At 39.6% G+C, this 57671-nt stretch carries 49 protein-coding genes and 13 tRNA genes (1 of these 62 only partly in view); 50 read left to right on the forward strand and 12 right to left on the reverse strand.

The annotated features are described in order from the left end of the window. Positions 1 to 282: the 3' portion of a BLUF domain-containing protein gene (locus OA91_RS15425; protein ID WP_063339526.1), read on the forward strand. Its footprint begins 141 nt before the window's first position; only the last 282 of its 423 coding nucleotides appear in the window; the start codon falls outside the window, past its left edge; it ends in the stop codon at positions 280 to 282. A gap of 95 nt (positions 283 to 377) precedes the next feature. On the opposite strand, the gene nhaD is transcribed toward OA91_RS15425, so the two are convergent. The 6 genes from nhaD to glyA form a co-directional block, all read right to left on the reverse strand. Continuing rightward, a complete protein-coding gene (nhaD, locus tag OA91_RS15430) occupies positions 378 to 1616 on the reverse strand; it encodes a sodium:proton antiporter NhaD (protein WP_063339525.1) in 1239 nt (412 codons plus the stop codon). Between the two features lie 374 nt (positions 1617 to 1990). Next, positions 1991 to 2290, reverse strand: coding sequence for a transporter substrate-binding domain-containing protein (locus tag OA91_RS24730; protein ID WP_063339524.1), 300 nt, complete (start codon positions 2288 to 2290; stop codon positions 1991 to 1993). Continuing rightward, positions 2278 to 2760: a substrate-binding periplasmic protein gene (locus OA91_RS24735; RefSeq protein ID WP_063339523.1), complete on the reverse strand. Its 483-nt coding sequence runs from the start codon at positions 2758 to 2760 to the stop codon at positions 2278 to 2280. The genes OA91_RS24730 and OA91_RS24735 overlap by 13 nt, the downstream gene beginning before the upstream one ends. 374 nt (positions 2761 to 3134) lie before the next feature. Further along, positions 3135 to 6011 carry an aminomethyl-transferring glycine dehydrogenase gene (gcvP, locus tag OA91_RS15445; RefSeq protein WP_063339522.1) on the reverse strand — a complete coding sequence of 959 codons (2877 nt, stop codon included), beginning with the start codon at positions 6009 to 6011 and terminating at the stop codon, positions 3135 to 3137. Positions 6012 to 6114: 103 nt separating this feature from the next. Next, entirely contained in the window at positions 6115 to 6498 is a 384-nt protein-coding gene (gcvH, locus tag OA91_RS15450) for a glycine cleavage system protein GcvH (protein WP_046018031.1), read from the reverse strand. Between the two features lie 67 nt (positions 6499 to 6565). Next, entirely contained in the window at positions 6566 to 7843 is a 1278-nt protein-coding gene (glyA, locus tag OA91_RS15455; RefSeq protein WP_046018030.1) for a serine hydroxymethyltransferase, read from the reverse strand. Between the two features lie 328 nt (positions 7844 to 8171). On the opposite strand from glyA, the gene gcvT reads away from it, so the two are divergent. From gcvT to OA91_RS15480, 5 genes are all read left to right on the forward strand, one after another. Further along, positions 8172 to 9308, forward strand: coding sequence for a glycine cleavage system aminomethyltransferase GcvT (gcvT, locus tag OA91_RS15460; RefSeq protein WP_269447911.1), 1137 nt, complete (start codon positions 8172 to 8174; stop codon positions 9306 to 9308). A 271-nt stretch (positions 9309 to 9579) separates the two neighbouring features. Further along, positions 9580 to 10158 carry an elongation factor P hydroxylase gene (locus tag OA91_RS15465; protein ID WP_231870386.1) on the forward strand — a complete coding sequence of 193 codons (579 nt, stop codon included), beginning with the start codon at positions 9580 to 9582 and terminating at the stop codon, positions 10156 to 10158. A gap of 52 nt (positions 10159 to 10210) precedes the next feature. Next, entirely contained in the window at positions 10211 to 11347 is a 1137-nt protein-coding gene (locus OA91_RS15470; protein WP_063339575.1) for a 4-phosphoerythronate dehydrogenase, read from the forward strand. A 39-nt stretch (positions 11348 to 11386) separates the two neighbouring features. Next, complete coding sequence (locus OA91_RS15475; RefSeq protein WP_046018028.1) at positions 11387 to 12109, forward strand: flagellar brake protein; 723 nt, start codon at positions 11387 to 11389, stop codon at positions 12107 to 12109. 86 nt (positions 12110 to 12195) lie between these two features. Then, positions 12196 to 12906, forward strand: a complete 711-nt coding sequence (locus tag OA91_RS15480) for a flagellar brake protein (RefSeq protein ID WP_046018027.1) — start codon at positions 12196 to 12198, stop codon at positions 12904 to 12906. A gap of 52 nt (positions 12907 to 12958) precedes the next feature. On the opposite strand, the gene OA91_RS15485 is transcribed toward OA91_RS15480, so the two are convergent. After that, on the reverse strand, positions 12959 to 14173 hold the full coding sequence (locus tag OA91_RS15485) for a pyridoxal phosphate-dependent aminotransferase (RefSeq protein WP_063339520.1): 1215 nt from the start codon (positions 14171 to 14173) through the stop codon (positions 12959 to 12961). A 91-nt stretch (positions 14174 to 14264) separates the two neighbouring features. Then, positions 14265 to 14834 (reverse strand): YajG family lipoprotein, encoded by a 570-nt coding sequence (locus OA91_RS15490; RefSeq protein WP_063339519.1) that lies wholly within the window; start codon positions 14832 to 14834, stop codon positions 14265 to 14267. Between the two features lie 141 nt (positions 14835 to 14975). Between OA91_RS15490 and OA91_RS15495 the strand changes: the two genes are divergently transcribed. From OA91_RS15495 to OA91_RS15585, 19 genes are all read left to right on the forward strand, one after another. Further along, positions 14976 to 15051: transfer RNA gene (locus tag OA91_RS15495), tRNA-Glu, on the forward strand. A gap of 41 nt (positions 15052 to 15092) precedes the next feature. Continuing rightward, positions 15093 to 15167 (forward strand) — tRNA-Gly (locus tag OA91_RS15500). A 38-nt stretch (positions 15168 to 15205) separates the two neighbouring features. After that, positions 15206 to 15281: transfer RNA gene (locus OA91_RS15505), tRNA-Glu, on the forward strand. Positions 15282 to 15367: 86 nt separating this feature from the next. Further along, positions 15368 to 15443, forward strand: a tRNA-Glu gene (locus OA91_RS15510). Positions 15444 to 15483: 40 nt separating this feature from the next. After that, positions 15484 to 15558: transfer RNA gene (locus OA91_RS15515), tRNA-Gly, on the forward strand. Between the two features lie 52 nt (positions 15559 to 15610). After that, positions 15611 to 15686 (forward strand) — tRNA-Glu (locus OA91_RS15520). Positions 15687 to 15718: 32 nt separating this feature from the next. Then, positions 15719 to 15793: transfer RNA gene (locus OA91_RS15525), tRNA-Gly, on the forward strand. Positions 15794 to 15818: 25 nt separating this feature from the next. Further along, a tRNA-Glu gene (locus OA91_RS15530) sits at positions 15819 to 15894 on the forward strand. Positions 15895 to 15928: 34 nt separating this feature from the next. Next, positions 15929 to 16003: transfer RNA gene (locus OA91_RS15535), tRNA-Gly, on the forward strand. 50 nt (positions 16004 to 16053) lie between these two features. Further along, positions 16054 to 16129 (forward strand) — tRNA-Glu (locus tag OA91_RS15540). A gap of 56 nt (positions 16130 to 16185) precedes the next feature. Next, positions 16186 to 16261, forward strand: a tRNA-Glu gene (locus tag OA91_RS15545). A 32-nt stretch (positions 16262 to 16293) separates the two neighbouring features. Next, positions 16294 to 16368 (forward strand) — tRNA-Gly (locus OA91_RS15550). 22 nt (positions 16369 to 16390) lie between these two features. Beyond that, a tRNA-Glu gene (locus OA91_RS15555) sits at positions 16391 to 16466 on the forward strand. A 100-nt stretch (positions 16467 to 16566) separates the two neighbouring features. Beyond that, on the forward strand, positions 16567 to 17397 hold the full coding sequence (gene pabC / locus OA91_RS15560; RefSeq protein WP_063339518.1) for an aminodeoxychorismate lyase: 831 nt from the start codon (positions 16567 to 16569) through the stop codon (positions 17395 to 17397). 23 nt (positions 17398 to 17420) lie between these two features. Then, positions 17421 to 18449: an endolytic transglycosylase MltG gene (gene mltG, locus OA91_RS15565; RefSeq protein ID WP_063339517.1), complete on the forward strand. Its 1029-nt coding sequence runs from the start codon at positions 17421 to 17423 to the stop codon at positions 18447 to 18449. A gap of 38 nt (positions 18450 to 18487) precedes the next feature. After that, positions 18488 to 19114, forward strand: coding sequence for a dTMP kinase (tmk, locus tag OA91_RS15570; RefSeq protein ID WP_063339516.1), 627 nt, complete (start codon positions 18488 to 18490; stop codon positions 19112 to 19114). After that, positions 19111 to 20079, forward strand: coding sequence for a hypothetical protein (locus tag OA91_RS15575; RefSeq protein WP_063339515.1), 969 nt, complete (start codon positions 19111 to 19113; stop codon positions 20077 to 20079). The genes tmk and OA91_RS15575 overlap by 4 nt, the downstream gene beginning before the upstream one ends. A 2-nt stretch (positions 20080 to 20081) precedes the next feature. Next, positions 20082 to 20891, forward strand: coding sequence for a TatD family hydrolase (locus OA91_RS15580; RefSeq protein ID WP_063339514.1), 810 nt, complete (start codon positions 20082 to 20084; stop codon positions 20889 to 20891). Between the two features lie 206 nt (positions 20892 to 21097). Then, entirely contained in the window at positions 21098 to 23548 is a 2451-nt protein-coding gene (locus OA91_RS15585) for a Lon protease family protein (RefSeq protein WP_063339513.1), read from the forward strand. A gap of 87 nt (positions 23549 to 23635) precedes the next feature. Here the strand turns inward: OA91_RS15585 and OA91_RS15590 are convergent, their stop codons facing one another. Further along, a complete protein-coding gene (locus tag OA91_RS15590) occupies positions 23636 to 23947 on the reverse strand; it encodes a hypothetical protein (RefSeq protein ID WP_063339512.1) in 312 nt (103 codons plus the stop codon). Positions 23948 to 24092: 145 nt separating this feature from the next. On the opposite strand from OA91_RS15590, the gene OA91_RS15595 reads away from it, so the two are divergent. The 6 genes from OA91_RS15595 to OA91_RS15620 all read left to right on the forward strand — a co-directional run bounded on the left by OA91_RS15595 (position 24093) and on the right by OA91_RS15620 (position 31141). Further along, entirely contained in the window at positions 24093 to 24521 is a 429-nt protein-coding gene (locus tag OA91_RS15595) for a cytochrome b562 (RefSeq protein WP_063339511.1), read from the forward strand. Positions 24522 to 24600: 79 nt separating this feature from the next. Next, on the forward strand, positions 24601 to 24939 hold the full coding sequence (locus OA91_RS15600) for a hypothetical protein (protein WP_046018017.1): 339 nt from the start codon (positions 24601 to 24603) through the stop codon (positions 24937 to 24939). Positions 24940 to 25038: 99 nt separating this feature from the next. Further along, a complete protein-coding gene (locus OA91_RS15605; protein ID WP_063339510.1) occupies positions 25039 to 26112 on the forward strand; it encodes an AraC family transcriptional regulator in 1074 nt (357 codons plus the stop codon). Between the two features lie 167 nt (positions 26113 to 26279). Then, positions 26280 to 28043, forward strand: a complete 1764-nt coding sequence (locus OA91_RS15610) for an acyl-CoA dehydrogenase family protein (RefSeq protein WP_082827969.1) — start codon at positions 26280 to 26282, stop codon at positions 28041 to 28043. A 102-nt stretch (positions 28044 to 28145) separates the two neighbouring features. Further along, positions 28146 to 29795, forward strand: a complete 1650-nt coding sequence (locus tag OA91_RS15615) for an electron transfer flavoprotein-ubiquinone oxidoreductase (protein ID WP_269447912.1) — start codon at positions 28146 to 28148, stop codon at positions 29793 to 29795. 170 nt (positions 29796 to 29965) lie between these two features. Beyond that, on the forward strand, positions 29966 to 31141 hold the full coding sequence (locus tag OA91_RS15620) for a hypothetical protein (protein ID WP_082827970.1): 1176 nt from the start codon (positions 29966 to 29968) through the stop codon (positions 31139 to 31141). An 86-nt stretch (positions 31142 to 31227) separates the two neighbouring features. Here OA91_RS15620 and OA91_RS15625 read toward each other — a convergent pair whose 3' ends face one another. Next, positions 31228 to 31695 (reverse strand): nuclear transport factor 2 family protein, encoded by a 468-nt coding sequence (locus OA91_RS15625; RefSeq protein ID WP_063339508.1) that lies wholly within the window; start codon positions 31693 to 31695, stop codon positions 31228 to 31230. 110 nt (positions 31696 to 31805) lie between these two features. Between OA91_RS15625 and OA91_RS15630 the strand changes: the two genes are divergently transcribed. From OA91_RS15630 to OA91_RS15690, 13 genes are all read left to right on the forward strand, one after another. Then, the gene (locus tag OA91_RS15630) at positions 31806 to 32753 is read left to right on the forward strand and encodes a GlxA family transcriptional regulator (protein ID WP_063339507.1); all 948 of its coding nucleotides are present in this window, start codon (positions 31806 to 31808) and stop codon (positions 32751 to 32753) included. A 318-nt stretch (positions 32754 to 33071) separates the two neighbouring features. Further along, the gene (gene dnaX / locus OA91_RS15635; protein WP_063339506.1) at positions 33072 to 35417 is read left to right on the forward strand and encodes a DNA polymerase III subunit gamma/tau; all 2346 of its coding nucleotides are present in this window, start codon (positions 33072 to 33074) and stop codon (positions 35415 to 35417) included. Positions 35418 to 35428: 11 nt separating this feature from the next. Next, the gene (locus OA91_RS15640) at positions 35429 to 35755 is read left to right on the forward strand and encodes a YbaB/EbfC family nucleoid-associated protein (protein WP_046018011.1); all 327 of its coding nucleotides are present in this window, start codon (positions 35429 to 35431) and stop codon (positions 35753 to 35755) included. A gap of 32 nt (positions 35756 to 35787) precedes the next feature. Beyond that, positions 35788 to 36384, forward strand: a complete 597-nt coding sequence (gene recR, locus OA91_RS15645) for a recombination mediator RecR (protein WP_063339505.1) — start codon at positions 35788 to 35790, stop codon at positions 36382 to 36384. Between the two features lies 1 nt (position 36385). Next, positions 36386 to 37528, forward strand: coding sequence for a ribonuclease D (rnd, locus tag OA91_RS15650; protein WP_063339504.1), 1143 nt, complete (start codon positions 36386 to 36388; stop codon positions 37526 to 37528). Between the two features lie 43 nt (positions 37529 to 37571). Further along, positions 37572 to 37868 (forward strand): YcgL domain-containing protein, encoded by a 297-nt coding sequence (locus OA91_RS15655; RefSeq protein WP_063339503.1) that lies wholly within the window; start codon positions 37572 to 37574, stop codon positions 37866 to 37868. Further along, a complete protein-coding gene (locus tag OA91_RS15660; protein ID WP_063339502.1) occupies positions 37868 to 38347 on the forward strand; it encodes a YcgN family cysteine cluster protein in 480 nt (159 codons plus the stop codon). Before OA91_RS15655 ends, OA91_RS15660 begins: the two co-directional genes overlap by 1 nt. An 84-nt stretch (positions 38348 to 38431) precedes the next feature. Next, the gene (locus tag OA91_RS15665) at positions 38432 to 40321 is read left to right on the forward strand and encodes a VWA domain-containing protein (RefSeq protein WP_063339501.1); all 1890 of its coding nucleotides are present in this window, start codon (positions 38432 to 38434) and stop codon (positions 40319 to 40321) included. Between the two features lie 6 nt (positions 40322 to 40327). Further along, positions 40328 to 41143, forward strand: a complete 816-nt coding sequence (locus OA91_RS15670) for a class II glutamine amidotransferase (RefSeq protein ID WP_046018006.1) — start codon at positions 40328 to 40330, stop codon at positions 41141 to 41143. A gap of 3 nt (positions 41144 to 41146) precedes the next feature. After that, positions 41147 to 41497 carry a 5-carboxymethyl-2-hydroxymuconate Delta-isomerase gene (locus OA91_RS15675; RefSeq protein ID WP_063339500.1) on the forward strand — a complete coding sequence of 117 codons (351 nt, stop codon included), beginning with the start codon at positions 41147 to 41149 and terminating at the stop codon, positions 41495 to 41497. Positions 41498 to 42445: 948 nt separating this feature from the next. Beyond that, positions 42446 to 44989 carry an ExeM/NucH family extracellular endonuclease gene (locus OA91_RS15680; RefSeq protein WP_063339499.1) on the forward strand — a complete coding sequence of 848 codons (2544 nt, stop codon included), beginning with the start codon at positions 42446 to 42448 and terminating at the stop codon, positions 44987 to 44989. A gap of 147 nt (positions 44990 to 45136) precedes the next feature. After that, positions 45137 to 45733: a hypothetical protein gene (locus OA91_RS15685; RefSeq protein WP_063339498.1), complete on the forward strand. Its 597-nt coding sequence runs from the start codon at positions 45137 to 45139 to the stop codon at positions 45731 to 45733. 113 nt (positions 45734 to 45846) lie between these two features. Next, positions 45847 to 47460, forward strand: a complete 1614-nt coding sequence (locus OA91_RS15690; RefSeq protein WP_063339497.1) for a sensor domain-containing diguanylate cyclase — start codon at positions 45847 to 45849, stop codon at positions 47458 to 47460. Here the strand turns inward: OA91_RS15690 and OA91_RS15695 are convergent, their stop codons facing one another. Both OA91_RS15695 and OA91_RS15700 read right to left on the reverse strand, forming a co-directional pair. Further along, positions 47461 to 48324, reverse strand: coding sequence for a MurR/RpiR family transcriptional regulator (locus tag OA91_RS15695; RefSeq protein ID WP_046018001.1), 864 nt, complete (start codon positions 48322 to 48324; stop codon positions 47461 to 47463). Between the two features lie 122 nt (positions 48325 to 48446). Continuing rightward, positions 48447 to 49406, reverse strand: a complete 960-nt coding sequence (locus OA91_RS15700) for a sugar ABC transporter substrate-binding protein (RefSeq protein ID WP_063339496.1) — start codon at positions 49404 to 49406, stop codon at positions 48447 to 48449. A 400-nt stretch (positions 49407 to 49806) separates the two neighbouring features. Here OA91_RS15700 and OA91_RS15705 point away from each other — a divergent pair, with 400 nt between their 5' ends. The 6 genes from OA91_RS15705 to iolE all read left to right on the forward strand — a co-directional run bounded on the left by OA91_RS15705 (position 49807) and on the right by iolE (position 57670). Further along, positions 49807 to 50934, forward strand: a complete 1128-nt coding sequence (locus tag OA91_RS15705; RefSeq protein ID WP_046017999.1) for an ABC transporter permease — start codon at positions 49807 to 49809, stop codon at positions 50932 to 50934. A 62-nt stretch (positions 50935 to 50996) separates the two neighbouring features. Continuing rightward, positions 50997 to 51794: an ATP-binding cassette domain-containing protein gene (locus OA91_RS15710; protein ID WP_063339495.1), complete on the forward strand. Its 798-nt coding sequence runs from the start codon at positions 50997 to 50999 to the stop codon at positions 51792 to 51794. 15 nt (positions 51795 to 51809) lie between these two features. Next, entirely contained in the window at positions 51810 to 52958 is a 1149-nt protein-coding gene (locus OA91_RS15715; protein ID WP_063339494.1) for a Gfo/Idh/MocA family protein, read from the forward strand. Beyond that, entirely contained in the window at positions 52955 to 54883 is a 1929-nt protein-coding gene (locus OA91_RS15720; RefSeq protein WP_063339493.1) for a bifunctional 5-dehydro-2-deoxygluconokinase/5-dehydro-2-deoxyphosphogluconate aldolase, read from the forward strand. The genes OA91_RS15715 and OA91_RS15720 overlap by 4 nt, the downstream gene beginning before the upstream one ends. Beyond that, positions 54883 to 56745: a 3D-(3,5/4)-trihydroxycyclohexane-1,2-dione acylhydrolase (decyclizing) gene (gene iolD / locus OA91_RS15725; RefSeq protein ID WP_063339492.1), complete on the forward strand. Its 1863-nt coding sequence runs from the start codon at positions 54883 to 54885 to the stop codon at positions 56743 to 56745. The genes OA91_RS15720 and iolD overlap by 1 nt, the downstream gene beginning before the upstream one ends. Before the next feature lie 13 nt (positions 56746 to 56758). Beyond that, a complete protein-coding gene (gene iolE / locus OA91_RS15730) occupies positions 56759 to 57670 on the forward strand; it encodes a myo-inosose-2 dehydratase (RefSeq protein ID WP_231870387.1) in 912 nt (303 codons plus the stop codon). Position 57671 lies beyond the last annotated feature (1 nt).

Consider the following 57671-nt stretch of genomic DNA (forward strand, 5'->3'; position numbering starts at 1 on the left):
CAATTAATAGAAGGTGAACAAGAAGCAATTGAAAGCCTCTATGAGAAAATTCGTAATGATCCTAGGCATATGCTGGTTGAAATATTCTACTCTGGCCAAATAAAAGAAAGAGCATTTAAGGATTGGTCAATGGAAGTTGTGATGCTTGATGAGCAACACCTTAAAGAATATCTCTATAATGGAAAAGCGTTAGTAAATGAACTACCTATACAAAAAGTTATTAAGAAAAATCCAAACCAAGGAAAAAAAATGTTTCTCTCATTAAGAGACTCTTTATATTAACTTTCAGTATTGCCTTTTTAGTATTTAATTCTAAAATTATTGACGCTTATTAAGGTGATAACATCTTTGGCATCACCTTAATAGCATACTTATGTTTATAACATCCTTACTGCTAATAAATAGCTTAACCAGTAACCTACAGAGTAAGCTACTAGCAAATAGCCAAACATAGATAAATAGCTTATAAAGTTAAGTTCTTTTACTTTGCTCATGGCTATTATGCCTGCTGCGGAGCCGATCACTAACATAGAGCCACCAACTCCCGTTGCATACGTCATGGATAACCAAGACGCCATGTTCATCTCAACATTTGCTTTTAAAACGGCTGCAGTTAAAGGCACATTGTCAATTAAGGCAGATGAGATCCCTAGTAGGAAGTTTGCGTACTCAACAGGCATAAAGTCGTACAGACTCGTTAAATAATCTAGTAGCTTAATCTCTTTTAAAATACCGACGATCAATAAAATGCCTACGAAGAAAAGTAAGGTATCAAATTCAATTTCTCGAATATAGTTAAGTATGCTTCTATCTGTTTTACGCAAAAGGTATTGAGCAACGAGAAACATGCAGCTTAAGCCAAACATGAAAGTAAGCACAGGCGGTACTTGGAAAAACGCATTTAGTAGCAAAGTGGAAAGAATAGTGGCTAAGAAAATAATTGAAATAATGATATCTGTTTTTTCAATAGGTTTAGTTTCTGCTGAAAAGCTCACACGACCTCTCATACGAACGGACATCATAGCGGCAAGCACTATGACACCACATAGAGATGGCCCAACTAATAGTAATAAGTTAGGAATACTGACTTTACCTGCTAAAAATATCATTAGGGTGGTTACATCACCTGTGATTAAGGATACACCACCACTATTTACAGCGAAAATAATTAAGGTTGCGTATTTAAGACGCTTTCGTGCTTCAATTTTTAAGCTGGTGATAACCGCTAGGGAAACCAGTGTTGCTGTAACATTGTCTGCAAATGATGAAAAGATAAAAGCGAAACAACCTAATAATACCATTAAGGTTCTTTCATGGAGTTCCCCTGGGAGCAACCTTTGCACCAGACTCGATATAAAGCCTTTACTATTTAGATAGGCTACAAATGTCATTGCTGACATCAAGAAAAGCCAAAGAGTCGCAATTTCTAATAAGTTTTCATTGAGCTGCTTGCTTATTTCGTGTGCAGGCACACCATGAATAGGGAATACATAGGCTAAAATCCAACATAAAGTACCGATAAATAAGGTCGATTTAGCCTTATTTATATGGATTACTTCCTCTAATACCACCATTAAAAACGCGATAATGGCTAATATACCTATCACTGCAACCATGAAGATTTAATTCCTTAAGAAATATGTGTGTAATTGGCGCGCAGTCTACGCCTATGAAAAGGATTGAACAAGATTCAGGCAAGAAAATTTAACTAAAATATCGTAATTAAATTTCATAAAATGAGAATGTCAGAGGTTATAGGCGGTATTAAAGGTAATTTAAAAACCATATTGGAATTTTATTTTTATTAGCTGGTCTTTAATGAACTTAATTTAAGTAAATTTAAAGAAAGATTTGTCAGATTTTAGTATTTTTTACTTTAAATTTTTGTCGGTTTTGTATTTTAGCTGGGAGAGGTTTTAAATATTAAATAGAAGGTCTAATGTTAATTATTTACTCGTAATTGAAAAATTAAACCTCTGCATATTGGAGGTTATTTTAAATATTTATCGACTATTTTCTTATGTGTTCCATCAGCCTTCATATCGACTAATGCTTGGTTAATCTGATTGATGAGTGACTGCTTGTCGCTAAATGTCTTAGATTCTCGAGAAATGACTAAAAATGCCTTCTTTTCACTGATAGGGAGGGGAAGCCTTGAGACTTGGTCTAATACGTCCTTATTTAGTAAGTTATACCCTGTTACCAACTCGTGTCCGATGAAAGCGTCGATACGGTCTGCGAGCAATAACTCAATATTATTAACATTGCTAAACGCGCTTAAAATGTCCATTTTATTCTCACTCGCTGCAGAACAAAGGCCTCTGAGACTGAGAAGGCTAGTTGTAACCCGATTCTTTTATCATATAGGTCTGTGACATCTTCAAACGTGAACTCAAAGCCTTTTTTAACATAAAGGTAAAATGCGCCATCATGAATGGGCTCTTTATCTGCGTATAGTGCAAATTGATTTCTTTCTTGAGTGAAGAATAAGGCGAATGCGGCATCAGTGCTGCCATATTTCAGGTTCGCTAAAAGCCTTTTCCAAGGTAGATAATCGATTTCAACCTCTATCCCAATTCGCTTTCCGATTTCATACATAACCTCGTTATCAATGCCTACCATTTTACCGTTTTTCTCAAAACTAAAAGGAGGGTAATTCTCCATGCCAAGAACCTTGAGCGTTCCAATTTCAGCGTTGGCTGAAATAGTAAAACTTGATAAAACGAATAAAAAAATGAGTTGTAGAACTTTCTGTAGCATTATTAAGCCTGGTTATTGTTTATATTCTCTGTGTTTATTTGAATGTTCTAAAATGTAATAAATTGGTTTTAATCAGATATAACAATAAATATTAGGACGAAATAACAATAATGTGAATAACGTTCATTTTAAAAAATGTAAACTGCTGAAAATTTCGATAAGTATAAAAATATTGTGTTAAAAGGTGAAGCTTGATTTTTAAACGATAAATTTGAGAAGGTGTTTTTTGAATTTTTGATGCTTATCAAATAATAGGGATAAATTGTGTGCTGTTAATGAATGAGAAAGTATTAAATAAAAAAAGCGAGCTTGTGGCTCGCTTTTTTGGTGCGAGCTTGCAAAGGGATAAGCAAGCTCGTCTAGCAAAAGACTTGTTAGTCTTCGTAGCTATCTATTGGCGGGCACTCGCAGATTAGATTACGATCGCCGTAAACATTATCTACTCGACCTACAGGAGGCCAGTATTTACGATCTTTAATCCAAGGTAGAGGATAAGCTGCTTCCTTACGAGAGTAAGCATGCTGCCATTCTTCACCTAGTAGTGCGTCCGCTGTATGAGGAGCGTTAACAAGAGGGTTGTCTTCAAGAGGCCATTCACCTGCTTGAACCTTCTTCATTTCATTGCGTATCTGAATCATAGAGTCACAGAAGCGGTCGATTTCTTCTTGGTTCTCAGACTCAGTCGGCTCTATCATCAAAGTACCTGCAACAGGGAAAGACATAGTCGGCGCGTGGAAACCAAAGTCCATTAAACGCTTAGCAATATCTTCTTCACTGATACCGGACTCTTCTTTAAGAGGACGAATGTCGATAATACATTCGTGAGCAACAGTGTCATTAACACCTGTAAACAAGATTGGGTAATGGTCTTCTAAACGCTTAGCAATATAGTTAGCGTTCAAAATCGCATTGAATGTCGCATCTTTAAGACCACGATCACCCATCATTTTGATGTACATCCAAGTGATAACCAAGATGCTTGCACTACCGTAAGGTGCTGCTGATACTGCGCCATTTTGCTGGTCAGTATTAGAGTTAGCGCCTGCAACAGGGCTAACCGAGTGACCTGGTAGGAAAGGTGCTAGGTGAGATTTAACACCAATAGGACCCATACCTGGACCACCACCACCGTGTGGGATACAGAATGTTTTATGCAGGTTCAAGTGAGATACATCACCACCAAATTGGCCTGGAGGTGCAATACCTAAGACAGCATTCAAGTTAGCGCCATCAATGTAAACTTGGCCACCAAATTTATGAACTGTGTCACATACTTCACGGATATGTTCTTCAAATACACCGTGAGTAGAAGGGTAAGTTGCCATGATGCAGCTTAGGTTATCTTTATGTAACTCGGCTTTAGCCGCTAGATCTTCTAAATCGATGTTACCTTCGTCATCACACTTTACGATGACTACTTTCATACCAGCAAGAGCGGCTGAAGCTGGGTTTGTACCGTGTGCAGAGCTAGGGATCAAACAGATATTTCTGTGACCTTCACCTAGTGACTTGTGGTACTTCTCAATAGCGATTAGACCAGCATATTCACCTTGCGCACCTGAGTTAGGTTGAAGTGATACTGTGTCATAACCAGTTGCTTTTGAAAGCATCGCAATCAATTCGTCAAGTAGTTGGTTATAACCAACTACTTGTGTTTGAGGTGCGAATGGGTGAATACGACCAAACTCAGCCCAAGTAACAGGTAGCATTTCAGATGTCGCATTCAACTTCATAGTACAAGAACCCAGAGGGATCATGCTTTGGTTAAGTGCAATATCTTTAACCTCAAGTTGGTGCATATAACGCATCAACTCAGTTTCACTGTGGTGGCTGTTAAATACAGGGTGAGACAGGATTGCATCAGTACGAAGCATGCCTTCATCGATACCCAAATCTGTACTTGAGTCAGCTAGAGAACCTTCAGTTAATTCAACACCGAAGCACTCTGCTAGATCAACTAGGTCTGTTAAAGACGTCGTTTCGTTAACAGATAGCGACAAGCTGCTATCAGAAGCACGCCATAAGTTGATAAGCTTGTTTTGAGCTGCAAGGAAAATAGCATCTGTTTTACTGCCAGTTTCAACAACTAAAGTATCAAAATGTGAGCTGTTTGTTGTAAAACCATTTTGGTTTAGTGTTTTTGCAAAAGAGTGTGTCAAACTAGCAACGCGTGTTGCAATTTGACGTAAACCAACAGGGCCGTGATAAACAGCGTAGAAGCTTGCCATCATAGCGAGTAATGCTTGAGCAGTACAAATGTTGGATGTCGCTTTCTCGCGGCGAATGTGTTGCTCGCGAGTTTGCATAGCCATACGCAAAGCTTTGTTACCATGGCTATCAATAGATACTCCGATAACACGGCCAGGCATTGAGCGTTTGAATTTATCTTTAGTTGCAAGGTATGCGGCGTGAGGACCACCAAAGCCCATAGGAACGCCGAAACGTTGTGCACAACCGATAACAATATCAGCACCTAGTTCACCAGGTGATTTAAGTAGTACTAGAGACAATAGGTCAACAGCAACACTTACAAGTGCTTTTTGTTCGTGACACGCTTTGATTAGAGTAGAGATGTCTGATACTTCGCCATCTTTACCTGGGTACTGGAAAATAGCACCAAAGATGTCGTGGTTTGATACGTTTTCAGGCGCATCAACAACGAAGTCGATTTCTAATAAGTCGGCACGTGTTTTAATTACATCAATGGTTTGTGGCAATAGGTTGTCAGCTACAAACAATAGGTTTGACTTTTTACGATTAGATCTAAGCATTAAGGTCATGGCTTCTGCAGCTGCAGTCGCTTCATCTAACAAAGACGCGTTAGAGATTTCCATGCCAGTTAGATCAATAATCATTTGTTGGAAGTTAAGTAGAGCTTCCAAACGACCTTGAGAAATCTCAGGCTGATAAGGTGTATATGCAGTGTACCAACCTGGGTTTTCTAGTAGATTTCTAAGAATTGGAGCAGGTACAAATGTATCGTGATATCCCATGCCAATAAAAGAACGTGCAATCTTATTTTTAGATGCGATAGCTTTTAGTTCATTGAGGGCATTGGCTTCAGAAACAGGCTGTTGGCTCATATCAAGATTCGATAAACGAATAGCTTGAGGGATGGTTTTTTCGATTAGGTGTTCCAAGCTGTCCACGCCGATGGTGTTCAGCATGTTCTCTTGTTCGACTTTGTCTGGGCCAATATGGCGCGCAATAAACTCGTCATTACCTAATAAATCGCGGATGCACGATGTCATGGCACTGATACCTTTGTAAATTAAAAGAGTGGGCGCCCTGCTCAATAGAGCAGGGAGTGTACAACTGAGAGATCTTACGAAATCAGTAGGACGTCAGTTTGGACTAAGCGATAGCTGCTTCGTATCCAGCTGCATCTAGCAAGTTAGCTAGTTCAGATGCATCAGATAGTTTGATTTTTGCAATCCAAGCGCCGCCAAAAGGCTCGTCATTGATTAGCTCTGGAGTGTCGTCAAGGTCTTCGTTTACTTCAACAACTTCACCAGATATTGGAGCATAGATGTCAGAGGCTGCTTTTACAGATTCAATCAAAGAGAATTGTTCTGTCGCAGTAACTTGTGCGCCAATTTCAGGTAGTTCTACATAAACTACATCACCTAAAAGGTCTTGAGCGTGTTCTGTGATACCTACAGTAACTGTGCCGTCACCATTATCAAGAACCCATTCATGTGATTCAGCGTATTTTAAATTAGCTGGAGTGTTACTCATAATATTGCCTCTTTATATTAGAGCTTGGGGTATTAGCTACCCCAAGCTGATGACCAAAAATTATTGGTTAACGATAAAGTGGGAAGCGCTGGCATAGATCCATTACTTCAGCACGTACGCGTGCTTCCACTTCAGGATTTCCTTCAGGTTTTTCAACTAAACCGTCAAATACATCACTGATTAGGTGACCAATCTTAGTGAATTCTTCAGTGCCAAAACCACGAGTGGTTGCAGCAGGTGTACCTAGACGAACACCAGAAGTCACCATTGGCTTCTCTGTGTCGAAAGGGATACCGTTTTTGTTACAAGTGATACCAGCACGTTCAAGCGCTTTATCTGCTACGTTACCTTTAAGGCCTTTAGGGCGAAGGTCAACAAGCATAAGGTGAGTATCAGTACCGCCAGTCACTACATCACAACCACGTTCGATCATAACAGCAGCAAGTGTTTTTGCGTTTGCAACAACTTGTTTAATATAGTCGGTAAATTCAGGTTGTAGTGCTTCACCAAATGCAACCGCTTTAGCAGCGATAACGTGCATTAGTGGACCACCTTGGTAACCTGGGAATACAGCAGAGTTGATTTTCTTACCGATATCAAGATCGTTAGTAAGAATCATGCCACCACGAGGACCACGAAGTGTTTTGTGTGTAGTCGTAGTAACAATATGTGCATGTGGTAGTGGTGATGGGTGAACACCTGTTGCAACAAGGCCCGCAATGTGAGCCATGTCTACCATTAGGTAAGCACCAACTTTGTCAGCGATTTCACGGAAACGTTTGAAGTCAATTTCACGTGGAATAGCAGAACCACCTGCAATGATAAGCTTAGGCTGGCTTTCTACAGCAATCGCTTCAACTTGATCATAATCAATGTCTAGCGTTTCTTCAGAAACACCATACTGTACTGCATTGAACCACTTTCCTGATTGCGCTGGCGGCGCACCGTGTGTCAAGTGACCACCGGCAGATAGAGACATGCCTAGGATAGTGTCGCCCGGTTGTAGTAGGGCTAACATTACAGCGCCGTTTGCTTGAGCGCCTGAGTGAGGCTGTACGTTTACAAATTCACAACCGAACAATTGTTTTGCACGGTCAATAGCTAGTTGCTCTGTTACATCAACGACTTCACAACCACCGTAGTAGCGACGGTTAGGGTAGCCTTCTGCATACTTATTAGTAAGAACAGAACCTTGTGCTTCCATTACCGCTTTAGAAACAATGTTCTCAGATGCGATAAGCTCGATACCGGTTTCCTGACGAACGAATTCTTCTTTCAATGTTGCCAGAAGTTCTGAATCGCGTTCAGCCAATGATTGGCTGAAAAAAGCTTCGGTGTTGGCCATGTTTAATTTCCTCTTAATTATCAACTGTGCTCAAAATTGCATGATTTGGCGGGCCACATCATACCATCTAGGCAGTCTAATTCGATGAAAAATCATCATGTTTCTATGAGCGTCAATGAATGTTTGCTTAACGTCCTATGCCAATCATCATACGAAAAAAGTTTCTAATAGGAAACATTTTTTTAAAAAAAGTTTATTTCAGCAAGAAATGCTTGTTTCAGGCTAAGATAACTACTGATATATAGAGGCTTTATTGTAAGAGGTACAAGTTTACGATTAGAAAGTTTTACTTGATAAAAGGGTATTTATCGGGTTACCTTGTTTCTTATTGGAAACAAACAACCCAGAGGTAGAGATGAATAAAACAGCATTGTATAACCTTCATTTAGCAGCAGACGCCCGTATGGTAGAGTTTGCAGGCTATGAAATGCCAGTTCAGTATCCATTAGGTGTAAAAAAAGAGCACTTATGGGTACGTGAGAATGCCGGTTTGTTTGATGTATCGCACATGGGGCAAGTTATTTTGTCCGGTGAAGGTATTAAAGCAGGTCTAGAGGCTTTAATGCCTGTTGATGTTGAAGGCTTGGCTGAAGGTACTCAAAGATATGGTCTATTCACAAACGCTGAAGGCGGTATTCAAGATGACTTAATGTTCGCTAACTGGGGTGAGCAAGTATTTGTTGTAGTCAATGCGGCTTGTAAAGAGCAAGACATAGCTCATATGCAAAATGCGTTAGGTGAAGATAAAGTTCAAATCATTGATGATCGCTCGTTATTGGCTATTCAAGGGCCAAAAGCACGTGCTGCAATGGCTCGTTTGGTGCCTGAAGTTGCAGAAATGATCTTCATGCAGAGCTTGAAGTTTGATTGGAATGGAAATGAGTTATGGGTAAGTTGTTCAGGCTACACTGGTGAAGATGGATATGAAGTATCTGTTTCTAATGATGTTGCTGAAGAGTTTGCAAATGCATTATTGGCTCAAGAAGAAGTTGAATGGATTGGTTTGGGCGCACGTGACTCTTTACGACTAGAAGCGGGTCTTTGCCTTTACGGACACGATATTGATACAACAACTACCCCTTCAGAAGCGGCTTTGACTTGGGCTGTACAAAAAGTTCGTCGTGAAGCTGGTGAGCGTGAAGGTGGTTTTGCCGGTGATAGTGTTATCTTGCCACAACTTCCACAGGCTACTAATAAAGTTGAAGTCAGCCGTAAGCGTCTTGGTTTTATTGCACAAGGTAAAGCGCCAGTGCGTGAAGGTGTCGAAGTCGTTGATGCTGATGATAAGGTCGTTGGTGTAGTAACAAGTGGTGGTTTTGCACCTAGCTTATCTGTGCCTATTCTGATGGCGTATGTTTCTACAGATGCTGACCTAGAAAATGTTTTTGCTCTTGTACGTGGTAAAAAGGTTGCTTTAGAAAAAGCAGCAATGCCATTTGTTACAGCGCGTTACTATCGTGGCTAATCAATAGGTTAGTCTTTCTTTAGTGCAAAAGTAGAGGTGGGTGAGCTAACCTGACTCATTCATTCTCTCTCTAAAACACCCGCCTTGTGCGGGTGTTTTAGTTTTGAGTTTGATAAATCTCTACTATTGAACCCTTATTCATTTGTTTCCTTTAACCTTGAGCTTGATTCAGGCTAAAATTCCGCACCCAGTATGAATGATGAATTCGTTTTTAATGCCTAGATACTTCTATGAGTTGCTGTCAGGCTTAGTAAGATAGAGGTTAAGTTTTTTGTTGCAGCCAAAATTTAAAGATATAAAACCTATATGTTCGGTTTCTGTACAGACTATCTTTAATGAAACCTTTCAAGAGGGGTTTAATACCGTGCTTGAAGGTGGTTTTGATGAGCCACTTTATTTGCCAGCTGTATTAAATTGTCCTGCAAAAGTGCTTTTTCGTGATGATTATGTGTCAAGTGCATTGCATGAAATTAGTCATTGGGTTGTGGCTGGTGAATCTCGACGACTACTTGAAGATTACGGCTATTGGTATGAAACGGATGGTCGAGACCTAGCGCAGCAGAAAAAATTTGAGCAGGTGGAAGTGAAGCCTCAATCGATTGAGTTGCTTTTGCATTTTGCAGCAGGGTTAAAGTTTCGTGTCAGTGTTGATAACCTTGCTTTGCCAGATTATGACTCGGCACCATTTGAAATTGCCGTGAAAAAGCAAGTAGAGCGCTTTTTGGATGAGGGCTCAAGAGATGCGCTACCTGTAAGAGCTGTAAGTTTTATTCGATCTCTGTTTAGGTTTAGAGGTGTGGACTTTAAGAATACCGCTGACTTGTATGAACACTTAGCAACAGCTGTGTAATTTTGTTTAGTAATAAAAATTTTATTTCTTTTTAAATATATTGAGAATGACATTGAAGATAGTTGTTGATGAAAATATGCCAAAAGTGGCAGATCTATTTGCTGATATTGCCGAGATCTCTTATGTCAACGGTCGTAACCTGACACAAGCTCAGTTACTTGATGCTGATGCATTATTGGTGAGATCTGTAACTAAGGTTAATGAGAGCCTACTTAAAGACACCCCCGTCAAGTTTGTTGGTACAGCAACCATTGGAGTGGATCATATTGATCAAACTTATCTGAAAGCATCAAATATAGGATTTGCGAGTGCGCCAGGCTGTAATGCTGATGCAGTCTCAGACTATGTGCTTAGTAGCTTAGGGTATTTGTATTTACAAAAAGATGTTGCTTGGTTGGATGCCAAAATTGGCGTAGTTGGTTTTGGAAATGTTGGGCAAAGAGTGCATAAACGCTTGGCAGGTTTAGGGTGTGATCTTTCAGTATATGATCCTTTTCAATGTCAATTAGCGTACTGGCAAGATAAAACTGTTAATTTTGTTGATATCGAGGATATTATGTCCTGCGATATCATATGTTTACATGCACCACTTACAAATGTTGGTGCATATCCAACGCAAAATATGATCTCTAAACCTCTGTTGGATCAGTTAAAACCAAATACGAGTATTATTTCCGCAGGTAGAGGAGGGGTGATAAACGAAGTCGCTTTGATGGAAAAGTATCATCAACTGTCTGGTAAACTAAATCTAATTTTAGATGTGTGGGCTGATGAACCCAATGTAAACCTTGATTTGTTGAGTCTGGCGGATGTTGGTACACCTCATATTGCTGGCTATAGTTTACAAGGGCGTGAAAAGGGGAGTTTGATGGTTTATCAGGCCTTTTGTAAACACTTCAACCTTGTTGCTAAGCATGATGAAACGACAGCGCTCACCCAAGGTGCAATTTCATTTATTGAACCAAATGTTACTTTTAATCGTCATAGTGTTCTAGCAAAGGCGTGTCATGCTATTTATAACCCAGCGGCGGATGATGCTAAAACACGACGTAAATTATCGAAAGGTGATCTTGCTAAAGAGTTTGATTTGTTAAGAAAGCACTATGTAGAAAGAGATGAATTTTCTACCTGTAAGGTAGGCGTTGATTATAATGATTTAATAGCCGCTGGCTTTGAAGCGCATAAGTAATAGGTGGATCTAAAATAATTATGATAATAAGAGGTAGAAATGGCAGACGTTGAACAGGTGAGTTTGGATGAGCTTGAGATCTCACTGGGTGCAAATTTGCAGCTTGAGTTCGTACCGTCTGCTGCAAGATATACTGTTAAAATTATTGGTTATATTCCGCGCCGCTCTTTAATCGTAAGTTGTCCTATGGTTAATGGTAAAAATATCTTGGTTCGTGATAATCAATTAGTAATGGCAAGACTTATGCTTGATACGGCTGTTTGTGCCTTTTCAGCGAAAATTGCAAAAAGCTATCTTGAGCCTGTACCGCATTTGCATTTGAGCTATCCTGAATTTGTAGAGACTTCAGTTGTTCGACAATCAGTTCGTGTTGAAACACGTTTGATATCGGCTGTTGAGCCCGTAAATGATCCAGAATCAATTGGCTTTATAGACTCAGGTTTCTTAGTTGATTTAAGTTTGGGTGGATGTAAGCTGATCTCAAAGAATGATTTTGGTCATGAGGGTAATGTGCTTAACCTAGCATTGAACTTAAATGTTGCTGGATTTAACCAGGTTCTTAAAATCAAATGCGAAATCCGTACGCAAGAAGTTCAAATGCGCGAACAGGTTGAATCTTCAATGCAGGATAATGCCTTTATTAGTAAGATGGGTGCAGACTTTTTATATGTATATGGCTTTAAGTTTATTGACTTAAGTAAGGAGAAAAAGATTCTGCTTACTGCCTTTATTCTGGAGCGCCGCTTGATGCAAAAAGTATAATCAGACAATTCAATGTTTGGTTGTTTTATGATGATTTCAATTCATTTGCAGACTTGTTTTGTGGGTGGTTTGTTTAAGAGGATTTCATGGCTGAAGTTTTAAAAGTAAGCATGGATGATATTGGTGTGCCATTTGGCTTAAATCTTCAGATTGAGCTGATAGCAACCAAAGAGCGATACAATGTAAAGGTTGTTGGCTGCTTGCCGAATAAAACTTTAATTGTAAGTGCTCCAAGGATTGATGGTAAAAGTATTTGGTTAAGGGAAACCTCAATTATCAAAGCTCGCTTTATGATGGGCACTAAGGTTTGTGCATTCGCTAGCAAGATAGAAAAGGCGTGTAGGGAGCCAGTAGCATATCTTCATCTAGTCTATCCGGATGTTGTAGAAGCTTCGACAGTTAGAAGTGCAGCAAGGCTTGATACCAACTTGATAACCTCTGTTGAGCCTATTGCTGAAGGGGGTGTGTTAGATAAGAAGGTCGCAGCTAAGCTTATTAATTTAAGTGTAGGTGGTGGGCGATTTACGTCGAAACATGACCTTGGGGTTATAGGGGATACTTGTCGTGTTGCCCTGCACCTTAATGTTGAGGGCTATGATGAGGTGTTTAAAGTGGATTGTGAGTTATGTTATCGGGAAGAGAGTGTCATGGAGACGCCAGAGCATGACGACGTTCCCGCTAAATCTGTGGTTATGTATACCTTTGGCGTAAAGTTTGTCGACTTAAGCAAAGAGCAAATACTATTAATAACCGCTTATATTTATCGTTCTCTTTATGAGCAAGGTAAAGTGATTTAAGCGTTTATCTTATAAAGAAAAAGACCGCACCCAGGGTTGGGTGCGGTCTTTTTTATTTGCGAATGCGGTCTAAAAAGTTAGCGAAACGCTCCATGGCGGGAAGAAGCTCTTCTATATGAGGGAGAAATACAATTCTCACATAATCGGGCGTTGGCCAATTAAAACCTGTTCCATGAACTAAAAGTACTTTCTCCTGCTGGAGGAAATCCATCACCAAGTCCACATCGTTTTTAATGTCATAATAGTTTGGGTCTAATTGAGGGAAAAGGTAGAGCGCGCCTTTTGGTTTAAAGCAATTTACTCCTTTAATACTATCAAGCACTTCCCACGCTATTTTTCGTTGTTCGTATAACCTACCACCTGGTTGGGTTAACTCATTAATGCTTTGATAACCGCCAAGTGCTGTTTGAACGGCGTGCTGGGCTGGTACGTTAGCGCAAAGTCGCATTGATGCCAGCATATCTAGACCTTCTATATAATCCTTGGCTAGATTCTTAGGGCCTGTTAGAACCATCCAGCCAGAGCGAAAACCTGCGGTTCGGTAAACTTTAGATAGTCCGCCAAATGTGATGCAGAGTACGTCATCTTTAGTTAGCGTTGCACTTGGTATGTGCTGGGCTTCGTCATAAAGAATGCCATCATAAATTTCATCAGAAAAGATGATGAGGTTATGTTCCTTGGCTATCTGTATAAGCGACTCAAGTGTGCTTTTGTCATATACAGCACCTGTTGGGTTATTAGGGTTGATAATAACCAACGCTTTAGTTTTATTAGATATTTTCGATTTGATGTCATTGATATCAGGCTGCCATTCATTATCAGGGTCACAACGATAATGCTTAACATAACCGCCAGAAAGAGTGGCTGCAGCTGTCCAAAGAGGGTAGTCGGGTGCTGGGATTAGTATTTCGTCACCATCGTTGAGTAGCGCTTGCATGCACATCACAATAAGTTCGCTGACGCCATTCCCCATCCAGATGTCATTGACATCAATAGAGCGTATGCCCATGGCTTGATACTTTTGCATAACTGCTTTACGGGCAGAGTAAAGGCCTTTAGATTCACAGTAGCCTTGTGCGGTTGGTAAGTTATGAATGACATCGACAAGTATCTCGTCTGGCGCTTCAAAACCAAAGGGTGCTGGGTTACCAATATTTAGTTTTAAAATTCTGTGACCTTCATCCTCCATTCTCATGGCTTCTTTTAGCACTGGCCCTCTGATTTCATAGCATATATTTGCAAGTTTGTTTGATTTTCTAATTTGCACATCTAATCCTTGTTATCTTGGTGTCTGCTTTTAAGCGCGCCTAAATTTTTTGTGTTCTAGTTTTTTAAGTTTAGTCAAAATGCTTTTAAGGCTAATCTTGTAACAATAAACGTATATTTGAATCATTAAGAAGTCGTGTCACAGTTTTGCCAGCAACGTCGTTTAACCTTTTTTCTATTTCTGCTTGGCTAGGTAAGGTAGCAAACTCATCAACGACTTCTGAACTATAGTTTGCCTTATAATTCTTTTTGGCTGTTTTTAGGTCGGCCTTTAGGGTGAAGTTAATAGTGGCGATGGTTTTTAGTCCTTTGGTCTCAGTGGTATAGGTTAACTGAGTAATAGTGGCAGCTAAATGAGATGCTGGCTCTTTTCCTTTAACTAAGTTGAATCCAAGTGACTCTAAACCTTGGATAACTTTAACTTTTACACCTTCTTCTAATTTATTACTTACGTAAATGTCTGCATGTTCATTAATAGCTGTGTCTATGCTGCCTATTTTTTCAGCAATCAAGCTGTTTGTGCTTACTTGAATTTGATGCGTGTTAGAAAGTAGGGCAGTTTGCAAAGTGAGGGTAGGTTCAATTGCAACTTTATGGGTTGTATTGGCGCAAGCTGTAAGAAATCCTGCGAACGCAATAAGCATAAGGGGTTTGAGTGACATCTAGGACTCCATTTTGATCGATCTATTTGATTAAATTAGCCTTTTCGGAAAATACTTTAACAGAAATTTTAAAAAACTGTTGATTTTCAGGCTGGTAACAGTAATATACGCCCCCGCTGACACGGCAACACAAACAAGCATGTCCCATTCGTCTAGAGGTCTAGGACACCGCCCTTTCACGGCGGTAACAGGGGTTCGAACCCCCTATGGGACGCCATTAAATGGCAGCTTGAATGTTTGTAGTGAAGCAAGTTGATTGCGGGAATAGCTCAGTGGTAGAGCACAACCTTGCCAAGGTTGGGGTCGCGAGTTCGAGCCTCGTTTCCCGCTCCATTAACTATCAAGGTTTGTTAGTTAAAATCAACAGTGTTGTCCCATTCGTCTAGAGGTCTAGGACACCGCCCTTTCACGGCGGTAACAGGGGTTCGAACCCCCTATGGGACGCCAAGTATTTATGAGTGTAAACCGAGCTTTGCATTCTACAAAGAGTTAGTTCGTTCTCTATTGGATGATAGAGAAGAGCAGAAAGAATTGTCCCATTCGTCTAGAGGTCTAGGACACCGCCCTTTCACGGCGGTAACAGGGGTTCGAACCCCCTATGGGACGCCAATTTACTTAACTTAAAAGTTAGTAAAATAGTTTATGAAGTGCGGGAATAGCTCAGTGGTAGAGCACAACCTTGCCAAGGTTGGGGTCGCGAGTTCGAGCCTCGTTTCCCGCTCCATGAACAGCTGAATGAAAGTTTCAGTAGGGCAGAGATGTCCAATGCACTATGTGTCCCATTCGTCTAGAGGTCTAGGACACCGCCCTTTCACGGCGGTAACAGGGGTTCGAACCCCCTATGGGACGCCATTTAATAAGCTTGCTTGTTGAATGTTTAAAATGCGGGAATAGCTCAGTGGTAGAGCACAACCTTGCCAAGGTTGGGGTCGCGAGTTCGAGCCTCGTTTCCCGCTCCATTTGAAGGTGTATAAAATTTGTTGTGTCCCATTCGTCTAGAGGTCTAGGACACCGCCCTTTCACGGCGGTAACAGGGGTTCGAACCCCCTATGGGACGCCATTTAATAGGCTCGCTTATTGAATGATTTAAAAATGCGGGAATAGCTCAGTGGTAGAGCACAACCTTGCCAAGGTTGGGGTCGCGAGTTCGAGCCTCGTTTCCCGCTCCATTTAAGTGACAAAGAGTTGAAATAGGGTATAATGCCCGAGAAAATTATGTGTCCCATTCGTCTAGAGGTCTAGGACACCGCCCTTTCACGGCGGTAACAGGGGTTCGAACCCCCTATGGGACGCCATTAACTTAAACGGTAATAAGTTAATGGTGTTACACATAATATTGATGCCGATTGCTGTCCCATTCGTCTAGAGGTCTAGGACACCGCCCTTTCACGGCGGTAACAGGGGTTCGAACCCCCTATGGGACGCCACTTAATAAGTGTGTAACTTATTACAATGTTTTGCGGGAATAGCTCAGTGGTAGAGCACAACCTTGCCAAGGTTGGGGTCGCGAGTTCGAGCCTCGTTTCCCGCTCCATTATTCGAAAGAATAAAAGTACGTCCCATTCGTCTAGAGGTCTAGGACACCGCCCTTTCACGGCGGTAACAGGGGTTCGAACCCCCTATGGGACGCCATTCTTTGTTTGCATATTCATGCACATTTCTATGTAATACCTAGCTCATTAAATTTATCTTCTAAGTAAGCAATAATTAAATTTGCTCTAAGTGGGAAGCTATGACTTGGTTTATCAATTTTGTCGAATCTGATTCTATTGCTGTAACAGATAGAGGCTTTTCCTATGGTGACGGCTTATTTGAAACGCTTTTGCTTAAAGATGGAAAAATCTTAACACCTCATTTTCATCAAGAACGTCTATTGAGAGGCTGTCAACGCCTTGCTATTCCGTATAGTTTACATCAGCTTCAATATGCTTTTGATTTTGCCGAACTGCGTGCGCCTTCGCAAAGTTTGGTCTGCGTTAAGCTAATTATAAGTCGTGGTTCTGGTGGGCGAGGTTATATGCCGCCAGTTGAGCCTAATTTAACGACGGTTATTGGTATATTGCCAGCCCCCGACTATAAGCCTTTAGCGCTAAAAGGTGTCAATATAGCGGTTTCTGATGTCAAATCTTCAATGAACTCTTCATTGTCTGGGCTTAAACATTTAAATCGGTTAGAAAATGTACTCGCGAAGCAGAATTTAGCGCAATTGAACCTAAATGCAGAGGATATTTTTGAAGCGGTTTTGTTAGATGATAACGGATACATTGTTGAGTGTATTCAAAGCAATATTTTTTGGTTTAAAAATGAGACGTTATTTACACCGATTTTAAATAAAAGTGGCGTGCAGGGTACTTTGCGAGCCAGTATTTTCTCGTTAGCAAGCTATCAAATAAATGTTGGTAGTTTTACCTTAGCCGAATTGTTGGATGCAGATGAAGTTTTTATTTGCAACAGTCTCATGTCAATTGTTCCTGTATGTTCAATCAAGACAAGTACTGAAACTGTTTTTTTTGAAAAGTGTAAAAATATAAAACGGCTTCAAGCGCTGTTGATACATAATTAAATTTTTGAAGGATTACTTGCTAGATGTTTACCTGGTTTTGGCGTACCGCTTTGTTGTTTGTGACTTTATCTGCAATTTTAGCCGCTGTGGTTTATACAAATCTCACTAAACCTATGCAATTACAAGAGCCGGAAAGTTTTGTTGTTGCAACTGGCGCAACAGGTCAAAAAATAGGTCAACAATTAGCGGATAGAGGATGGGTAGTTAACCCTCTGCTTGTTAGGGTTGCTTTTAAGCTTAATCCACAATGGGTGCCAAAGGTTGGTAAGTATCAAGTTGAGCCTGGTATGACACTTCTTACTGCCTTAGCATTATTTGATTCAGGCAAGGCGATTCAATATCAGGTTACCTTAGTTGAAGGAAAAACAACGCAAGATTACGTTCAAGCTATGTCTAAGAAAGGTAATATTAAGATGACACTGGAAGGCTTATCTAATCTTGAAATAGCGAATATGCTTTCTTTAAATGTTAAGCACGCTGAAGGTCAGTTTTTTGCTAATACTTACACTTATTCTGAGGGGGATACAGATGCCTCTATTTTGTTGCAGGCCAATAAGAAGCTGAAACAGGTTCTTGATAAATATTGGACAGAACATGATAAGAAATTGCCCTATAAAAATGCACAAGAATCTTTGATAATGGCTTCTATTGTTGAAAAGGAAACGGGTGCTAAAGAAGAGAGGGCGCGGATTGCTGGCGTTTTTGTAAATCGATTAAATCGTAAAATGAGATTACAAACTGACCCGACGGTTATTTATGGTATGGGCGATAGCTACGATGGAAATATTCGTCGCAAACATTTAAAGCAAAATACCCCTTATAATACTTACCGAATTTATGGGCTGCCTCCGACTCCTATTGCGAATGTAGGAGAGGAAGCGATTAAAGCGGCGCTTAATCCTGAAGTGACTAAGGCTTTATATTTTGTCGCTAAAGGTGATGGTACACATACCTTTTCAAATACGTTAAAGCAGCATAATGCCGCTGTTGCCAAATACCAGCGTTTTCAACGACGCAAAGATTATCAGTCAAAACCTAGCCAAGGTAATTAGTGGCAGGTTAATCGATATTAAGATTACAAGAAGGTGAGATGAGAAAAGGTAAGTTTATAACCCTCGAAGGCGGGGAAGGAAGTGGAAAATCAACGTGTATAGATTTTATTAAAACTTGGCTTGATGAAAATAATATTGAGTACATTGTTACTCGTGAGCCTGGTGGTACCCCTTTAGCAGAAGAGATTCGTAGTTTAATCCTTTCTCATCGAGAGGAAACTGTGCACGATGAGACAGAGCTACTATTAATGTTTGCGGCAAGAAGCCAGCATATTAATGAAAAGATCAAACCTGCTATTGAAGCAGGAAAGTGGGTTATTTCTGATCGTTTTGTTGATTCATCTTATGTCTATCAAGGTGCTGCGAGAGGTGGTGATCTTGCAAAAATCGATCAGTTAGCAGCATGGGTTTTACAAAACTGTAAGCCCGATAGGACCTTGTTATTTGATGTGCCTGTAGAAATAGGCCTAAGTCGTGTTGTTAAGCGAGCTCAGTCCGATCGTCTTGATGACGAACCTATTGCTTTTCACCAAATGGTGAGAGAAGCATTTCTACAAAGGCTAAAAACAAATGATCATTATTACTTGATTGACGCTGCACAATCTATTGAGCAAGTGAATCAAGATGTTAAAGCACAGCTTGAGCAGTTAAAGGCTTCATTTTGAATGATTTAGCTACTGCAAGTTTGCCTGCCTGGTTGCTATCGAGTAAGCAAGAAATTGGTGAGTTGAAGTCTAAACAAGCCTTATCGCATGCCTTGTTGTTGATGGGTAAAGATGGTGGTGGTCAGCATGTACTTGCTAGTCAACTTGCCTTTGATCTTTTATGCGATCAAAAACACTTAACCAAAGCTTGTGGTGAGTGTCATTCATGTCGATTGAATCAATCAGCTACTCATCCAGACTATCATTTCTTAGACGGATGCGATGGTGTGATTAAAGTGGATGATATTCGTAAAATTATTGCGAAAGTTGCGACCAGCCCTCAAGTGAGTCATGCTAAAGTTGTGATTTTAGCACAAGCATCAAGCATGAATATCAATGCAGCTAACGCTGTGCTTAAAGCCTTGGAAGAGCCGCCCGCTGGCACTTTCTTTATTTTGACTGCGGATGCTACAAGTCAATTAATTGCAACGGTTAGATCTAGATGTTTGCTTATTAATCTTCCTGAACCGAGTAATGAGCAAAGTGATAATTGGCTTGAAACACTTGAGTTAGAAGACGATGTAACTGCAATTCGCTGGGTAACTCAGCAGCCATTTACTTTGTTTCAATTAGCAAAATCTGGCAAGAGCTTACTCTATAAAGATATTCCAAATAACTTAGCGCAATACCTTAAAGGTGAGATGAGCGCTGATCTTGTGTTAAGTAAATTGGATGCTAAAAATAGTGCTGACTTTCTCACTGCATTTTCCGCTTTATTTCATCAATGCATTTGCTATTCAACAGGTGCTCAGGTACCAAATCAAGATCAAATACAAGCTTGTATGGATGCATTGCTTGGTCGTTTAGGTATTCATAAATTGATGGATTGCTTTGCGCGTTTGCAAAGCTTAAATGATAAAACGCATAAAACAAATTTAAACCTTCAGATACAACTTAAATCTGAGCTTATTTATTGGCTTTCTTAATTATGTTAATCGATACCCACTGTCACTTAGATAAACTTGATTTATCGCCTTACAATAATGATTTGAAACTTGCATTAGACTCTGCCTGTGAGACCGGTGTTAAGCAAATAATGAGTATATGTGTCGACTTAAGTGAAGTTGACCAAATATTGTCCTACACAGAATATGCTGGTGTTTATGCAAGTGTTGGTGTTCATCCTTTGCATGCAGGAGGTTTGATTACTCAAATTGACGAATTAATTAAGCTTTTATCTCATGAGAAAGTTGTTGCTGTTGGTGAGACGGGGTTAGATTTTTATTATGAAAAATCTAAAGCTTTACACGATAAGCAGGTAACTAGTTTTGCTTTACATTTAGAGGCTGCAAAAGAAACAAGCCTACCTGTTGTTATTCACACCCGTGATGCTAGAGAAGAAACAATGAGTTTAATTCGTCAGCATGGCAATATTGATGTTGGTGGTGTTCTACATTGTTTTACTGAGTCATATGAGATGGCTGCAGCAGCATTAGATGAGAACTATTTAATATCTATTTCTGGTATCGCGACCTTTAAAACGGCAAATGAACTTAGGGATGTGATTAAGAAGCTACCATTAAGTTCTTTATTGGTTGAGACTGATTCCCCTTATTTGGCGCCAGTACCTCATCGAGGTAAGAAAAATGAGCCTAAATATGTCGCTCAGGTGGCTCAGCTTGTTGCTGATGTAAAAGGTCTGCGTTATGAGGCTGTGCTTGAGCAGACTGCTGAAAACTTTCATCAAAAGTTTAATAAGGTTCAGCCCAGTAATCAGCTCATATTGAATCAGGATTAGTCATTCTTTTTCACTCAAATTCTAGCCTCATTCAATTCACTATTTTAAATTTTCTTTACCGAATTGATTGATTTAAAAACAAAAAATACAAATTTAAATGGACTTTTCGCTCGCTGTTTTAAAAAAGAATGATAGTCTTTAGGTATAACGCCAGCGTATGAACTCGTTGGTGAGCGATATGTTTGTTGTTATTAGGAAGGTGTTTCATGTCCAAAATAGTCAGTCCACTACCTCTTTCGTCTCTGAGCGCTAAAGTGCCAGATGATCATTTATCTTTTTCTAGTTTAAAGGAGTTGGATGCGTTAAGTGGTATTTTGGGTCAAGAGCGAGCCATAGAAGCAATACAGTTTGGTGTGGCTATGCGTAGACCTGGTTACAACGTTTATGCAATGGGTGAGTCTGGTACAGGGCGCTCATCATATGTATCGAACTACCTCAAGAGCGAAGCTAAAAGACAAGCTGCGCCAAATGAATGGACTTATGTAAATAATTTCTCAGATAACAGATCTGCTAAAGCGCTGAGCTTTGACCCTGGTCAGGCTAAAGTTTTTGAGCAAGAGTTGCGTGGCTTTATTGATGGTCTCATGGCAACCTTTCCTGCTGCCTTTGAACATCCTAACTATCAGCAGCAAAAAAGTGCCATTGATAGAGAGTTCAACGAGCTTTACGAAGCTGCATTAACCAAAGTTGAAAGGGCTTCAATGCGCATGGGTGTTGCCATGTTTAGAGATGCAAGCTCCGTTAGTTTTGCGCCTATGCGTGATGGTAAGGCGATGGAGGATACAGAATTTGCATCATTAAGTGATGATGAGCGTGACGCCTTCCAAGAGGGTGTTTCTGAACTTGAGAAGCTGTTAAATGACGAATTGCTTAGTTTGCCTCAATGGAAAAGAACAACTTACGAAAGTATTAGGCTGTTAAATCTTGCGACAGTAGAAGAATCAGTTGAGACACTAATTCAGCCATTATTTGAAATGTACGCTGATAATGATGCTGTAACGGCTTACCTTAAAGCAATGCGTGAAGATTTAGATAAGACCCTTATTGATCAAATGGTAGATGATAAGGCATCCGAGAATCGTGATGAAGTCAGTCGTCGTCAGGTTTATGAAGAGTTATACCTGCCAAATATTGTGGTAACTCATACTCTGGATGGCGGTACGCCGGTTGTCTATGAGGCTCATCCGACTTACCGCAATTTATTTGGACAAGTTGAATATAGTAGTGAACAAGGTCTGCTAATTACCAGTTATAGACTTATTCGATCTGGTAGTTTGCATGCAGCGAATGGCGGGTATTTGATTCTTGATGCCGATAAGCTTATGGCTGATCATTATTTGTGGGAGGCATTAAAGCGTGCGTTAAAATCTAAGACCCTGAAAATTGAGCAGCCATATGCTGATATGGGGCTTATGAATACCACAACGCTTGTTCCTGAAGAAATACCGCTTCAAGTTAAAGTGGTATTGATAGGTTCACGTGAAATCTACTATTTACTGCAGGATTTAGACCCTGATTTTCAGGATATGTTTAGGGTCTTGGTGGATTTTGATGACAGCCTTAAACGTAATGCAGATACTGAATATGCGTTCGCTCGACTATTGAAAGACCGAATTGCAAAAGAAGGTTATGCAGACGTGAGTCGAGATGGTGTAGCAAGCCTGATTGAGTATTCAAGTCGTCTTGCCGAGCATCAAAAGGAGATGGTTGCAAAAATCGGTGATGTATTTGAATTACTTGGTGAGGCAGATTTTGTCCGTGAAATGGCAAGAGATGAAGTTACTGCCTCAGATCACATTAAACGCGCGCTTAAAGCTAAAATGCATAGAACTGGGCGTGTCAGTGAGAAAATCATTGAGGAAATTCTAGAGGGTACTGTTTTATTGGATAGTGAAGGTACGGCTATCGGTAAAATCAATGCGTTAACTGTTATGCAAATTGGCGATAGTAGTTTTGGGGCTCCAGCTAGAATATCAACCACTGTTTACCCTGGAGGTAAAGGGATTGTTGATATTGAAAGAGAATCAAACTTAGGCCAAAACATACACTCAAAAGGTGTTCTGATTTTATCAGGTTATCTTGGTAGTAAATATGCTCAAAAATACCCTCTAGATATTTCTGCTTCAATTGCAATGGAGCAGAGTTATGGTTATGTAGATGGTGATAGTGCTTCTACTGCTGAATTATGTTGTTTGTTATCGGCTATGGTGCAGTTACCATTGCGTCAAGATCTTGCTATCACAGGTTCTTTGAATCAGTACGGAGAAGTGCAAGCTATTGGTGGCGTAAATGAAAAAATTGAAGGCTTCTTTAATGTTTGTAATGCCCGAGGTTTAACTGGTACGCAAGGTGTATTAATACCAAAATCAAATGTTAATAATTTGATGTTAAATGACGATGTTCGTGATGCGGTAGAACAAGGTAAATTCTCGGTATACGCCATAGAAACAGCGGATGAAGCGTTACATATACTTACAGGCATTGAACCAGGCTTGCCAGATGAGGAAGGGATTTATCCTGAAGGGACAATTAATGCCATGGTGATTGATAAGCTAGAGGCCTTGTCAAAACTTGGTGATGATGAGGATGAAGACGAGGAAGATGGCGATAGCAAACAAGACAAAAATAAAGCTAATGAAAAGTTAGATAAAAAATAAAAATCAGGTTAGATTTCAGATTTTTAGTTAAGACTCTAATGAGTTTGATTGAATTAAAGGCAATAAGTTGTTGGGCTTATTGCCTTTTTAGTTTCTTGCATGAGTACGTTTCATTATTCTAACTGTGCAATCTAATTCGACTAAGCCAAAGAAGGTGTAATACTTTTCTTGGTCTTTTATGTAACTGGCAGTTTCTTTTCGATTGCTTGGCAAGTGGCGTTTTAGTACTTTTCCTCTTTGGAAGGTTTCAGCTTGTCTAAAATAGGCTAATGCGGCTTTGTCAGTTTCGGTTATTGCGTCAATATCAGCACAAATGGCAAAGCTAGGTGTTGAATAACCAAAACTGAACATAACGATACCAACAAAGGGTATGAGTTTTAGTCTTCTTGCTTGTATCATAAGGGATCCATTTGTGGGCTTAGAGCTCAATTTTATGTAATTACTTAATATCAATCTAGATTTATATCGTGCTTGACCTCATTTTCTTTGTCTAAGCTTGTATACTTCTAGCAAAATAATCTTTAAATCTACAGGAATTTGTAACGTGAGAATTAAGCAGTTTGCCGTCACCTGCCTTTGTCTGATTTCTACTTCTGCTTTTGCTCAAGGTAGCTGTGAAGAAACAGATTTATATCGATATATGGATGATTTAAAGACAGAGCTTAAGTCTTTCTCATTTGAAGTAAAGACTGGTAATTTATCTGCCGCCTCATCTAGACTCGATGTAATGCTAGACTTATTAGGAAAATCTCGTGCTGAAGAGCCCTTTCTATTTAGAGAAAAGGGTTTAGAAGGAGATGAGCTTGAATTACGTCAATCTCAATATGAAAAGGGGATTGATAGATTGATTGGTCAAATGAAGAGAATTGAAACAGCAATTGCACAAAATGATACTGCTGCAGTTAAAGGGTTATTATCTGATGTGGGTAAAAGCCGTAAAAAAGGGCATAGGGCATTTAATGGTGACTGTTAATAATCGAGCTTTCTAAGTTCGATTGGTGACCTAATCTGTTAAGGCTGTTACAATCCCGCTGGTAATAAGTGAGGACATCATGGCTCGTACAAAAAAATCGCGTACTATGCGCGGAAAATTGGGAAAAACTGGCTCCAAAGAACAGATGAAAGAGCAGAAAAAAGCGCTTAAATCTAAAGGTGTTAGTAAATTTCATAGCAAAAAGAACAAATTACGTAAAGAGCAGGCTCAAAAGAAGCTTGTTCGTTTAGGATTGGCACCTGAGGTGGAAGAGGCTGTACAAGCTCCTCGCCCTCGTAGGTTCACTTATGTTCCTAAAAAAACTGAGCAAGAAACGCCTGTTCAGGAAAAATCAAACGAAGAAAGTAATGAGCTTTCAGTTAATGATTTGATGGATGCGTTTACTGAGCTGGAATAATTGCTCAATACTTTTTGAAAGGGCTGCCACGGTAGCCCTTTTTTTATGTAAAATAGCACCCCATAAATGGAAGATAGAAATAATAAAGAGTGTGTTTTTATGAATGAAAAGGCGAGTGTTCCAATAGCCAGCGTGCGTTATCTTTTACAAGCAGCCCAAGACCAAGGTGTTGAAACAGATAACTTATTGGAATCCTTAGGTGTGAGTGTGAATGACATTGCACAAATGGAAACCTTTCCTGCTTATAAATACGGTATGTTATATCAGAGTATGATGTGGCTAATGCAAGATGAGTCTTTTGGTATGCTTGCTGGTGGTAAGATTCCAAACGGTACTTTTAGGATGATGTGCTACTGTATTATTCATGCTAGAAGTCTAGCTCACGCTTTATATCGTATAGGTGATTTCTACGAAATATGTCGTGGCGCCACAGTAAAACCTACCTTAGTAAAAAAAGGGCGTTATGCCAAAGTGACTTTAGGTCAGGTCGCTTCATCAGAAACTGAAATTGATAGTTTAGTCCAAACTCAATCTAGCGAAACTATTCGTACTACTTTGTCTATGTGGCACCACTTTATAAGTTGGTTAATTGGTAGAAGGCTGTCATTAAAGGCTGCTTATTTCACAACACCTAGACCACAGGATGTTGAATACTATAAAACGCTTTTTCAGTCTGAAGTTAAATTCGATCAGCATGCCAATGCTATTATTTTTCCTGCAAGCTATCTCGAAATGCCGATTGTGCAAACAGATGATAGTCTGAGAAGCTTTTTGAAAACCGCGCCATATCAACTTCTGGTAATGGTTGATAATGACAACAGCCTCAAGTCTCAAGTTATGGCTATGTTAGGTAAAGATTTCTCACGTGAAATGCCAAGCGCTGAAGAAGTCGCAAGTGTCTTAAATATGAGTGTGTCGACCATGCGTAGACGCCTGACAGAAGAAAATACTTCTTATCAGAAAATAAAAGATGAATGCCGTAAAGAGGCTGCAATCACTTATATGAATGCACCGCAATTAAGCATTAATGACATTGCCAGTCTTATGGGGTTTGATGAGCCTTCAGCATTTTTTAGATCGTTTAAAAAATGGACAGGAATGACGCCTGGTGAATATAGAAAAAGCGAAGAGTATATGAAGCTAGATAAAGCTGATTCGTCAAAAAATAACTAACAAAATCATATTCTTAAACGTGTTTTCAGCCTCTTTTTTATCTTTGTGTGAGCTGTTTTGTCATTAATATAGGGAAATAATGTTATTGAGAGCTTGAGCTTTTTTGACCATTCTATAAAACATCGATAATAGTTAATAAACGGTTAATAGACTCGGAGACAATAATAATGAGCGAGTACCGCTATCCTTTAAATGACATTTTATTTAGCTTAAATGAAATTGCTGGTTTGGCTCGACTTAACGCCCACAGGGATGAAGAGGTTGATGCCGATTTAGTTGAGGCGATTCTAACTGAAGCAGGAAAACTTGCTGAGCAATGTATTGCCCCTTTAAATCATGCTGGCGATCAAGAAGGGTCAAAAGTAGTAAATGGTGATGTTCAAGAAGCTGCTGGTTTTAAAGAGGCTTTTCGAGAGTATGTGGAAGGAGGTTGGTCATCTTTAGCTGGTTCTGAAGAGTTTGGTGGTCAAGGCCTACCATTCTCATTAGCAGCGGCAGTCAATGAAGGTGTTATGTCTGCAAACCTTGCCTTTTCCCTGTGCCCACTATTAAGTCAAGGTTCAATTGAAGCGATTGAAACACACGGTTCTCAATCCCTTAAAGATAAATATCTTCCCAATATGATCAGTGGTGAATGGACTGGTACCATGAACCTAACTGAACCCAATGCAGGCTCAGACTTAGCTGCAATTGCTGCACGAGCCGTCCCTAAAGATGATCATTTCCTTATCAGTGGACAGAAAATCTTTATTACTTGGGGTGACCATCAAATGACAGATAATGTCATTCATTTGGTATTGGCTCGCTTACCTGACGCTCCAGCTGGTGTAAAGGGTATCTCTTTATTTTTAGTTCCTAAGTTTTTAGTGAATGATGATGGATCATTAGCCGATCGTAATGATGTAACTGTGGTTTCTGTTGAGAAAAAGCTTGGTATACATGCTTCTCCAACATGTGTCATGAGCTTTGGTGAAAATGAAGGCGCAATTGGTTACCTTGTTGGTCAAGAGCATCAAGGCATTATGGCTATGTTTACCATGATGAATAATGCTAGACAGGGGGTTGGGCTTCAAGGTTTAGCTATTGCTGAGCGCGCGTATCAACAAGCACTTGATTATGCAAAAGAGCGCGTTCAAGGAATGAGTGCTGATCGAAGCAAAAGAGCACCTATCATTGAACACCCTGATGTATTGCGTATGTTGATGACAATGAAGTCGCAAATAGATGCGATGAGATCTCTTGTGCTAAGTGCGGCAGTAGAAATTGATTTGGCTAATTCTACAGAAGGGCCGGAGCAAAGAAGTCACAAGGAAAGAGTTAACATGTATACCCCAATTGTTAAGGGGTGGATTACAGAGCAAGCGCAAGAAATTACCTCTTTAGCTATTCAGGTTCATGGTGGTGTTGGCTTCATTGAAGAAACTGGCGTAGCTCAGCATGCCAGAGATGCGCGAATTTTGCCTATTTATGAAGGTACAAATGGTATCCAAGCTCTCGATTTAATCGGAAGAAAAATGTACTCTGACAAGGGCTTAGGTTTTAGTAACTGGATAGAAGACCTTACTGCAGAAGTGCAAGTGGCTAAAAGCTTAGGCATCAAGGGTACTGATAAAGTGTTAATTGCACTCGCTGAGTTAACACTTTCGAAACAGACTTGTTTGAATCAAATGAAAGAAGATGCTGTATTAGGTACTGGCTCGGCTTATGCCCTAATGATGCAAACTGGCTATGTTGTTGGTGCATGTTTACAGATTAAAGCCTTGGCTAAATTGCCTGATTCAAACTTATCTGATGAACAAAAAGCATCTTGGCATCAATCTGTAGGGTTTTATATTCAGCAAATTTTGCCTAGAGCGAATGCTCAACACCAAACTATTCTTTCTGGTTTGGAAAGTGTTTCTGCTTTATCAGCGCAAAGCTTCGAACGATAAAGTATCCCCCTAGTTGGGCAGCAGCTAGGGGTGTTTTTTGATTATGAGTCGTATTAATACAATAAAATAATAAAAAGGTTTTCACCTGTTGTTGGAGGGAAAATGATAGAACGTGATGAGATGGAGTTTGATGTCGTTATTGTTGGTGGTGGTCCTGCAGGATTATCAACTGCGTGCCGCATCATGCAATTGGCTAAACAAGCTGACAAAGAAGTAAGTGTTTGTTTGGTTGAAAAGGGTTCTGAAATAGGTGCTCATATCTTTTCTGGTGCTGTAATTGATCCAAAAGCGTTAAATGAATTATTTCCTGATTGGAAAGACAAGGGTGCTCCTTTACATGCAGAAGTTAATGTAGACGAATTACATTGGCTGAAAGATGAATCCAAAGGAATTAAATTTGCCAACTGGATGATACCTAAGACATTACATAATGATGGTAACTATGCCATAAGTTTAGGTAATTTATGTCGCTGGTTGGCTGAGCAAGCTGAAGAGATGGGAGTGGAGATTTTCCCTGGTTTCAGTGCTGCTGAATTAGTTTTAGATGATAACGGCCAAGTTGAAGGCATTATCACTGGCGACATGGGTGTTGCCGAAGATGGAAGTGAAAAAGACGGTTTCATGCCTGGCATGATTTTGAAAGCTAAATACACTGTCTTTTCTGAAGGGTGTCGTGGTCATCTAGGTAAAGAGCTTGTTGCTCACTTTAACTTAGATAAAGATGTCTCTCCGCAGCATTATGGGTTAGGTATCAAAGAATTGTGGGATGTCCCAGCAGAAGAAAGTAAGCCAGGTACTGTAATTCATACCGCAGGTTGGCCTTTAGATGGTGATGCTGGCGGAGGCGGTTTCCTTTATCACTTAGAAAATAATCAAATTGCTGTCGGTTTAATTGTAGATCTTAACTATAGCAACCCGTATATCAGCCCTTATGATGAATTCCAGCGTTACAAACATCACCCTGTCATTGCTAAGCATTTAGAGAATGGTAAACGTGTTTCTTATGGTGCGAGGGCAATTGCTAAAGGTGGTTTACAGTCCTTGCCTGAAATGGTGTTTCCAGGTGGTATGTTAATCGGTTGTGATGCTGGTACTTTGAATCCTGGTAAAATTAAGGGTACGCATACGGCAATGAAGTCCGGCATGTTAGCAGCTGAAGCAATATTTGATGCTTTGGGAATGGAAGATGCACCTCGCAAACTAGATACCTATGTTGAGAAGTTTAATGCGTCTTGGGTATATGAAGAGCTCAATCAAACTAAGAACTTTGTGCCTGTATTACATACGTTAGGTACTTTCTTGGGTGGTACCTATAACTGGTTTGATCAAAATATTTTTGCCGGAAAGCTACCATTTACCTTTAAAGATGAAGTGCCTGATTTTGCGACCTTGGAAGATGCTAGCAAACATTCAGAGATTGATTATCCTAAACCTGATGGCAAGCTTAGCTTTGATAAATTGTCTTCTGTGTTTTTATCTAGTACTAACCATGAGGAAGATCAGCCATGCCATTTGAAGTTAAAAGATGAAAGTGTTCCTTTATCACAAAACTTACCTAGGTTTGCTGAACCTGCGCAGCGCTATTGTCCTGCTGGCGTCTATGAGATTCTAGAGCAAGATGGTGAGAAGAACTTTCAAATTAACTCTCAGAACTGTTTACACTGTAAAACCTGCGATATTAAGGATCCAGCCCAAAATATAACTTGGGTTACGCCTGAAGGTGCAGGTGGACCAAATTATCCAAACATGTAAAGGTTAATTTGTTATTAAAAAGGCGACCGAGAGGTCGCCTTTTTTGTTTTAGATAGAGTTAATGTGTTTTTCCTGTGGAGTTTAATTGGTTTTTTGCCCATTTAAGTGATTTTGCTTAATTATGATGTTAAAAATTACCTATCGCTAATTAAGAAATTAGGACATGAATGATGCCAGATACTCAAATTAATGCCGGTATGGATGATGAAATGCTTGCGATCTTGAACGAATTTGTTGTTCAGTTAGATCAAAAAAATGCTATTGAAGAAGAAAAAGCCTTAGTGAAAAAAAGAAAGGCTGCGGTAATGGCAAAAATTAACCAACAAGGAAAATTAACCCAAGGTTTTCGGTTGGTGAAGAATGACAGCTTAAAGCCAAAACTTGCTGCTCTAAGACAAAAGGTCGAAACTTTTGATTATAAAAATGACGCTAACAAACAGCAAGATCAGGTCATTCTCGATATCATGACGAAGAAGGGTTCCCTATCAAATTACCTAGATGCGAGTACTCGAGCAAAAATGGAAAGTGGTAATATTGATAATGCAGCAAGGCATCAGATTGCTAATACGCAACTGAAGCGTAAGCAGTTGTTTTTAATGTTTGAAGAAATTGCAACAGCACAAATGGAGTTGATTGAGTACTCTAAAGAAATTCAAAGTGTTGTTGGGGTTGAGAATGCAACGCTTAAGCAGCCACCTGGTGCTTATGGCGGTTTGAAAGACTTCCACGGTGCGTTAGATAAGGTGACAAACCGTAAGCGTAAATACGATATGGGTGACCTTAAAGACGCTGCTCGTATGACGATTATCTTCAAAGATCTAGACGATATGGTTGAAGCTAAAAATCTGATTTTTAATACAAATGAGTTTCAAGTTATTAAGTCTAAGCAATCTGTTATGAAAGACAGATATGGAACAAGTAAAAACGAAGAATATAATTGTGGTGCTACGGCAGCGGGTTACAAAGATATCAAATTCTTTTTGCAGATGAGTAATGGTCATATCGCTGAGTTGCAGCTAAACACTGAAAATATGATGAAGGCAAAAAAGAAGGGGCATATTATTTACGATATTCTGCGTGATGGTGGCAATCTTGATAAGCCTTTTACTATTGTGAATCAGGAGGTGATAAAAAAAGTTTTAAAAAATATGAATGAGGCTTGGTTTACTTTTATCACGACACGAGTACCTAAGGCTAAGAATGATATAGCTTATATTAGAGGGATTGTTGGTCGTATATCTAATAGTGAAATGTCACTTAATATCACCATGGAAGACATTAAAGTTCTTTCTCGTGTCAGTCTGATGATTTATGAGCAAGGTGATAACGGTAGAGCGCTTATGTAATTTGTTTTGAAAGTGTAAAAGAGTGTTCTAATTTAGCCTGATAAATTATCGACTTATACTTTATCAGGCTTTTTTACTTTTAGAGCTTAGCCGTACCTGCTCTCAATAAATTTCATTAAGTTCATATTTGCCATATGACTAACTTTAGACCTTAGCATGGATGACCATCCCATAAGGTACCCGGGAACTCCAAGGGCTTGTCTGGACCAACGCCAGAAATCAAACTCATCCGTGTGTTTGATGATTTTACCATCTTTAAATTTAAAGCTTGCCGTGATCTTGTTTTCTACTGGCCGACCTGTTTGGCTAAATAGGTAGTTGGCTTGCCAGTTTACTTTGAGTTCACTGCTTGATTCCTCGATATCAAAGCTCAGTGAGAAGTCGGTCGCTTTATCACACAGCATGTGCCACATAGCATTAATCTCTTGTCCTTTAAGGTCAAATACCTCGTCTTTAAATTCTGCTTTTTCATGGTAGCAAGATGCCATGGTTTGATAGTCCAGTTTTTGGAAGGCTTGGTAAAATGCGATAAGTGTATGTTTATTCTGTGACATTTTTCTTTTCCTTAATCCATTTCATCCTATTTTAAGGGAGCTTTTAGTATTGAGTAAGTGGTATTAATGCTAACCTAGGTAGGTGATTGGGACAAATTTAGGGGTATCGGATGAAATGTAATATTTTGGTTAGTGAAGGTTCTCCTATTTCAAGTGTTCTTGGTCCATATGAAATGCTCATGCTGGCGAATAGCTTGGTAGATAATGAATATAAAATGGAGTTGGAAATCGTCGCGGCGGAGCATATTTTACAAGCTACGAGCGATTTTGAATTTAAGGTGACTAAAAGCTATAAAGAAATTGATAAAAGCGACTATGTTATTCTGGCACCACTTGGGCGAATAAATTCAGATACGTTAAAGTTTGAGCCATCATTGATTGCTTGGTTAAAAGAGCATTATGAACGAGGCAGCAGGTTAATTAGTTTGTGTACAGGGGCGTTTCTATTGGCTGAGACAGGCCTTTTGGACGGAAAGGCTGCAACAACTCATTGGCAATATGATGATGTATTTATCAAAAAATACCCTAATGTTTTGTTGCAAAGTAATAAGGTGATTTGTCAGCAAGGAAGACTGTTTAGTAGTGGTGGGGCTAATGCTTATCAAGATCTTATTTTAAATATGATAGGGGATCACTTTGGTAAGGAAATTAAAGTTAAGTGCGCTAAATTGCTAATGTTAGATTTTACTCGTAAAAGCCAGCAAATGTACCGAACGCCAGATAAGGTAAGAAGGCATTTGGATGAACAGGTGCATATGTTACAAGACTGGATTCAAGATCACCTAGCCGAGTCTTTCAAGTTGGATGTACTTGCTAAAAAAGTCTTTTTAAGTGAAAGACAAATAAAGCGAAAATTTGTAACTGCTGTCGGTATGGCGCCGCTTATTTATGTGCAATATATGAGAGTTGAATTAGCGAAGGATTATTTACTTGAAACTAGTTGGAGTGTGGAGAAAGTGAGTGATGCCGTTGGTTATCAAGATGTACGGTTTTTTAGAATGTTATTCAAACGGCATACGAGTATAAGCCCTAGTCAGTATCGTCAAACTTTTACTTAAAAATATATGGTATGGATTGAATTTTGATGTGATGGCGAACTGACGTTTGTTTTTAATAAATAGGGTAGTTGAAAATTAACTCAAGCCTTCTTTAAAGTTAGCTGTCTAATTTTCATTTTGAATGTGAAGTGAGCGAATTGCTAGATACACTGCCATAGCTTGGATTTAGTCGTGATTATTGATATTGTTAAGCTTGGTTGTTTATTGTTCAAATAGTTGAATATTATTAAGTTTCAACAATTTAGTTAGCTAAAGTGTTGGCCCATCAGTCTGACTACCGTACAATGAAGATCCGCGTAAAATTAGCTAGCATGGATCATGAGTTATCAAGTATTAGCACGTAAATGGCGTCCACAAAACTTTATTGAACTTGCAGGTCAAGATCATGTTCTTCAAGCTCTGGTTAATGCGCTTAAGCAACAGAGGCTTCATCACGCTTATTTGTTTACAGGCACACGAGGTGTCGGTAAAACCACAATAGCGCGTATTTTTGCAAAATGCTTAAACTGCGAAACGAATGGTATTTCTCCTGAGCCTTGTGGCGCATGTGGCAGTTGTGTCGAAATAGCTGAAGGAAGGTTTGTTGACTTAATTGAAGTCGATGCGGCCTCTCGAACAAAGGTTGAAGACACTCGGGAGTTATTAGAAAACGTACAATATACTCCGACTCGAGGGCGCTTTAAGGTTTATCTAATCGATGAAGTGCACATGTTGTCGACTCACTCCTTTAACGCTTTATTAAAAACGCTTGAAGAACCGCCTGCTCATGTGAAATTCCTGTTAGCAACGACTGATCCTCAAAAACTACCTGTTACTATTTTATCTCGATGTCTGCAGTTTAATTTGAAAAACATGTCCCCTGGGCGTGTTGTTAGCTACTTAGAGAAAATCCTAACGACCGAGCAACTTAGCTATGATGAGGCTGGGTTATGGCAAATTGGTCAAGCTGCTAATGGAAGTATGCGTGACGCCTTAAGTTTGACTGACCAAGCTATTGCCTTTGGTAATGGCCACATTAGTGAATCTGATGTGACTTCCATGCTTGGGTTAGTTAATCAAGCTCAAGTTGTAAAACTATTGGAAACGGTAGTGCAAAGCGATGCGGCAAAATTATTAACATTAATAAATGAATTGGCGGAATATCAACCTGATTTCATAGCCATTTGCGCTTCATTACTTGACCTTTTACATCGTATTGCCATCGAGCAACAAGTGCCAAACGCTTTAGAGGATCAGTTAGGTGACTTGGCAAGTGTTAAAATGATTGCTCAGCAGGTATCGAGTGAAACGATTCAACTTTTTTATCAAACCTTACTAATAGGCAAACGTGACTTACCTTTAGCACATTCACCTAAAGCTGGTTTTGAAATGCTGCTATTAAGGCTTATTGCCTTTCGTCCTGCTGCTAGTGTTGCTCTTTCCTCTGTGCCTGTTGCTGAACAAATTCAGGCAGAAACTGGAGTTGTGAGTAACCCTGTAGTTACGCAAGAGACAGCTGCACCATTAACGGCTAGTAACGCTAAACCCCAGATTCAAGAAACATCTAATGATTCTCAATCTAGTCAAGTAAGTCTGCCACAAAATATTTCTATTGAGGATACTCAGTCTCTAGATACGAGTTTACAGAGTGCGTCTTTAAACGAAGATATTAAGCATGAAGTGACTGATGCTGTCGAACTCGCCTCAAATATTGGTGAATCTCAATCCCTTAATAAGGATCAGGATGACCATGTGAATAAAGAGAGTTCAGAACAAGTAAATAGCAATATTTCAACAGAAGAAAAAGTTGAATTGAATGCGCAAAAAGTTACTGACTCAAGAACTAATGAGCAAACGCCTCCTTTTGAACCAGATGAAAAACCAAAGCCATTAAATGATGCTGAAGCAACAGCAAAAATGGCTGACATAAGTCGTTTGGTTAATGATGTTGACACTGAAAAAGACGCTATTGGTGAAGTTGAGCCAATACAAGAGGCGCAAAGTCAGTCAGCAGCGGAATCTTCTACAAAAGAAAGTGTCTTAGTAGAGGAAGATGAAAATGACGACGATGAAATTGAAGAGATAGGTGAGGCTGTTTTTGATCGTTCGGCTGAGTTAGTTGCCGTCATGCAATCTGAAGCTATTACAATACCGAACTCAGTTGAAGAGGACGCTGAATTAGATATTGAAGAAAAGCCAATCGCGACTAATCAGTTAGATGTGTCTTTCACTAAAGCAGAAGTGATTGTACAGCCAGCTTTAGGAATGGACATTGAGACATTAAATCATTTTTCTGAATTGACCATGCAAGTTTGGTGGTTGATAGCACCGCGTTTACCTTTAACTGGATTGGTGCAAAATATTTTAATGAACTCCTGTATGTTAGAAGCAGGAGAGCAAGGTGTTAAACTTGAAGTGCCATTAGAGTATGGCCACATGTTGAACCAAGTTAGATACGAACAAATTCAAGATGCCGTTAGTCATTACTTTAATGAAACCGTGCCGCTGATTATAGATACTGTGGCAGACGTTTCAGGTGTGACGGCGGAGGAATTTGCAGCAAGCAAACGCGCTCAAGCGATGCAAGAAGCAATTGACCATCTTAATGCTCATCCTATTGTTATGGCTCTTTCGAGTACTATGGGTGGGCAATTAATTTATGACAGTGTAAAAATCAAAGCTTAACGGAGAAGAAAATGTTTAAAGGTGGTATGGGCAATATCATGCGCCAAGCGCAAAAAATGCAAGAGAATGTACAAAAGGTACAAGACGAAATTGCAAATATGGAAGTTGAAGGTCAGTCTGGTGCTGGTCTTGTTAAAATTACTATGACAGGTCGTCACGATGTTAAGCGTGTGCAAATAGATGACAGTTTATTTGAAGACGATAAAGAAATTCTTGAAGACCTAATTGCTGCAGCTGTTAACGATGCTGTACGTAATATTGAATCAACTCAGAAATCTAAGATGGATGCAGCAACAGAAGGTATGCCTTTACCTCCTGGCTTTAAAATGCCTTTCTAATCCATTCATTATTATATAAAAGGTTTTAAAAATTGGTATTTAGCCCATTAATTGCTGAACTAATTGAATCGCTTCGATGTTTGCCTGGTGTTGGTCCTAAATCAGCACAAAAGATGGCATTGTATCTTCTAGAAAGAGATCATCAAGGTGCCGATCGTTTAGCAGAAACGTTAAGAACTGCTTTAGATAAAGTAGGAAGATGCACGAGCTGCCGTAATTTGACAGAAGATCTCGAGTGTCAAATTTGTAGTGCATCAGATAGGGATGCCCAGACACTTTGCATTGTCGAAACCCCTGCCGATGTTGCTGCGATGGAGGCATCGGGACGTTATGATGGGCGATACTTTGTTTTATTAGGGCATTTATCTCCAATTGATGGCATTGGCCCTGATGAGCTTGGGTTAGATAGGTTAGAAAACTTAGTGACCCAAAATGATGTTAAAGAAGTGATTATTGCAACTAATTCGACATTAGAAGGTGAAGCAACAAGTCATTATATTGCTGAGTTGCTAAAACCAAAAGAAATTGAGATTACACGTATTGCTCACGGTGTTCCCATGGGTGGTGAATTAGAATATGTCGATGGTAACACGCTTGCCTTGGCTCTAGATGGTCGGAAAAAGTTATAAAATGAGTACAAATGAAAAAGACGTACCTATCGTTTGGGTGGAAAGTGATGCTGATCTAGCACTTTGGTGTTCGCATTTCGCAAGTCTACCTGTGATTGCTGTGGATACTGAGTTCATTCGTCGTACAACTTTTTATCCGATTACAGGGTTAATTCAAATTAGTGATGGTGAAAATGCTGTTTTAATTGATCCATTAGCAATCTCTAACTGGGATGATCTCACCGCATTAATGACTAACCCTAATGTAGTGAAAGTATTCCATGCTTGTTCCGAAGACTTAGAAGTTTTTGATCGCTTGCTAGGGGTTGTTCCTACACCATTCTATGATACCCAGGTTGGTGAAGCCTATGTTAGTGGCCAATGGTCGTTAAGTTATGTGAAATTGATACTTGCCTATAAAAATATCGAAATTGCAAAAGACGAGACACGATCAGATTGGTTAAAGCGACCTTTAACAGAAGCGCAAAAACGTTATGCTGCTTTGGATGTAGTGTATTTGATAGATGTTTATGAAAATCAAATTACGACATTGAAAGAAAAAAATATGCTGGACTGGGTACTTGAAGATACACTCGCTATTACTCATCAGTACAGGCTTAATAGTGACCCTGAGCAAAACTGGTCAAATGTGAAGTCGGCTTGGCGTTTGAATCAAAAAAGCCTGACTCTGTTACGCATATTATTTATATGGCGCGATAAAACTGCCCGTGATGAAGATGTTCCCAAAGGTCAGGTCATTAAGGATCGTACTTTGTGGGCTATCGCGAATTTCTTCCCTGATACTCATAATGCGTTATCAAGAACGGAAGAAATGACAGGGCGGCAGCATAGGTTGTATGGCGAGCATATTTTAAAGTCGGTGGCGCTGGTAAACGAACTTAGTAAAGATGAATATCAAAATGCGTTAGACATGCCACTGCCTTCACAGGCTGGTGAATTATCTAAGTCAATAAAAGCGTTTGTGCTAGAAAAAGCGAAAGGCTTGGGGATAGCGCCAGAAGCCGCTTTGAAAAAGAAACAGCTAGATCCAATTGTTCGTCACCTGTTTTTAAATGAAGCGCTTATATTAACGCCTCCTACTATGACAGGCTGGCGCAAAGAAGAGATAATAGAACCCATTTTGCAGCGTTTTGCTAAAGCATAAACCTTTTGCAATTAATATAAATCAAATTGAAATGTAACTCCTTATGTCATTAGAAAGAAAAATTGTACAAGTTTATCGTTCCACTAAGCAGGATGAGATGTATATCTATGTTGCGAAAGAAGATGGGTTATCAGTTGTGCCTGAAGCTCTGATGGAGCACTTTGGTCGAGGAACACCTGCAATGGTGTTATTACTGGATGAAAACAAAAAACTGGCTAGAACGGATGCGGTAACTGTTTTGACATCAATTCGTGATCAGGGTTTTTATCTACAATTACCACCGGCTAAAGATGACTCATTGTTAGATTTGTATATGACACCAACTCAGGCTGCATATTAATGATTGCTAAGCGTTACCAGCCTTATTGGGAAAGTAAATCCTTAGAGCAAATGGACGAGCAAGAGTGGGAAAGTATCTGTGATGGTTGCGGCAAATGTTGTTTGCAGAAATTACAGGATGATGAAACGGATGACATTTTTTATACGGATTTAGCTTGCCATCAATTGAATATAAAAACATGTCAGTGCAAGGTCTACCCTCAAAGGTTTAAGCATGTCAAATCCTGTGTTGACTTAACTCCAAAGCAGTTAGAGGCGTTTTCTTGGTTGCCTGATACATGTAGTTATCGAGTGCATCATGAAACAGGCAAACTACCTGATTGGCACCCTTTATTGGTAGGTGATAACTCTCAGATGCTTCGTCAAGGGTTAAGTGTTCGCGATTATGCTGTAAGTGAAAATAAAGTTGCCGAAGAAGATTGGGAAACCCATGTAATACGTTGGGTACATGGCATGCCGGAGCATCTAGACTTAGGATAATGTGTCTTTTGCTTTGGTAATTTGTTCTCAATTTAGTAAAACAATTTAGTAAGCAAATACAGGTTATTATTTAAGGATAGATCTATGTTGTTACGCGCTATCATGGCTATATGCCTGCTAGGTACAAGCTTAAATATTTATGCGAGTACGCAGTTTCGTGTCATAGTTGATGCATCTGGCAGTATGGTAATAAGTGATCCAGATAGATTAACCTCCGAATCCCTAAGATTGATTGCAGACCTAGCACCAGAAGAAGAATCCAGTCTAGGGGTTTGGCTATTTGGTGAAGAGCCAAGAGTCTTACTTCCTGAAACTCCCATCACAGAAGAGCTTAAAGCTAGCCTGAAAAATAATCTAGGCGGCTATATCACCGAAGATCTGCAGACAGATCTTGAGTCAGTACTTAGGTTGATGTTGGATACCCCTGCTGCGAATGGGGTTGCAACTGATAGCGAGCAACATTGGATTCTCGTTACTGATGGGATGGTTGATATCAGTTTAGATCCTAGCGTTAATGAGTTATCTCGCCAAAAAATACTTACCCCGATACTAGATGAGTTGATTGAAAAGGGAATTCACCTCCACACAGTTTCTATGACGGGCTATACCGATTCTGAGCTACTAAAGACCTTATCTGTAAAAACAAATGCCAGTTATACAGAGGTTGCCGTTCCGGAAGATCTACTAAGTACCTTCAATCGTATTTTTACTAGTGCTAATAAAGCAGATGAATTGCCTTTTGAAGGTAATACCTTTTTTATCGACGATAGTATCGAAGAATTTACCTTGCTGGTTTTTCACAAGTTAGGGAAAAAACCTAAAGTAATTGCGCCAAAAGGTGACGTATTATCTTTAAAAGACGATCAGAAAGTAACGGTTGCAAATGGACTACGTTATACCTTAGTGACAGTAGAAGAGCCTATGCTAGGGACGTGGCAAGTTGAGGATGTGGATCTTGAAAAGTCGAGTATTCGTATTGTTACTAACTTGAAAGTTGAAGCTAGTAATATTGCGAGCGTGCTATTTGTTAATGAACCTCTTTTTTCTAGTATTGGTTTATATGAGAACGGTGAGTTAATTCAAGACCCTATTTTACTGGAGGTATTGAAAGCTGAGCAATCTCTTATTAGACACAGAGGTGAGATCTTAGAAGTACTTGATAATAAAGAGCTTTCTCAATCTAGTTATCAATTCAAGAATAAGTTTGAATCTTTAATTCTTGAAGGAGATTACGAGCTTAGAAGCTTTTTGGATGGTCAGTCATTTGCTAGGAAACTAAGCCAGTATTTTACGGTGACACCAGCAGTAAGCCTTTCAGTGAAAGAAGAAGATTATGGCTTAATGTCGTTTAGCGTTAAGCCTTCAAACTTGCGTTTAGATTTGTTTAGAAGTCAGGCTTTTTTAGAAGTGGATTATATTGATGCGACTAGGGTCGAAGAAGAATTGCAACTCATAGGTGCAGGTTTCTGGCAAAAGCTTGTACCAAGTAAAAAAGTTAATTTTACAGCGAAGGTGAGGTTGAAAGGGGTTACGCAAACGGGAGTAAGGTTTGATTATGCAACTAGCCCTCTAAAATTTAATTATAACAAGCCTGAATCCTCTAACTTGTTAACCGATGTAGCACCAGGAACAGCCGTTACTGATTTCTTGGCAGAAAGTCGCGAGGGCTTTTCAGGGCTTGAAGCACAAACAAATGAAAGCTTAGAAGAAAAGTTAAAAATAGAAATTGATGCGACTGAATTAATGAAGGATGTACAGGCTAGTATTGATGAAGCTGCTGAGTCGGCCGAAGCATTGATGTCAGGTGAACAGGATGAGGCACAAGATGATGAAAACGACATTAGCTTTTCTGGAAGTGAAATCCTTGTATACGCTTTTATAAACTTGGCTGTATTCTTCGCCATTGGGGGGGGAATATGGTGGATGCGAAAACGTAAAAAATCGAATCAAACAAACACAGAAGAGAGTGTGTAAAAGATTATGTGTGAACTGCTTGGCATGAGTGCCAATGTACCAACTGATATTTGTTTTAGTTTTGCTGGCTTAAGAGCAAGAGGTGGGAAAACAGGGCCTCATAAAGATGGTTGGGGTGTGGCTATGTATAGAGAAGGACAGGTCTGGTGTATTCATGATCCTAGACCTAGTGCTGACTCTGATATGGCTGAGGTGATTAGTAAAACATCATTAAAGTGTGATGTTGTAATTAGCCATATACGTCAAGCAAATGTTGGTGAAGTGTGTTTACCTAATACCCATCCGTTTTATCGTCAAATGTGGGGGAAAACATGGAGTTATGCTCATAATGGTCAATTAGAGAATTCAGAATCACTCTGTTCTGGCTTTCATCAAGTGTTAGGCAGTACTGATTCTGAAAAAGCCTTTTGTTGGATACTTGCACGATTACAAGAAGCTTTTCCTGATTCAGAGCCAAGTGTTGAAATTTTATCTAAAAAACTACATACGCTAGCAGACGAATTAAGGTCTATGGGTGTCTTTAACATGATGCTTTCAGATGGCGATAAGCTAATTTGCTATTGCACCACTAAATTGCACTGGATTACTCGTCGAGCACCTTTCAAACAGGCGAGTTTATCAGATGATGACGTTAGTATTGACTTCAAAGAAGTGACTACAGATAAAGATGTCGTGACTGTCATAGCGACTCAACCTTTAACAAATGATGAAGTTTGGCATGAAATGCAAACGGGTGAATTATGTGTTTTTTCACAAGGTGAGCTCATTTCACAAATTAAAAAAGAGCTTGATCAACCACTTAATACCGAGCAAAAGGAGTAGGGTATGCCTCATTGTATTGTTGAGTATGCAAGTGCGCTAAAAGGGCAAATAGAGATAGAAACTTTAATGGATAAGGTGACAGAAGGGTGTTTGAAATCTGCTTTGTTTGAGTTAAAAGATATTAAGACACGAGCAATTTCCTATGATTATTATCAGTCAGCTGGCCAGACTGATAATGCTGATTTTATACATATTGAGGTCAAGTTGCTCGCTGGGCGAAACATGTTACAAAGAAAACTGCTTTCTAAATCTATTTTAGATTCTGTGTTGGTATTGCCGTTAGCTAAGGTGTCTGTCACAGTTGAAATTAATGATCTAGACACTGAATGTTATGCAAAACAAATTCTTAATTAGATCGTTATGATTTAACAAGTAGACTGCGAATAAGTCATCCTTTCTCAGTCTGCTGCCTTTCAGTCGTGTCGAATAGGCACTATTCAAAGACCCAGACAGTATAGTCTAAGAGTCTTATATTTACGTTAAGTGTCTTATTCACAGAATGATTACTAAGTTGCGAATATTGCTATAAATCTAGGTGCTTTTATTCACATGATGAACAGGGATGACTTATTAGTAAGCTCTCTATTTTTCAGCCCGTTTGCATTCAGTAAACTGACTATATTATACGAACTAACCTTTCTCCGCTTAGCATGCTTCTGCCATTAGGTTTCTATATAGAATGCCTTCTAGTTATAGAATGAATAGATTTAAACTGGCTGCTATAGAAGTACAGTTAATACAAAAACTTCCTTATTTTAATTGATTTCATAGTGTGAAAATTAGAGAAAATAAAAAAATTCTATCATAGAAAAACAAGTTCAATGGCTATGTATTAATGCTGAATGTATTAGGTTTTCAACAAATTTGATCGCAGCTTAATTATACTGAAATATATTAAAATTATTTTTCATTGATAAAGCCTTATCAATGAAAAACTCATCATTAAAATAGCCGTTTTGCTTTTAAATTATTCTTCAATTGAATTTCTAGAAATTTTCAATATACATGATAATTTAGCTAATTGTGATAAGTATGCGTGTTTATATCTGATATTCGCTTTGGTTTTATGGATTGTTCTAAATAATGAATATTTTCTGCTTAAGGCTGTTCGAACGGTCAAGATTGTGTCATATTGCAGAAAGTGTATGAAAATGACAGTTTAATACTGTCATTTTTTATGCTCATTCTTTACGTATAAAAAAATAATAGCTTGAAGTTGGGATATAAAAGGAATTATTTAATCTCATTTGCTAAAAGAATTAGCATTCATTTCTGGCTCAAAAAAATGAATGGAGATCAAGAGTGAAAAGCATACCTGTTAAAACGATTCTAGCGACATCAATCGCCAGTGTCGTTGCCTCTACTGCATCAGCAGAGCTCATTATTAGTCAATATGTTGAAGGTAGTAGCTATAATAAAGCCGTTGAAATTTATAATACAAGTTCAGCAGAAGTTAGCTTATCAGATTATAAATTAGTTAAATATTCTAATGGTGATGCTAATTCACCAAACGATATTAACTTTGATAATGTAAGTTTAGCTGCTGGTGGTGTTTTTGTTATTGCGAGTTCATCAGCAAGTGATGCGCTATTAGCTATAGCGAACCAAACATCATCGTCTGTTAACTTTAATGGCGATGATCCTGTCGCAATTGTACGTATTAGTGATGGTCAAACCTTAGACTTTTTCGGTCAATACGGTGATACAGACTTTGCCAAAGACGCAAGTTATGACCGAGTTGATAATACAGCCATTGCCGATGGGGTATGGAATGCTGCTGCATGGAATGTATTAGCAAAAGATAACTATGATGGTATGGGTGTTGCTCCAAATGGTGACGTTGTTGAGCCTGAACCATTTTCTTGTTCTGGAGCGGTATTAACACCTACCTATGCAATTCAAGGAAGTGGTGATACTAGTCCATTAATCATTGAAGGTAGCTTTTCAGGTGGTACGCACTACACATCAGGGGTTGTTACTGACATAGTAACTAGTTTGTATTCAGGTTTCTTTATTCAAGATGCCACGGGTGATGGTGATGCCTCTACATCAGATGGTCTCTTCGTATACACCAATACTACGCCTACAGGGCTTCAAGTCGGTGATGAGATTTGTCTACAAGGTGAAGTCACTGAGTATTACTCTTCAACCCAAATTTCTATGGACTCAGGTGCCTATGAAATTTTGAGTTCAAATAACCAAGTCCAATCAACACAGCTTGATCTTAATTCTGATAGTTTACTTCACGATCAATTAGAGCCTTATGAAGGTATGTTTGTGACAACTACAAACTCTGATTTAATTGTGTCTCGTAATTTTAGTTTTGATTATGACTCTTATCGTAACAACATGGTTATGAGTTATGCAGAACCTATATATAAATCAACACACCTTCATGTAGCTGGTACTGAAGACGAAGTTAAGGTTGCAGAAGAAAACGCTAAACGTACCCTGTATATCGATACGGATACCAAGCCTGCAGATGGTGTTGTTCCTTACTTCCCAGACTTTAACCCTGAAGATGGTTATATTCGTGTTGGAGATAGCATTAGTAATCTAGAGGGTGTAATTGCTTATAGTTACAGTCAGTATCGCCTAATTGCAGGTGAGGATGTGGTATTAGCAAAGTCTGACTTCTCTCGTGATCTTGAATCTGATCGTACCTCATACGGTCCAATTCTAGCGGATGATGGTAATCTTCGTGTTGCTAGCTTTAACGTATTAAACCTTTTCAATTCACCATTTGGTGGTGCCGCTAATGCTTTTGGTGATAACCGCGGTGCAGAAGTTGACAGTGAATATCAAATCCAGATCGCTAAAATTGCAAATGCAATAAGCATGATAGATGCGGACATTGTTGGCTTAATGGAAATTGAGAATAACGGTTTTAGTGATACTAGTGCCATTGCTGCGTTAGTTGATCAAATAAATACAACTCAACCTGCTAGTGCTTTGCCTTATTCTTATGTATCGGCAGGCGATAATGTTGGTACCGATGCTATTGCTGTAGGCTTAATTTATCGTGCGGATGCCGTTTCTTTGGTTGGCGACGCTGTTAAGATTGATATGCCTGAACAACATGGTACCGACTCTGAAGGTGAGCAATTCGATAAATATATGCGTGTCTCTTTGCTACAAAAATTCAAGCATAAAGAAACTAATCGTAAGTTGAGCATAGTTGTTAATCACCTGAAATCTAAAGGTTCTGCTTGTATCGAAGATACAGCGAATGAAAATGACGCCCAAGGTAACTGTAACGCTTTTAGGGTTTCTGCCGCTGTAACACTGGGTGATTATTTAGCTGAAAACGTAAAAGGTGATATTTTGGTTATGGGTGATTTAAATGCCTATGGTCAAGAAGATCCAATCCGCGTTTTGACTGATTATGATGCGAGTGCTTCTGAACGTAAAATTATGACAGCTGAGCAAACTAGCTTGAACGGTGAAGCGATTAATGGTGGCGTAGCGGTTGAAGTCGCTAAATCATATGGCTTTACAAACCTAGTTGAACATTTCCAAGGACCAAAAGCTCACTCTTATACTTATAGCGGTGAACTGGGTAGTCTTGACCATGCTTTAGCTAATAAGTCACTTTTACGTAAAGTTGTTGCAACTGATGATTGGCATATCAATTCAGCTGAATCTAACTTGTTTGAGTACTCAAGCCAATATACTGGTGATCTGGCTAAATCGACTAATGCGTATTCATCTTCGGATCATGATCCTGTGATTATTGAAATTGAATATACAAAACGTGGTGATCATGGTGAAAAACCAAAGCATGAGTCACCGTTAGAAATATTATTTAATATTTTTAAACGTCTTTTCTCCTTTCTTTGGGGTTAGTGAGTAAATTTGCTAGCCATTAAAAAGCCGTCACTTTATTTAAAGTGACGGCTTTTTTGTGCTCTTGTTATTTATTACTCGGCTGTACAAAGTGCTTTTACTTGATAATATGCTGTTCTAAATAGAGTAAAAGGAATTTATAGGGAAATGAATAAACTAAGTTTGTGTGCAGCTAGTATTTGGATTGGTTTGATGGCATTACCAGTTTTTGCTGATGAATTAGATGAAACTAGCCAAGATGAGAGTAGCACTGAAGTGTCCCATGGTTTTTTTATTTCCTCAGGTTTTGTTTATTCAAATATTGATATTGCAAATAATTTTGCTAACGAAAACGTTGGTACCGATGCATTTGGGCTAGATGTTTCATTCGGATATGAATTTAAAAGCCACTTTATCCTTGAGTTAGATGCATTATTTGCAGAGAATTTTTCTCTAGGTGGTGCATCAGATAGATATTCATTAAGCCATCAGGCAATACTTATAGGTTATCGTTTTGCTTGGGAATCGGTTTCTTTAATTCCTTTCTATGGCAAAGCCTATTGGGATTTAACATCTAAAGAAGGGCAGCTTTTTAACCCAGGCGCAGAAGCTGTTGAAGAGCTTGATGGTTCTAATCGTGTATTTGGGTTAGGGCTTTTAGGTCATATTGGTGATACATCTGATCTTCAGATTAGTTATAAAGATATTGATGCAGATTTTGGTGGTTACTCAGTATTAAGTATGGGTGTGAGATTTAAATTCTGATTTAACTATTTTTTGTCTTTCTCAAATTCGCTAAATTTGTATACAGATCATTACACTTCCCTTTTAAATATACTAACTATACTAAAGCATTGTTTCACTAGAGGAGTGATGCTTTGGAAAGAGTTCAAGCTAAGTCTGTCAAATACAGGCTTAGGTTTATTTTTCTAATTATTCTATTACTGGTTGTTTGCGGCGAGGCAGCAATACGGTACTGGATTGAGCTTCCTCAAATTCAAGCTATACAAGTAGAGTCTGATAAAAAGGATTTTAAGCGAGTTGTTCAAGCGATTAAATCTAGCCTTAAAAGTGTTCAAGTATGGTCTTATGACTATGGTGTTTGGGAGGATACTTATAATTATATGGAAGACGTTGGAGAAGGTGTTCAATACATAAATAAAAACTATGTGTTTGGCACCTTTCACGCGGCAAGTTTATCCGGAGTAAAACTTATTACACAGAAAAGAAGAACAAAGTTCGAGTGTGAGATAATTTTTGAAGATGAACAATGTGATCAGCACAATGTCTCTAATATTGAGCCTATTCAACTAGATGCGATTATTAATCACCTAGATAGTGTTAACCAAGATGCAGTATCGAGTAGCGGTATTTATATTACAGATGAAGTGCCGCACTTATATGGCATTTCAAAGATTACCAATCCCACAAATAATCTGCAATCTGGGTATTTAATCTTTTTTCAAAAGATGGATAAAGTATTAATTGAGCAGTGGCGCTCAGAGACTCAGCTAGGCATTGACGTTAAGTGGGCCAAAAATGAACGCTACAGTGTGCTATCTAATAATATGTTTGATGATATTAATCAGAACTATTCTTATATTAATGATAACGGTTACCTCTCTTTTAGTTTGCCTGATATTAATGGCAATAATTTAATATCTATTTCTTTTAAAGCTGACTCAGAACAGACAAAACAAGCTTTCATTTCTTTAACTTTAATCTTGGGTGTTTCAGCAGGGTTAGCAATTCCTTTATTGTATTTTCGTTTGATTTCCAGAGAAGTCGTTAAACCAATGGAATACATCTCGTCTGAACTAAACCGAATTAATGAAACCAGTAACTACCAATATAAATTCCCTAGATTTAATACCTTGGAGGTGAACTTAATTGTCAGTGCTTTTAATCGGTTACTTGAAAGGGTTCAGTATCAACAAGAGCAGCTTAGGGAAAAGAATGAAAGTCTACAGCTTGTTGCTAGACAGGACTATTTAACAGGCCTTGCCAACAGGCGGCATATGGATAAGTTATCTGAAAGGCTTTGGTATAAAACGGTTAAAGCGAATGAAAGCTTTTGTGTATGCATGATTGATTGTGATTATTTCAAACAATATAACGATCATTACGGCCATAAAAAAGGGGACGAACTTCTAATAAAACTTGCTTCATTATTAATCGAAATAGAAGGTAAACACACTAATGTTATTGCTTGTCGATATGGTGGTGATGAGCTTGTGTTGCTAGCCTACAGTTTACCAGTAGAAATGCTTGAATCCATTTTGGCCGAACTCAAAGAGCAGTTATTAAGGTTAGATATAAAACATGAATCATCTTATCTAGGTAGGGTGAGTATTAGTGTGGGTTTTTATCATACTTTAGCTGTAAATGAGATAGAGGCTAATCCATTTTTTATCAAAGCAGATAAAGCCTTATATTTGGCAAAAAAACTGGGGCGTAACACCATAGTTAATTATCATAATATGGATAATTAACTACTTATTCCAAGGTGTTGTTTGAGTATCTGATAGCATGCCGTCACTGTTTAACCTGTATGCTAAACCTACTAAAAGTGTTTGGGCTAATGTCATTGATGAGGTTAGCGATCTAAACCCCATCACTTCACCTTCTTTAATATCAAAACATAAATCAGAAATGGCCGAAAGAGGGCTTAATTTACTATCGGTTAGTGCTATCACCTTTGCCCCTGACTTATAGGCAAAATCAGTAACGTTAACGGTTTCTTTAGCATAAGGGCTAAAAGTGGTTGCTATGATAACGTCTCCTTTACGTATGTTGCTGGCCTGTTCCATTAACATGCCACCTGTTCCATCAATCAAGTGGGTTGGCTTATTTAAGTGTCTTAAACTGTATGCAAAATAGGTTGAAATTGGAAAGGAACGACGTAAACCAATCAAATAAATATTGTTTGCAGATTCTAATAAAGTAATAGCATCGTTAAGCATTGTCTCAGGAAAGTGGTGGCTCATATGCTTCATTGAGAAAGCATTACTACTACTAAACTCACTTAAAATAATACTGGGGTTAACCATATTATTAGCAGTGGTGCTCTGACTTAATTGTACACGTTCACTGTAGCTCGACGTTTGTTCAACTAAAGACTGCCTAAACAAGTTTTGCATCTCAGTGAAACCATTGTAATTAAAAGCGGCAGCAAAACGGACTAGCGTAGAAGGTGGTACATCACATTGTTCAGCTAAACTTGCGACAGTTTCAAGTGCAACCGTGTTCGGATGTTCAAGTAGAAAACGAGCCACTTGCTGTAAGCGTTTGCTTAAAGATTCATATTCTTTACTAATGGCTTGTTGTAAATCTTCTAAAGAGGTTGGTGCTTGCAAAAAAAGCCTCCTGGACAAGGTGTTAACGCGTCATTATAAACAATTTTATGCCTGAATACCTGCGAAGATTGCTAACAAGATAAAGTGTGCCCTTGAGCGATAGCACAAGGGCACAAAAAATCTTATCTATATTCACCAGCAAGTTTTTCGACTAAATCAATATTGGCTTTAGTAATAAACCCAGGGCCAGAGTTGACGTCATTACTTGGCATTAATCCATAACGGGCATTAAGTGTTAAGAATGTAATGGGTAAATAACCTTGTAAGTAAGGTTGTTGGTCAATTGCAAAATCAATGCGTCCATCTTTAATCGCACTAGAAATTTCACCACTTAGATCAAAGGTCGCAAAATAGACCTGATCATGCATCTTGTTTTTTTCAAGTGCCCTCAAGGTCGGGTGAGCGGATGTTGGCCCTAATGTGAGAACCGCTTGTGTATTAGGGTTCTTACGAAGATAAGCAGATACCTTGGTTTCAACATTGGTCGGGTCAGTTTGTGAGTCGATCATTTGGCTACCTAACTCAACACCTAGACCTTTGGCAAATCCCATGCAACGTTCAACAGATGCTGGGTTCATAATGTAATGGTTTACGCATAAGAAGTTTTTGACACCGGCTTCTTTTGCTTTAAGACCTGCCCCTAAGCCTGCTGCAAACTCAGGTTGTCCAATATGAAGCTCAGCACCTAGTGCTGCAGATTGCTCTTGAGTACCTGAATTCATTGTAATAACTGGGATGCCACGCTTTTTGGCTTTTTCTAATGGGCCTTCTAAAGTGTCGAAGTCAGCAATTGAGACAATGAGACCGTCTGGATTTGTTGCGATAGCTTGTTCTATGATTCTTGCCATATCGGCCAAATCACCTGTTGGCGGATTTCGATAATCTACTTGTACATCATAGTCTTCGCTCGCTTGTTTGACGGCGTTTTTAATAACGTTCCACCAAGAATCTGAGTCAGGTGCATGGGATACAAATACAAATCTTTCGCCTTCTGCATGGGCTGTAGTAGAGAGGGACATTGCGCCAAATGTCGCAGCACTAGCCACTAATAGAGCGCTACTTTTCTTTAAAAAGGTTTTCATTACTAATCTCCGTTCACACAAAATTATTTTTATTTTGACTATTTTACCTGAGAGGTAAAACACGTTTTGTACGATTAATATACAAGAGCAGAATCATAATAGAATATAAATTTCATATTAGCAATAGAATTAATTATTTCATTTCATATTGCTTTTTTTAGTTTATCTTGTTGTTTTTGTTGTGTTTAATTTGTACGTGTTGAGTTTATATGACTTTTTAGCAACGATTTTCTGAAATGAAAATTAAAAAAACGTTTCAAAAATGAAATAAATATTCTAATATGGTTTCATTCTTGGAATTGATCTTGGGTTCTTCCTCAGTGTTTAAGGTTTTGCCTAGAATGCTGGATAAGAGTGATTTAGTAGCAAAAATAAATATAAAAGTGAAAGGTGACAGAGTATGAGTGATTCAGTGCAAGCGGTGAATGTCGCAGCGCAAGAAAAAGATGAGCGTATAAGAAGTGTTCCAGCTTGGAAGAAACTATTACACAGGCCTGAATTTGGCTCCTTATCGGGTGCTATTTTGGTATTTGTCTTTTTTATTCTAACAGCAGGCGATTCAGGTATGTTCGCGGCTGACGGTGTTATTAACTGGGTTACAGTTTCTGCTCAGCTTGGCGTAATTGCAATAGGCGCCTGCCTATTAATGATTGCAGGTGAGTTCGATCTATCAATTGGCTCCATGATAGGTTTCGCCGGCATGATGATGACCATACCGGCCGTTTATTGGGGTTGGCCAATATGGGCTGCAATCATCTTTGCTTTTATTGGCGCAATGTTCATTGGCTACCTTAATGGCTATGTTGTCGTTAAAACTGGCTTACCATCATTCATCGTTACTTTAGCCTTTCTCTTTATCTTACGTGGTTTGACCATCGCATTATCCATTCTCTTTACTAATCGCACCATAGTAGGTGGTGTTAAGAAGTTTTCTGAAAATGACTGGTTAGCACCATTATTTGGCGGCACATTTGGTAATGGCTTGTTTGTTTGGTTAGCAGATATGGGAGTGATTGACTCTTATAAAGATGGGTCGCCTATTGTTGAAGGCATTCCTATGGTGGTTATTTGGTGTTTGTTGTTAGCTGCTATCAGTAGCTGGATATTGCTTCGAACATCATATGGTAACTGGATTTATGCAGTAGGTGGTGATGATAAGGCTGCTCGCAATGTGGGTGTACCTGTCGACAAAGTTAAGATTTCTCTATTCATGTTCACTGCTTTTACCGCAACCGTTTATGCCGCGTGTCAGGTATTTGAGTTTGGTTCCGCTGCTGCTGACCGAGGTGTATTAAAAGAGTTTGAAGCCATTATTGCTGTCGTTATCGGTGGTGCTTTATTAACAGGTGGTTATGGCACAGTAATAGGAGCATGTTTAGGAGCACTTATATTTGGTGTGGTGCAAATGGGGATCTTCTTTACTGGGATAGATTCAGATTGGTTTAGGGTTTTTCTAGGGGTAATGCTGCTAGCAGCAGTGCTATTCAATAACTACATTCGTAAGCGTGTCACTGAAGCGCGACATTGATTTCGCCCTGTTATTAAAACTATTAAACGAATCTAACATTTGTGCCTTTAAGGTGAGTGAATATGAGTGAATTTATTATTGAATTAAAGAAGGTGAGTCGTTTCTTCGGCTCTGTTATTGCCCTACAAAATATCGATATGCAGGTTAAATTAGGAGAAGTACATTGTTTGCTTGGCGACAACGGTGCCGGTAAATCAACTTTAATAAAAACCTTGGCTGGTGTGCATGCTCCCAGTGAAGGCGAATACCATTTTGAAGGTAAGTCTGTTGTATTTAAATCGCCAGTAGATGCACTGGACTCAGGTATTGCGACGGTTTATCAAGATTTGGCGCTAGTGCCATTAATGAGTGTTACCCGTAACTTTTTTATGGGCCGTGAACTCACTAAAGGTAAAGGCATATTCAAACGTTTTGATATCGAAAAAGCAGACAAGATAGCACAACAGGGTATGGCTGATATGGGGATTAATGTACGTGATCCATCTCAGGCTATTGGCACTATGTCTGGCGGCGAGCGGCAATGTCTCGCTATTGCTAGGGCAATTCATTTCGGTGCTAAGGTGCTCATTCTTGATGAGCCAACAGCCGCACTGGGGGTTAAACAATCAGCTAATGTCTTGAAAGTTGTGGCTAAGGCTAAAGCCCGTGGTTTAGCCGTTATTTTAATTACCCATAATGTGCATCACGCTTATCCAATTGCTGACAGGTTTACCTTGTTAAACCGTGGTCAGAGTCTAGGTTCCTTCCTTAAATCTGAGGTGAGTCGTGAGGATGTTCTCGAAATGATGGCTGGTGGCCAAGAGCTTGATGAATTAACGGCAGAACTAGAAGAATTTAGCCGTTTAGATGCCAGCGCTTAAGTGGAAGATTGAATAATGAAAAGCTTAAAAATAGGGTTGATTGGAACAGGTTATATGGGCAAAGCCCATGCAATAGCCTATCGAAATGCCATGGCCGCATTTGGAATCCCGCATGATCAATTAGAATGTGAAATGTTAGCTGAAGTGGATGAAAACTTAGCTAAGCAAAAAGCCCGTGAGTTTGGTTTTAAGCGTGCCACAGGAGACTGGAAAGCATTGGTTCAAGACCCTGATGTAGATCTGGTGGATATCTGTGCACCAAATTTCTTACATAAAGAAATGGCTTTGGCGGCGATTGCAGCAGGAAAGCACGTTTATAGCGAAAAGCCATTAGCGTTAAACGCAGAAGATGCCAAAGAAATGACTCAGGCGGCCGAGCAGGCAGGTGTCAAAACCTTAGTGGGTTTTAACTATATCAAAAACCCAACACTGCAGTTTGCAAAAGAGTTAATTACCAGAGGCGATATTGGCGAACCTGTACATTTTCGCGGTGTATTTAATGAAGACTACCTAGCAGATGCGAGTTTGCCTTTTAGCTGGCGTTTGCAGCAAGAATACGCAGGCAGTGGAGCACTTAATGACTTAGCGTCACATCTGGTGAACTTAGCAATCCATTTAGTTGCACCAATCACCTCAGTTTGTGCGGATTTAAAAGTGGTGCACAAATTAAGGCCTTTAGCCGGTGATAGCCACAAAACAGGCCAGGTAGAGAACGATGATCAAGCGCATATGATGGTGCGTTTTGCTAACGGTGCTCAAGGTACTTTAGAAGCATCACGTATTGCTTGGGGTCGTAAAAACGGTTTGTCATTTGAGATAACAGGTACCAAAGGGAGTTTAGTTTTTGACCAAGAAACCTTGTCTGAACTTTCTCTCTTTATGGCAGGGGATGACCCTCAAGCTCAAGGATTTAAACGTATTTTAGTTGGGCCTGAGCACCCGGATTACCAGGCATTTTGTGTTTCTGCTGGTCATGGCTTGGGGTTCAACGACATTAAGGCTGTTGAAGTACGGGACTTATATGAAGGGGTAGTGAATAACAAACCCCTGTGGCCAGATTTTAGGGCGGCAACGCAAGTCAATATCATACTCGACAAGGTTGTTGAGTCTCATGCAAATAATGCCTGGGTAGACGTGGAGCAATATGATGGAGAGCACAAATGAAAGATAAAACTTTAGATGTTATTTGTTTAGGACGAGCCGCCGTTGATTTATATTCCGAACAAATTGGCTCGGCCTTAGAAGACGCCAATAGTTTTAAAAAATACCTTGGTGGTTCTTCCGCTAACATTGCATTTGGTACCGCCCGTATGGGGCTTAAATCTGCCATGTTAACCCGCGTTGGTGATGAGCATATGGGCCGATTTGTGAGAAACGAACTAGCCCGTGCAGGCGTTGATGTTTCACATGTGATCACAGATGAAGAAAGGTTAACTGGGTTAGTGCTATTAGGCATCAAAGATAAGGATACCTTCCCGCTAATTTTCTATCGGGAAAACTGTGCTGATATGGCGATCAGTGAAACAGACTTTGATGAAGACTATATCGCCAGCGCAAAAGCTTTGTTGATTACAGGAACGCATTTTTCGACACAATCTACGAATAAAACGGCTTTGAAAGCGATTGAATATGCCCGTGCGAATAATACAAAAGTTGTCGTCGACATTGACTACCGCCCTGTCCTTTGGGGTTTAACAGGAAGAGGAGAAGGGGAAAACCGTTTCGTTTCGAATGACTCCGTTACAGAGCACTTGTTATCCATTATGCCTTTGTGCGATTTAGTTGTTGGTACAGAAGAAGAGTTTCATATTGCAGGTGGCAGTGAAGATACCATTGAATGTTTGAAGCGTATTCGAAAAGTATCTGATGCCGAATTTGTGGTGAAACGTGGTGCATTAGGTTGCTCTGTCTTTAAGGGCGATATTCCACAAACCTTGGATGAGGGTATTACCTGCTATGGGGTAAAAGTGGATGTGTTAAATGTGCTGGGTGCTGGCGATGCCTTTTTGAGTGGTTATTTAAGAGGTTGGATTAAAGGTGAAATAACAGAAAAATCGTGTGATTACGCGAATGCTTCTGGTGCTATTGTGGTTTCAAGGCACGGCTGCGCACCGGCGATGCCAAGCTTAGAAGAGTTAGATCATTATTTAGCAAACCGTAGTGACATTCCAAGACCAGACCTTAATCCTGTATTGAATTATCTACATAGGGTGACAACCCAGAGAAATCCTAAAGAGTGGCAAGATCTATGTATTCTAGCCTTTGACCATAGACGCCAATTTGTTGATATGTGCCGTGAACTGGGTGCTTCATTAGATAAAATTCCACAAGCTAAACAACTTATCCTTGAGGCAACTTATCAAGGTGCTCATGAGCTTGATGGTAAAGTTGGCGGCACCGGCATTCTTGCTGACGGTACCTTTGCTCAGGATGTTCTGAATGACATTACTGGGAAAGATTACTGGATTGCAAGGCCAGTTGAGTTACCTAGTAGTCGACCATTAAGGTTTGATCAAGGTAATAATGTGGCTCAAGAAATCTCCACATGGCCTGCTAATCATATCGTTAAATGTTTGGTGTTTTTCCACCCTGATGATGAAGTTAACTTGCGTAATGAGCAAGAACAGAAGGTGATGGATCTCTATCAAGCATGTTGTGAAACAGGGCATGAGCTCCTTTTAGAAATCATTCCGCCGGTGGGGTCATTAGTGAATGATGAGACTTTATCAAGGTCTATTGAAAGATTTTATAACTTGGGGATTTTCCCTGATTGGTGGAAGCTTCCTTCACCAAGTGAATCGGCTTGGAAGAATATAAGCAAAGTCATTAAGCAAAGATCACCTTATTGTCGAGGTGTTGTTCTTCTTGGGTTAGACGCTCCTGTAAATGAGTTGCAAGCAGGCTTTAATGCCGCTGCTGGTCAAGATATTTGCAAGGGTTTTGCTATCGGGAGAACGATTTTCTCTGAGCCAACAAAAGCGTGGTTGTCAGGCAATTTAGATGACACTCAATATGTACAAGAAGTGAAGTCTAATTATTTAACCATGAGTCAATTATGGCAGCAAAGACATCAAGGGGAGCCAAGCTAATGCAAACAATACGACTCACTATGGCACAAGCTTTAGTAAAGCATTTGCAAGCGCAATTTAACCTTGTTGATGGTAAGGAAGTGCCTCTATTTGGTGGTGTCTGGGGAATATTTGGACACGGTAATGTAGCGGGTCTTGGTGAAGCGCTTGCGGATGTAAAAGATGAATTTACCACTTATCGTGCCCATAACGAGCAAGGTATGGCGTTAGCTGCTTGTGCTTATGCCAAGCAAAATAGACGTCAACGTATTATGGCTTGTACTTCTTCCATTGGCCCTGGTGCGACCAATATGGTGACGGCAGCAGGCCTGGCGATGGCTAACCGATTACCTGTGTTGTTTTTACCTGGTGATGTTTTTGCTACCCGTACACCAGATCCTGTATTACAACAGGTTGAGCATTTTGGTGAGCCTAGCGTATCCGTGAATGACTGTTTTAGGCCGGTATCTCGTTATTTTGATCGTATTAACCGACCCGAGCAGCTAATTACAAGTTTACCTAATGCGATTGCAACCATGCTTGATCCTGCTAATTGCGGACCTGCAACTTTAGCTTTACCGCAAGACGTACAGACCATGGCTTTTGATTATCCTATGAGCTTTTTTGAGAAAAAAGTACATGGCTTAACGCGAGCACGGCCTGATAAGGTGCAAGTTAAAAATGCGTTACAAGCCATTAAAGCGGCTAAAAAGCCTTTATTAGTACTAGGTGGCGGGGTGCATTACAGCTTAGCTGTAAAAGAGGTTGAGCAGTTTATTGATACTTATCAGGTACCAGCATGTGAAACACAAGCGGGTAAAGGGGTATTGAACTGGCAGCATAAACTGAATCTAGGTGGGGTTGGTGTCACAGGGTCTAGTGCAGCGAATATTGCTGCCAGTGAGGCTGACCTTGTCATTGCTATTGGTACTCGTTTGCAGGATTTTACCTCGGCTTCAAGAACCTTATTTAATCGCGAGGGCTTAAGGCTTATCAATATTAATGCGGCGAGCTTTGATGCCAATAAACACGGTGGATTAGCGTTAACAGGCGACGCGAGAGAAGTCTTAACAGAGTTAATGTCTGAGCTAGGTGAATGTCAATTTGATACACACTGGGCTGAAAGAGCTAAATCTCTCAATAATGACTGGCTCGATGTTGTCAATCAAGCAGTGAAAGTACCTGATAGCTATCAAGATAAAAGTTACTTGCCAACAGATGCGAATGTAATCGGTGTAGTGAATCGTCAGGCAACAAAAAACTCAACAATAGTACAAGCCGCAGGTGGTTTGCCGGGTGAACTACATAAGCTCTGGCGTACTGAGTCTGATCTGGGTTATCACGTTGAATATGGCTTTTCCTGCATGGGTTATGAGCTCGCTGGGGGCGTGGGTGTGAAACTGGCGACTCCTGAGCGAGATGTCATTGTCATGGTGGGGGATGGCAGTTATTTGATGCTGAACTCAGAAATTGCTACCTCAGTCATGTTGGGTTTAAAGCTCACCGTCGTGGTACTGGATAACAGGGGTTATGCCTGTATTAACCGTTTGCAAAATGCTTGTGGTAGCGATTCATTTAATAACCTTTTACAAGATTGCCACACTGTTGAAGCTGGAGCGCCAAAAACAGCCTTTGCTGAACATGCTAAAGCGTTAGGTGCAAATGGTGAACACGTACAAAGTTTAGCTGAATTAGAAGCGGCTTTAGAAAGAGCAAAAGCATCGAATAAAACCTATGTGATTTCGATTGATACAAACCCGATGCCGACAACTCAAGAAGGTGGAGCCTGGTGGGATGTTGCTGTTGCAGAAGTCTCTAGCAAAGAGAGTGTGAATCAAGCGCAGGCGCAGTATCAAGAAGCTAAAAGCAAACAGCCTTACTAATTCTGGCAATTTTATGAGTGATTTAATAATGAATAAAATAAAAATAGGCATAAACCCATTAACTTGGACCAATGATGACCTTCCTTCCTTAGGTGCTGATACGCCGTTGTCTGTCTGTTTAAGCGAAGCTAAATTAGCGGGTTTTGCGGGGATTGAACTTGGAAATAAGTTTCCGCGTCAGGCGGATGTGTTAGGCCCAATCTTGGAAGAACATAAGATTGAGTTAGTGTCAGGTTGGTATAGTGCAAAACTGATGGAAAGGTCTGTTGACGATGAAATTGAAGCACTTCAGGAGCATCTAAATCTATTAAAAGCGCTTGGCTCTAATGTCATGGTTTTTGCTGAAGTGAAACATTGTATACATGGAGATCAAGCTGCGCCTTTATCTCAAAGGCCTAAAATGACACAGGTTCAGTGGCAAGAGTACGTTGGCAAAATTACGCAAGTTGCTGATTACCTAGCAGAGCAAGGTGTCAAACTCGCTTATCACCATCATATGGGAACTGTGATAGAAACGACTGATGAAGTCGATTTTCTAATGGAAAACACGGGTAAAAATGTCGGGCTGCTTTTAGATACAGGCCATATCACATTTGCTGGTGGCGATGCTTTGGCTATGGCTAAAAAGCATGCTGAACGTATTGTCCATGTCCACTGTAAAGACATTAGGCCTAATGTGCTTAAAGATAACCTAAATCGAGATAGCGCTTTCCTAAATGCTGTACTTGAAGGTGTGTATACCGTTCCTGGTGATGGTTCAATTGACTATTTACCTATCTTTGAAACCTTAAAAACAGTGGGGTACGAAGGTTGGATAGTGCTAGAAGCAGAGCAGGACCCAGCTATTGCACATCCATTAACTTATGCCACAAAAGGGTATGAGTATCTAGAAACTAACTTAAAAGCCGCTGGCTTGATTGCCTAAC

The sequence above is a fragment of the Marinomonas sp. SBI8L genome (assembly GCF_001624705.1).
Lineage (GTDB): Bacteria > Pseudomonadota > Gammaproteobacteria > Pseudomonadales > Marinomonadaceae > Marinomonas.

Bases quoted from the DNA above. Each gene is read 5' to 3' on its own strand.
- OA91_RS15490 (WP_063339519.1), bottom strand. From the start codon at position 14,834: ATGTCACTCAAACCCCTTATGCTTATTGCGTTCGCAGGATTTCTTACA.
- mltG (WP_063339517.1), top strand. From the start codon at position 17,421: ATGTTTACCTGGTTTTGGCGTACCGCTTTGTTGTTTGTGACTTTATCT.
- OA91_RS15610 (WP_082827969.1), top strand. From the start codon at position 26,280: ATGAGCGAGTACCGCTATCCTTTAAATGACATTTTATTTAGCTTAAAT.
- OA91_RS15620 (WP_082827970.1), top strand. From the start codon at position 29,966: ATGCCAGATACTCAAATTAATGCCGGTATGGATGATGAAATGCTTGCG.
- OA91_RS15580 (WP_063339514.1), top strand. From the start codon at position 20,082: ATGTTAATCGATACCCACTGTCACTTAGATAAACTTGATTTATCGCCT.
- OA91_RS15590 (WP_063339512.1), bottom strand. From the start codon at position 23,947: ATGATACAAGCAAGAAGACTAAAACTCATACCCTTTGTTGGTATCGTT.
- OA91_RS15480 (WP_046018027.1), top strand. From the start codon at position 12,196: ATGGCTGAAGTTTTAAAAGTAAGCATGGATGATATTGGTGTGCCATTT.
- OA91_RS24730 (WP_063339524.1), bottom strand. From the start codon at position 2,290: ATGGACATTTTAAGCGCGTTTAGCAATGTTAATAATATTGAGTTATTG.
- OA91_RS15705 (WP_046017999.1), top strand. From the start codon at position 49,807: ATGAGTGATTCAGTGCAAGCGGTGAATGTCGCAGCGCAAGAAAAAGAT.
- glyA (WP_046018030.1), bottom strand. From the start codon at position 7,843: ATGGCCAACACCGAAGCTTTTTTCAGCCAATCATTGGCTGAACGCGAT.
- OA91_RS15615 (WP_269447912.1), top strand. From the start codon at position 28,146: ATGATAGAACGTGATGAGATGGAGTTTGATGTCGTTATTGTTGGTGGT.
- OA91_RS15715 (WP_063339494.1), top strand. From the start codon at position 51,810: ATGAAAAGCTTAAAAATAGGGTTGATTGGAACAGGTTATATGGGCAAA.
- OA91_RS15710 (WP_063339495.1), top strand. From the start codon at position 50,997: ATGAGTGAATTTATTATTGAATTAAAGAAGGTGAGTCGTTTCTTCGGC.
- pabC (WP_063339518.1), top strand. From the start codon at position 16,567: ATGACTTGGTTTATCAATTTTGTCGAATCTGATTCTATTGCTGTAACA.
- OA91_RS24735 (WP_063339523.1), bottom strand. From the start codon at position 2,760: ATGCTACAGAAAGTTCTACAACTCATTTTTTTATTCGTTTTATCAAGT.
- OA91_RS15625 (WP_063339508.1), bottom strand. From the start codon at position 31,695: ATGTCACAGAATAAACATACACTTATCGCATTTTACCAAGCCTTCCAA.
- gcvH (WP_046018031.1), bottom strand. From the start codon at position 6,498: ATGAGTAACACTCCAGCTAATTTAAAATACGCTGAATCACATGAATGG.
- OA91_RS15675 (WP_063339500.1), top strand. From the start codon at position 41,147: ATGCCTCATTGTATTGTTGAGTATGCAAGTGCGCTAAAAGGGCAAATA.
- OA91_RS15585 (WP_063339513.1), top strand. From the start codon at position 21,098: ATGTCCAAAATAGTCAGTCCACTACCTCTTTCGTCTCTGAGCGCTAAA.
- iolE (WP_231870387.1), top strand. From the start codon at position 56,759: ATGAGTGATTTAATAATGAATAAAATAAAAATAGGCATAAACCCATTA.
- rnd (WP_063339504.1), top strand. From the start codon at position 36,386: ATGAGTACAAATGAAAAAGACGTACCTATCGTTTGGGTGGAAAGTGAT.
- OA91_RS15475 (WP_046018028.1), top strand. From the start codon at position 11,387: ATGGCAGACGTTGAACAGGTGAGTTTGGATGAGCTTGAGATCTCACTG.
- OA91_RS15655 (WP_063339503.1), top strand. From the start codon at position 37,572: ATGTCATTAGAAAGAAAAATTGTACAAGTTTATCGTTCCACTAAGCAG.
- OA91_RS15665 (WP_063339501.1), top strand. From the start codon at position 38,432: ATGTTGTTACGCGCTATCATGGCTATATGCCTGCTAGGTACAAGCTTA.
- OA91_RS15685 (WP_063339498.1), top strand. From the start codon at position 45,137: ATGAATAAACTAAGTTTGTGTGCAGCTAGTATTTGGATTGGTTTGATG.
- OA91_RS15660 (WP_063339502.1), top strand. From the start codon at position 37,868: ATGATTGCTAAGCGTTACCAGCCTTATTGGGAAAGTAAATCCTTAGAG.
- OA91_RS15600 (WP_046018017.1), top strand. From the start codon at position 24,601: ATGGCTCGTACAAAAAAATCGCGTACTATGCGCGGAAAATTGGGAAAA.
- nhaD (WP_063339525.1), bottom strand. From the start codon at position 1,616: ATGGTTGCAGTGATAGGTATATTAGCCATTATCGCGTTTTTAATGGTG.
- OA91_RS15605 (WP_063339510.1), top strand. From the start codon at position 25,039: ATGAATGAAAAGGCGAGTGTTCCAATAGCCAGCGTGCGTTATCTTTTA.
- iolD (WP_063339492.1), top strand. From the start codon at position 54,883: ATGCAAACAATACGACTCACTATGGCACAAGCTTTAGTAAAGCATTTG.
- OA91_RS15670 (WP_046018006.1), top strand. From the start codon at position 40,328: ATGTGTGAACTGCTTGGCATGAGTGCCAATGTACCAACTGATATTTGT.
- OA91_RS15630 (WP_063339507.1), top strand. From the start codon at position 31,806: ATGAAATGTAATATTTTGGTTAGTGAAGGTTCTCCTATTTCAAGTGTT.
- dnaX (WP_063339506.1), top strand. From the start codon at position 33,072: ATGAGTTATCAAGTATTAGCACGTAAATGGCGTCCACAAAACTTTATT.
- OA91_RS15720 (WP_063339493.1), top strand. From the start codon at position 52,955: ATGAAAGATAAAACTTTAGATGTTATTTGTTTAGGACGAGCCGCCGTT.
- tmk (WP_063339516.1), top strand. From the start codon at position 18,488: ATGAGAAAAGGTAAGTTTATAACCCTCGAAGGCGGGGAAGGAAGTGGA.
- OA91_RS15640 (WP_046018011.1), top strand. From the start codon at position 35,429: ATGTTTAAAGGTGGTATGGGCAATATCATGCGCCAAGCGCAAAAAATG.
- OA91_RS15700 (WP_063339496.1), bottom strand. From the start codon at position 49,406: ATGAAAACCTTTTTAAAGAAAAGTAGCGCTCTATTAGTGGCTAGTGCT.
- gcvP (WP_063339522.1), bottom strand. From the start codon at position 6,011: ATGACATCGTGCATCCGCGATTTATTAGGTAATGACGAGTTTATTGCG.